The organism is Streptomyces sp. MAR4 CNX-425 (genome assembly GCF_048656465.1).
Classification (GTDB): Bacteria; Actinomycetota; Actinomycetes; order Streptomycetales; family Streptomycetaceae; genus Streptomyces.
The window spans coordinates 283594-339837 of the sequence record NZ_JBMDLF010000007.1 but is presented as its reverse complement, the minus strand read 5'-3'; the positions used below and the strand labels follow the sequence as shown (position 1 = coordinate 339837).

General features: G+C 73.9%; 48 protein-coding genes (2 of these 48 cut by a window edge). 20 read left to right on the top strand and 28 right to left on the bottom strand.

What is annotated here, in order from left to right:
* Window positions 1–1013 carry the start of a BTAD domain-containing putative transcriptional regulator gene (locus ACHZ99_RS21625; RefSeq protein ID WP_420306325.1) on the bottom strand. The gene continues 1546 nt to the left of window position 1, outside the view, so only the first 1013 of its 2559 coding nucleotides appear in the window; the start codon lies at window positions 1011–1013; the stop codon falls past the left edge of the window.
* A 132-nt stretch (window positions 1014–1145) separates the two neighbouring features.
* Here ACHZ99_RS21625 and ACHZ99_RS21620 point away from each other — a divergent pair, with 132 nt between their 5' ends.
* Entirely contained in the window at window positions 1146–2054 is a 909-nt protein-coding gene (locus ACHZ99_RS21620) for an alpha/beta fold hydrolase (RefSeq protein ID WP_420306324.1), read from the top strand.
* Here the strand turns inward: ACHZ99_RS21620 and ACHZ99_RS21615 are convergent.
* From ACHZ99_RS21615 to ppgK, 6 genes are all read right to left on the bottom strand, one after another.
* A complete protein-coding gene (locus ACHZ99_RS21615; protein WP_420306323.1) occupies window positions 2041–2796 on the bottom strand; it encodes a S1 family peptidase in 756 nt (251 codons plus the stop codon). The genes ACHZ99_RS21620 and ACHZ99_RS21615 overlap by 14 nt on opposite strands.
* Window positions 2797–2889: 93 nt before the next feature.
* Window positions 2890–3543, bottom strand: coding sequence for a response regulator (locus ACHZ99_RS21610; protein WP_420306322.1), 654 nt, complete (start codon window positions 3541–3543; stop codon window positions 2890–2892).
* Between the two features lies 1 nt (window position 3544).
* Window positions 3545–4837, bottom strand: a complete 1293-nt coding sequence (locus ACHZ99_RS21605) for a sensor histidine kinase (RefSeq protein ID WP_420306321.1) — start codon at window positions 4835–4837, stop codon at window positions 3545–3547.
* A 5-nt stretch (window positions 4838–4842) separates the two neighbouring features.
* A complete protein-coding gene (locus tag ACHZ99_RS21600) occupies window positions 4843–7089 on the bottom strand; it encodes an MMPL family transporter (RefSeq protein ID WP_420306320.1) in 2247 nt (748 codons plus the stop codon).
* 102 nt (window positions 7090–7191) lie between these two features.
* Window positions 7192–9036 (bottom strand): BCCT family transporter, encoded by a 1845-nt coding sequence (locus ACHZ99_RS21595; protein WP_420306319.1) that lies wholly within the window; start codon window positions 9034–9036, stop codon window positions 7192–7194.
* Between the two features lie 84 nt (window positions 9037–9120).
* The gene (gene ppgK, locus ACHZ99_RS21590) at window positions 9121–9873 is read right to left on the bottom strand and encodes a polyphosphate--glucose phosphotransferase (protein ID WP_420306318.1); all 753 of its coding nucleotides are present in this window, start codon (window positions 9871–9873) and stop codon (window positions 9121–9123) included.
* Between the two features lie 149 nt (window positions 9874–10022).
* On the opposite strand from ppgK, the gene ACHZ99_RS21585 reads away from it, so the two are divergent.
* Window positions 10023–11018, top strand: a complete 996-nt coding sequence (locus tag ACHZ99_RS21585) for a M28 family metallopeptidase (RefSeq protein WP_420306317.1) — start codon at window positions 10023–10025, stop codon at window positions 11016–11018.
* A gap of 124 nt (window positions 11019–11142) precedes the next feature.
* On the opposite strand, the gene ACHZ99_RS21580 is transcribed toward ACHZ99_RS21585, so the two are convergent.
* Window positions 11143–11703, bottom strand: a complete 561-nt coding sequence (locus tag ACHZ99_RS21580) for a MarR family winged helix-turn-helix transcriptional regulator (protein ID WP_420306316.1) — start codon at window positions 11701–11703, stop codon at window positions 11143–11145.
* A gap of 112 nt (window positions 11704–11815) precedes the next feature.
* Here ACHZ99_RS21580 and ACHZ99_RS21575 point away from each other — a divergent pair, with 112 nt between their 5' ends.
* The gene (locus ACHZ99_RS21575) at window positions 11816–12361 is read left to right on the top strand and encodes a YceI family protein (protein WP_420306315.1); all 546 of its coding nucleotides are present in this window, start codon (window positions 11816–11818) and stop codon (window positions 12359–12361) included.
* An 82-nt stretch (window positions 12362–12443) separates the two neighbouring features.
* On the opposite strand, the gene panD is transcribed toward ACHZ99_RS21575, so the two are convergent.
* On the bottom strand, window positions 12444–12863 hold the full coding sequence (panD, locus tag ACHZ99_RS21570) for an aspartate 1-decarboxylase (RefSeq protein ID WP_420306314.1): 420 nt from the start codon (window positions 12861–12863) through the stop codon (window positions 12444–12446).
* A 374-nt stretch (window positions 12864–13237) separates the two neighbouring features.
* On the opposite strand from panD, the gene ACHZ99_RS21565 reads away from it, so the two are divergent.
* The 3 genes from ACHZ99_RS21565 to ACHZ99_RS21555 all read left to right on the top strand — a co-directional run bounded on the left by ACHZ99_RS21565 (window position 13238) and on the right by ACHZ99_RS21555 (window position 16886).
* Complete coding sequence (locus ACHZ99_RS21565) at window positions 13238–14110, top strand: polysaccharide deacetylase family protein (RefSeq protein ID WP_420306313.1); 873 nt, start codon at window positions 13238–13240, stop codon at window positions 14108–14110.
* 424 nt (window positions 14111–14534) lie between these two features.
* Window positions 14535–15275, top strand: coding sequence for a cupin domain-containing protein (locus ACHZ99_RS21560; protein ID WP_420306312.1), 741 nt, complete (start codon window positions 14535–14537; stop codon window positions 15273–15275).
* 282 nt (window positions 15276–15557) lie between these two features.
* The gene (locus ACHZ99_RS21555) at window positions 15558–16886 is read left to right on the top strand and encodes a hypothetical protein (protein ID WP_420306311.1); all 1329 of its coding nucleotides are present in this window, start codon (window positions 15558–15560) and stop codon (window positions 16884–16886) included.
* Window positions 16887–16936: 50 nt separating this feature from the next.
* Here ACHZ99_RS21555 and ACHZ99_RS21550 read toward each other — a convergent pair whose 3' ends face one another.
* The 5 genes from ACHZ99_RS21550 to ACHZ99_RS21530 form a co-directional block, all read right to left on the bottom strand.
* A complete protein-coding gene (locus tag ACHZ99_RS21550) occupies window positions 16937–18994 on the bottom strand; it encodes an APC family permease (RefSeq protein ID WP_420306310.1) in 2058 nt (685 codons plus the stop codon).
* Between the two features lie 84 nt (window positions 18995–19078).
* Window positions 19079–19774 (bottom strand): DedA family protein, encoded by a 696-nt coding sequence (locus tag ACHZ99_RS21545; protein WP_420306309.1) that lies wholly within the window; start codon window positions 19772–19774, stop codon window positions 19079–19081.
* Window positions 19775–19946: 172 nt separating this feature from the next.
* On the bottom strand, window positions 19947–21071 hold the full coding sequence (locus tag ACHZ99_RS21540) for a PucR family transcriptional regulator (protein ID WP_420306308.1): 1125 nt from the start codon (window positions 21069–21071) through the stop codon (window positions 19947–19949).
* Between the two features lie 170 nt (window positions 21072–21241).
* On the bottom strand, window positions 21242–22906 hold the full coding sequence (locus tag ACHZ99_RS21535) for a YfbK domain-containing protein (protein WP_420306307.1): 1665 nt from the start codon (window positions 22904–22906) through the stop codon (window positions 21242–21244).
* A 259-nt stretch (window positions 22907–23165) separates the two neighbouring features.
* Window positions 23166–24659, bottom strand: coding sequence for a CoA-acylating methylmalonate-semialdehyde dehydrogenase (locus ACHZ99_RS21530; protein WP_420306306.1), 1494 nt, complete (start codon window positions 24657–24659; stop codon window positions 23166–23168).
* 232 nt (window positions 24660–24891) lie between these two features.
* Here ACHZ99_RS21530 and ACHZ99_RS21525 point away from each other — a divergent pair, with 232 nt between their 5' ends.
* Window positions 24892–25095, top strand: coding sequence for a helix-turn-helix transcriptional regulator (locus tag ACHZ99_RS21525; RefSeq protein ID WP_420306305.1), 204 nt, complete (start codon window positions 24892–24894; stop codon window positions 25093–25095).
* Between the two features lie 72 nt (window positions 25096–25167).
* Here ACHZ99_RS21525 and ACHZ99_RS21520 read toward each other — a convergent pair whose 3' ends face one another.
* Complete coding sequence (locus ACHZ99_RS21520) at window positions 25168–27477, bottom strand: MMPL family transporter (RefSeq protein ID WP_420306304.1); 2310 nt, start codon at window positions 27475–27477, stop codon at window positions 25168–25170.
* A 132-nt stretch (window positions 27478–27609) separates the two neighbouring features.
* Here ACHZ99_RS21520 and ACHZ99_RS21515 point away from each other — a divergent pair, with 132 nt between their 5' ends.
* Window positions 27610–28293, top strand: a complete 684-nt coding sequence (locus ACHZ99_RS21515; protein WP_420306303.1) for a TetR/AcrR family transcriptional regulator — start codon at window positions 27610–27612, stop codon at window positions 28291–28293.
* A gap of 21 nt (window positions 28294–28314) precedes the next feature.
* A complete protein-coding gene (locus ACHZ99_RS21510; RefSeq protein ID WP_420306302.1) occupies window positions 28315–28596 on the top strand; it encodes a heavy-metal-associated domain-containing protein in 282 nt (93 codons plus the stop codon).
* Window positions 28597–28970: 374 nt separating this feature from the next.
* On the opposite strand, the gene ACHZ99_RS21505 is transcribed toward ACHZ99_RS21510, so the two are convergent.
* Window positions 28971–30260, bottom strand: a complete 1290-nt coding sequence (locus ACHZ99_RS21505) for a citrate synthase (RefSeq protein WP_420306301.1) — start codon at window positions 30258–30260, stop codon at window positions 28971–28973.
* Between the two features lie 167 nt (window positions 30261–30427).
* Window positions 30428–32641, bottom strand: coding sequence for an ATP-dependent RecD-like DNA helicase (locus tag ACHZ99_RS21500; protein WP_420306300.1), 2214 nt, complete (start codon window positions 32639–32641; stop codon window positions 30428–30430).
* Between the two features lie 279 nt (window positions 32642–32920).
* Here ACHZ99_RS21500 and ACHZ99_RS21495 point away from each other — a divergent pair, with 279 nt between their 5' ends.
* Complete coding sequence (locus tag ACHZ99_RS21495; protein WP_420306299.1) at window positions 32921–33511, top strand: DUF937 domain-containing protein; 591 nt, start codon at window positions 32921–32923, stop codon at window positions 33509–33511.
* 87 nt (window positions 33512–33598) lie between these two features.
* On the opposite strand, the gene ACHZ99_RS21490 is transcribed toward ACHZ99_RS21495, so the two are convergent.
* Genes ACHZ99_RS21490 through ACHZ99_RS21480 form a run of 3 tightly spaced genes read right to left on the bottom strand, consistent with a single transcriptional unit; the run spans window position 33599 to window position 36788 of the window.
* The gene (locus ACHZ99_RS21490; RefSeq protein ID WP_420306298.1) at window positions 33599–34450 is read right to left on the bottom strand and encodes a sugar phosphate isomerase/epimerase family protein; all 852 of its coding nucleotides are present in this window, start codon (window positions 34448–34450) and stop codon (window positions 33599–33601) included.
* The gene (locus ACHZ99_RS21485) at window positions 34447–35622 is read right to left on the bottom strand and encodes a dihydrodipicolinate synthase family protein (RefSeq protein ID WP_420306297.1); all 1176 of its coding nucleotides are present in this window, start codon (window positions 35620–35622) and stop codon (window positions 34447–34449) included. The genes ACHZ99_RS21490 and ACHZ99_RS21485 overlap by 4 nt, the downstream gene beginning before the upstream one ends.
* A complete protein-coding gene (locus tag ACHZ99_RS21480) occupies window positions 35619–36788 on the bottom strand; it encodes a Gfo/Idh/MocA family protein (RefSeq protein WP_420306296.1) in 1170 nt (389 codons plus the stop codon). Before ACHZ99_RS21480 ends, ACHZ99_RS21485 begins: the two co-directional genes overlap by 4 nt.
* Window positions 36789–37037: 249 nt before the next feature.
* On the opposite strand from ACHZ99_RS21480, the gene ACHZ99_RS21475 reads away from it, so the two are divergent.
* From ACHZ99_RS21475 to ACHZ99_RS21455, 5 genes are all read left to right on the top strand, one after another.
* A complete protein-coding gene (locus ACHZ99_RS21475; protein ID WP_420306295.1) occupies window positions 37038–38081 on the top strand; it encodes a LacI family DNA-binding transcriptional regulator in 1044 nt (347 codons plus the stop codon).
* A gap of 149 nt (window positions 38082–38230) precedes the next feature.
* A complete protein-coding gene (locus tag ACHZ99_RS21470; protein WP_420306294.1) occupies window positions 38231–39151 on the top strand; it encodes a bifunctional helix-turn-helix transcriptional regulator/GNAT family N-acetyltransferase in 921 nt (306 codons plus the stop codon).
* Window positions 39152–39247: 96 nt separating this feature from the next.
* Window positions 39248–40045: a sugar phosphate isomerase/epimerase family protein gene (locus ACHZ99_RS21465; RefSeq protein ID WP_420306293.1), complete on the top strand. Its 798-nt coding sequence runs from the start codon at window positions 39248–39250 to the stop codon at window positions 40043–40045.
* 244 nt (window positions 40046–40289) lie between these two features.
* Window positions 40290–41228 carry a sigma-70 family RNA polymerase sigma factor gene (locus ACHZ99_RS21460; protein WP_420306292.1) on the top strand — a complete coding sequence of 313 codons (939 nt, stop codon included), beginning with the start codon at window positions 40290–40292 and terminating at the stop codon, window positions 41226–41228.
* Window positions 41225–41680: a carboxymuconolactone decarboxylase family protein gene (locus ACHZ99_RS21455; protein WP_420306291.1), complete on the top strand. Its 456-nt coding sequence runs from the start codon at window positions 41225–41227 to the stop codon at window positions 41678–41680. Before ACHZ99_RS21460 ends, ACHZ99_RS21455 begins: the two co-directional genes overlap by 4 nt.
* On the opposite strand, the gene ACHZ99_RS21450 is transcribed toward ACHZ99_RS21455, so the two are convergent.
* A complete protein-coding gene (locus ACHZ99_RS21450) occupies window positions 41652–42608 on the bottom strand; it encodes an EamA family transporter (protein ID WP_420306290.1) in 957 nt (318 codons plus the stop codon). The genes ACHZ99_RS21455 and ACHZ99_RS21450 overlap by 29 nt on opposite strands.
* Window positions 42609–42695: 87 nt before the next feature.
* On the opposite strand from ACHZ99_RS21450, the gene ACHZ99_RS21445 reads away from it, so the two are divergent.
* Window positions 42696–43604, top strand: coding sequence for a LysR family transcriptional regulator (locus tag ACHZ99_RS21445; RefSeq protein WP_420306397.1), 909 nt, complete (start codon window positions 42696–42698; stop codon window positions 43602–43604).
* Between the two features lie 73 nt (window positions 43605–43677).
* Here ACHZ99_RS21445 and ACHZ99_RS21440 read toward each other — a convergent pair whose 3' ends face one another.
* The 3 genes from ACHZ99_RS21440 to ACHZ99_RS21430 all read right to left on the bottom strand — a co-directional run bounded on the left by ACHZ99_RS21440 (window position 43678) and on the right by ACHZ99_RS21430 (window position 49886).
* A complete protein-coding gene (locus tag ACHZ99_RS21440) occupies window positions 43678–45096 on the bottom strand; it encodes an aminopeptidase (RefSeq protein ID WP_420306289.1) in 1419 nt (472 codons plus the stop codon).
* A gap of 208 nt (window positions 45097–45304) precedes the next feature.
* Window positions 45305–49108, bottom strand: coding sequence for an ABC transporter ATP-binding protein (locus ACHZ99_RS21435; protein WP_420306396.1), 3804 nt, complete (start codon window positions 49106–49108; stop codon window positions 45305–45307).
* Window positions 49109–49334: 226 nt separating this feature from the next.
* Window positions 49335–49886, bottom strand: coding sequence for an ATP-binding protein (locus tag ACHZ99_RS21430; RefSeq protein WP_420306288.1), 552 nt, complete (start codon window positions 49884–49886; stop codon window positions 49335–49337).
* Between the two features lie 150 nt (window positions 49887–50036).
* Between ACHZ99_RS21430 and ACHZ99_RS21425 the strand changes: the two genes are divergently transcribed.
* Together ACHZ99_RS21425 and ACHZ99_RS21420 are read left to right on the top strand one after the other, a co-directional pair.
* Window positions 50037–50297, top strand: coding sequence for a DUF397 domain-containing protein (locus tag ACHZ99_RS21425; RefSeq protein WP_420306287.1), 261 nt, complete (start codon window positions 50037–50039; stop codon window positions 50295–50297).
* Between the two features lie 84 nt (window positions 50298–50381).
* Window positions 50382–51284, top strand: a complete 903-nt coding sequence (locus tag ACHZ99_RS21420) for a helix-turn-helix domain-containing protein (protein ID WP_420306286.1) — start codon at window positions 50382–50384, stop codon at window positions 51282–51284.
* A 6-nt stretch (window positions 51285–51290) separates the two neighbouring features.
* Here ACHZ99_RS21420 and speB read toward each other — a convergent pair whose 3' ends face one another.
* A complete protein-coding gene (gene speB / locus ACHZ99_RS21415; RefSeq protein ID WP_420306285.1) occupies window positions 51291–52310 on the bottom strand; it encodes an agmatinase in 1020 nt (339 codons plus the stop codon).
* A gap of 91 nt (window positions 52311–52401) precedes the next feature.
* On the opposite strand from speB, the gene ACHZ99_RS21410 reads away from it, so the two are divergent.
* Window positions 52402–53223, top strand: coding sequence for a phosphatase (locus ACHZ99_RS21410; protein WP_420306284.1), 822 nt, complete (start codon window positions 52402–52404; stop codon window positions 53221–53223).
* A 65-nt stretch (window positions 53224–53288) separates the two neighbouring features.
* Here the strand turns inward: ACHZ99_RS21410 and ACHZ99_RS21405 are convergent, their stop codons facing one another.
* The 3 genes from ACHZ99_RS21405 to ACHZ99_RS21395 all read right to left on the bottom strand — a co-directional run bounded on the left by ACHZ99_RS21405 (window position 53289) and on the right by ACHZ99_RS21395 (window position 56109).
* Complete coding sequence (locus tag ACHZ99_RS21405; protein ID WP_420306283.1) at window positions 53289–54176, bottom strand: acyl-CoA thioesterase; 888 nt, start codon at window positions 54174–54176, stop codon at window positions 53289–53291.
* Between the two features lie 48 nt (window positions 54177–54224).
* Entirely contained in the window at window positions 54225–55382 is a 1158-nt protein-coding gene (locus ACHZ99_RS21400) for an acyl-CoA dehydrogenase family protein (RefSeq protein ID WP_420306282.1), read from the bottom strand.
* A 91-nt stretch (window positions 55383–55473) separates the two neighbouring features.
* Window positions 55474–56109, bottom strand: coding sequence for a TetR/AcrR family transcriptional regulator (locus ACHZ99_RS21395; RefSeq protein ID WP_420306281.1), 636 nt, complete (start codon window positions 56107–56109; stop codon window positions 55474–55476).
* Window positions 56110–56233: 124 nt separating this feature from the next.
* Here ACHZ99_RS21395 and ACHZ99_RS21390 point away from each other — a divergent pair, with 124 nt between their 5' ends.
* A protein-coding gene (locus ACHZ99_RS21390) for a carboxyl transferase domain-containing protein (protein ID WP_420306280.1) crosses the window boundary here: on the top strand, window positions 56234–56244 show its start. The gene runs 1639 nt beyond the window's last position; the window shows 11 of its 1650 coding nt (coding positions 1–11); it begins with the start codon at window positions 56234–56236; its stop codon lies beyond the right edge, outside the window.

Genomic DNA, 56244 nt, shown 5'->3' with positions numbered 1-56244 from the left:
CTCTCCGCCGCCCCGTTCGCCGGTTCGGCGCCCTCGCCCGGTCCCGGGGGACGGCGCCCGCCGCCGTCACCGGCGCGCCCCGGTGCTTCCGACGTGCCGCCCGCTCTCCCCCGGCCACGGCCCCCGGCCTCGCCGTCAGCCCGTTCACCCGCGCCCGGCGCCTCCGCCTCCAGGTGGTCGGCCTGCGTCAGGATGTCCGTCTCCAGCCGCCGCAGCGCCGGGCCGGGGTCCACGCCCAGTTGTTCGCCCAGCATCGTGCGCGCCCGGCGCAGCACCGCGAGGGCGTCGGCCTGGCGGCCGGCGCGGTAGAGGGCCAGCGCCAGCAGCCGCCAGGCGTTCTCGCGCCAGGGGTGCTCGGCCACGTGGCCGTCCAGGTCGGCCGCGGTCTCGGCGGCCTGCCCCAGGGACAGCCGGGCGTGCGCGTGGGACTCGACGGCGTGCAGCCGCAGCTCCGCGAGGCGGGAGCGTTCGGTGCGGGCCCAGGGCAGGTCGGTGAACTCCGCGTAGGCCGGTCCGCGCCACCAGCCCAGGGCCTCCGCCAGCCGTCCCGCCGCGGCCCGCGGCGGCAGCGTCCGGGCGTCGGCCACGGCGGTCTCGAAGCGCCAGGCGTCGACGGCGTCCGGTTCGGCGTGCAGCGCGTACCCGGGGCCCTGCGTGACCAGCAGCCGCGCGGGCGCGCGCGGGGGGCGCTCCGGTTCGAGCGCGCGCCGCAGCGCGGCGACGAACGTCCGCACCGCGCCCACGGCGTCCGCGGGAGGGTCGGTCCACAGGTCCTCGACCAGCAGCTCGACGGGTACGACCCGGCGGCGCGCGACGATCAGGCGGGCCAGCACGGCCCGGTGCCGCGGCCCTTTCAGCGCGATCGCGCCGCCTCCGGCACCCCCGTCCGCGTGCCCGGCCCCGGCCCCGTCACCGACTCCAGCACCGACTCCGGCACCGACTCCGGCACCGGCTCCGCCCACCTCGTCGTCCCAGGCCGTCACCGGCCCCAGCACGCCGAACCGGACCCGCACCACCCACCGCCTCTCGCGACCCGACCGGCAGACTCCGCCCGGCCGTCACCGTACAGCGCGCTCATCCGCTGCTCATCCGCGCCGCGCACGCTGAGGAAGAGCACCGCATCCGGCTACGAAGGGAACCCCCCGATGTCCCCCCGCATCCCCGGCTTCGACTACCGCCGCGTCCCCGTCGCCGACGGCGTCGCCCTCAGCGCCGCCGTCGGCGGCAACCCCGCCGGCAGCCCCGTCGTGCTGCTGCACGGCTTCCCGCAGACCCACCTCATGTGGCGGCACGTCGCCGCCCGCCTTGCCGCCGACCACACCGTCATCTGCCCCGACCTGCGCGGCTACGGCGCCAGCGACAAACCGGCGGAGGCGGACGGCGCGTACGCGAAGCGCACGATGGCGGACGACGTCGTGGCGCTCGCCCGCGCGCTCGGGCACGAGCGCTTCGCGCTGGCGGGGCACGACCGGGGCGCGCTGGTGGCGTTCCGCGCCGGGCTCGACCACGCGGCGGCGGTCACCCATTTGGCCTGTCTGGACGTGCTGCCGACGCTGGACATGTGGGACGTGATGCACGGGACGTCGGCGGCGGTCGGCTTCCACCTGTATCTGATGGCGCAGCCGCCCGGCCTGCCGGAGGAGATGATCGCCGCCGCGCCGGACGCGTTCTTCGGCCACTTCCTCGACATCTGGTCCGGCGCCGGGAACGCGGACGCCGTCCCCGCCGACGTGCGCGCCGCGTACCTCGCGGCCTCCCGCGCCGCCGTGCCGTCGATCGTCGCGGACTACCGGGCGTCCGCCGGCGTCGACGTCGAGCACGACCGCGCCGACCTCGACGCGGGCCGCCGGCTGCGGATGCCGGTGGCCGTCCTGCAGCAGGACTGGGGCGCCGCGCTCGGCTTCGACGCGGCCGCGCGCTGGCGCGCCTGGGCCCCCGACCTGCGGCACGCCACCGTGCGCTGCGGTCACTTCATGGCCGAGGAGGCGCCGGGCGAGGTCGAGGCCGCGCTGCGGGACCTCCTCGCCCGTACGCCCGCCGCTACGGGATCGTGAGCCCGTAGACCGCGAGGATCTCCTTGACCGGCTGGTAGTACGTCCTGCCGCCGTTGACGCAGTCGCCGGTGCCGCCGACGATGATGCCGACCGCCTTGCCGCCGGAGAACGCGGGCCCGCCGGTGTCGCCGGGCTCGGAGCAGATGTCGGCGCTGAAGAGGCCGGAGACCGGGCCGCCGGGGAAGTTCACGGTGACGCCGACCTGCCCCAGCCTGCCGCAGTGGAAGCCGGTGACCCGCCCGTAGTGGCACAGCGTCATGCCGGGCTGCGGGTCGGTGGCGCCGGCGACGTCCACCGGGGCGCCGCCGGCGCCCCTGACCTCGCCGGGGTACGACACGGAGGGGTTGTTGTAGCGGACGACGGCGTAGTCGTCGCGGGGGAAGCTCACGCCCGCGGTCAGGCCGACGGGGACGGTGCGCTGCGCGTCGGCGAACCAGGGGTCGCCGGGGGTGGCGCAGTGGCCGGGGATGATGCCGTACGTGGCGTCTCCCCGGACGGCGTTGAAGCCCAGCGTGCAGGCGTAGGAGGACCCGTACAGCGTGTCCCCGCCGCGCAGTTCGGTCGCCGCGGCGGGCGCCCGGGCGGGCGCCGGGTCCGGGGCGGCAGCGGCGGGTGGCGCGGCCGCCGCCGGCGGGGCGAGGAGGGTCAGCAGCGCGCCGAGCACCGCGAGCACGGTGCCGGTGGCGAGGGTGCGTAACGGAGGAGCGGTACGGCTGCGGCTGCGGCTGCGGCGTCGGCTCACGGTTCCTGCCTTCCGGGCGACGGCGGTGTCGACCGCATTGTGCTCGCGGCGCGCGGAACCAGGAAGGGGTTATGTCAGGTCCCGGACAAAATCTCAGCGGCTCGGCAGTAGCCCCTTCTCCAGCGCGACGACCACCGCGCGGGTGCGGTCGGCGACGTCCAGCTTGGCGAAGATGCGCAGCAGGTGCGTCTTCACGGTGGCCTCGCCGATGAAGAGACGCTTGCCGATCTCCGCGTTCGACAGCCCCTCGGCGACCCCGGCGAGCACCTCGGACTCGCGCGGCGTGAGCGCCACCGGGGCGGGGCTGCGCATCTTCGCGACGAGCCGCTGCGCGACGCGGGGCGCGAGGACGGTCTCGCCGCGCGAGGCCGCGTGGATGGCGTCGACCAGCTGCGCGCGGGTGGCGTCCTTCAGCAGGTAGCCGGTGGCGCCGGCCTCGACGGCGCGTTCGATGTCGGTGTCCGTGTCGTACGTGGTGAGGATCAGCACCCGGGTACGTGCCGCCGCGGCGACGATCGCCGCGGTGGCCCCGACGCCGTCGAGCAGCGGCATCCGCAGGTCGAGCAGGGCGACGTCGGGGTCGAGGCGGGCGACGAGCGAGGCGGCCTCGTGGCCGTCGCCGGCCTCGCCGACGACGTCGATGGCGGGTTCGGCGGCGAGCAGCGCGACGAGGCCGGCGCGCATCACGGTGTGGTCGTCGGCCACGATGACGCGGAGCGGTGTGGCGGGCGTGGGTGTCGTCGTCATCTCAGACCTGTCCGTCCCTGGCGATTCGCGGGATGTACGTCCCCGGGGGTCCGTCCGGTTGCGGGCCGTCCGGTTGCGGGCCCTCCGCGGGCACGGTCACGAGTATGCGGGTGCCGTCGCCGGGCGAGCTGGTGACGGTCAGCTCGCCGCCGAACTCGGCGAGCCGCCGGCGCATCCCGTCCAGCCCGAACCCGCCGCCGTCCCCGCCGTCCCCGGCGGCCGCACCCGCGTCCCGGGCCGCCGCCCCCGGCACGAACCCCTTCCCGTCGTCGGTGATCTCCAGCTCGATGCCCGCCGCCCCGGCCGCCAGCACCACCCCGACCGTCGACGCCTCCGCGTGCTTGCGCACGTTGGCCAGCGACTCCTGCGTGCAGCGCAGCAGCGCGATCCGGGTCGGCTGGTCGCAGTCGACGTCCGGCAGTTCGGCGTCGACGACGAGCCCGGTGTCCTCGGCGAAGCGGTCCAGCGTGCGCCGCAGCGTGGCGGCGACCGACCCGGCGGCGACGCCGTCGCGCGGGGCGGCGCCGACGAGGACGCGGGCCTCGGCGAGGTTCTCGCGTGCGGTGCGTTCGATGGACCGCAGCTGCTGCGCGCTCTTCCCGGGCTCGGCGGCCAGCCCGGCGCGCGCCGCCTCGGCGAGGACGACGATGGAGGCGAAGCCCTGCGCGAGGGTGTCGTGGATCTCCCGCGCGATACGCTCCCGCTCCTCGGCGGCGCCCTGCCGCTTCTGCGCCTCCGCCAGCCGCTCCTCGGCGTCGGCCAGCCGGCTGCGCAGCCGGGCGCGCTCGTCGCGTACGGCCAGCGCCCGGGGGGTCAGCAGCGCGATCACGACGCTGACCGCGTAGACGGCGACGGACGAGGTGGCGTTGGTGCCGAGGCTGTCGAGGCTCCAGCCCTCCCGCAGCGTGCCCCCGAGGGTGATCGCGACGGCGCCGAGTCCGCTGTAGACGACGGCGGACCGCAGGCTGTCCACGAAGATCACGAAGTGCGTGAGCGTCACCGTGTACAGCACGCCGAAGCCGTCGCGGAGCCACGACAGCCACCCCAGGACGAGGACCAGCAGGACCAGGTAGCCGTACGCGAGCCGCACCGGGTTCCCGGGGCGGCTGCGTACGACCCCGTAGCCGAGGGCGAGCGCGGCCACGAGCGCGAGCGACCCGTACCGGTCCCCGGCGGGGACGTCTCCGAGGACGGTGGTCAGGGCCAGCAGACCGATGATCGCCCAGGCGAAGACGTCCCAGCCGTGCAGCATCCAGATCCAGAGCGGGTCGCCGCGCCGCGGTCGAGGGAGCATGCCGGTCAGCGTACGGTCTCCGGCGTACGGGCCGACGGCGTCTCCGCACCGCCGACCGGCACCTCCGCGGGGGCCGGCGCCGGCGCCGCCGGCCGGCGCGGGGACCGCCACCAGGCCCGCTCGCCGAGGAGCAGCAGCGCCGCGGGCAGCACCATCATCCGGATCACCACCGCGTCGAGCAGCACGGCGAGCGCCAGGCAGAAGCCCATCTGCTTCATCTCGGTCAGGTGCAGCGCCACGAACCCGGCGAACACCGTGACCATCACGACGGCCGCGCTGGTCACGACCTTCGCCGACGCGCTGATTCCCGCGACCACCGCCTCCCGGGCGGGCATCCCGGCGTCCCGCGCCTCCTTGATGCGGCTGACCACGAACACCTGGTAGTCCATCGACAGCCCGAAGAGGATGACGAAGAGGAACAGCGGCACCCGGGAGGCGATCGCGCCCATCGAGTCGAAGTCGAGCAGGCCCTCGGCCCACGAGCCCTGGAAGACGACGACGAGCGCGCCGAGCGCGGCGGCGGCGGAGAGCAGGTTCAGCGCGACGCCGAGCAGCCCGATGACCACCGAGCGGAACGCGATCAGCGTGACCGCGAACGTGACCAGCAGCAGCGCGCCGATGACCAGCGGCAGCTTGCCGCGTTCGTGGCCGACGTAGTCGACGCCGCGGGCGACGTCGCCGCTGACGGCGGTCTCCACCCCGGCGAGCCGCCCGACGGTGGCGGGGATGTGGTCGTCGCGCAGGCGCTCCAGGGAGTCCCGCGCGGGGGCGGAGTTGGCGAAGTGGGGTACGGAGAGCACGAGCACGCTGGTCCGGCGGTCCGGTGAGGTGCGTACCGCGGGCTCGGCGTCCGCGGCGAACAGCGGGTCGGCCGACGCCCGCCGGCCCAGGTCGGCCAGCGCCCGCCGCACCTCGGGGGCGCGTTCGGGGGCGGACCGGGCGACGACCTCGTGCCGGACCTTCATGTCGGGGAAGGCGGCGGTCAGCCGGTCGTACGTCTGCATGGCGGGGATGTCGCGGGAGAACGTGTCCTTGCCCGGGTCCACGAGCTTCATGCCCAGCGCGGGCGCGGCGAGGGCGAGCATGCCCAGGACGGAGACGACCAGGGTGGCCACGGGGCGGCGCCGGGCGGGCCGGAGCAGGGCGGCGAAGACGCGCCCGTGCTCGGGACGCCGGCGGGGCTCGCGCGGGGTGGTCCCGCGGGCCGCCGCGCGGGCGGCCCGGCGCGCGGCGCGCCGCTCGGCGCGGCGGCCGAGGGTCACGAGCAGCGCGGGCAGCGCCGTCAGGGAGCTGGCGACGGCGACGGCCACGACGAGGATCGTGCCGGTGGCCAGGGACGAGAAGATGACGTCGGTGGCGAGGTAGAGGGTGGCGGTGGAGGCGACGACGGCGAGGCCGGAGACGGCGATGGCCCGCCCGGCGGTGGCCGCCGCCAGCTCGACGAGGGCCTCCGACGACAGCCGCCCGCCGGCGCGGGCGCGCTCCTCCCGCTCGCGCTTGAGGTAGAAGAGCGTGTAGTCGACGCCGACCGCGAGGCCGATGAGCAGGATCAGGTTGGTGCCGACGCCGGGGTCGGGCAGCAGGTGGGAGGCCAGCATGGACAGGCCGAGGGCCGCGGCGATGGACGTCAGCGCAAGCAGCAGCGGCACGCCCGCCATCACGACGGAGCCGAAGACGACGAGCAGCGTGACGAGCGTGACGGGCAGGGCGATGCGTTCGGAGAGCGCCAGGTCCTCGCCGCGCTGGTCGTTGACGCCCTGGCTGATCGCGGGCGAGCCGGTCTCCTCGACGACGACCGCGGGATGGGCCGCGGCCACCTCCTCCGTCTGCGCCAGCAGCGGGCCGACGTTCTCCTTGCCGTCCAGCTCGGCGCCCTTCATGACGACCGGCACCCGCAGCGCCTCGCCGTCCGCGGAGCGTACGGGCCGGGCGACGGACGCCACTTCGGGCAGCCGCTCCATCCGGTCGGTGACGTCGCGGGCCGCGGCGCGGGCGGCGGCGAGGTCGAGGGGGCGGCCGGGTTCGGCGCGGATGAGGACGTGTTCGGTGGGTTTGCGCTGCAGGCCGCCCTCGGTGGCCAGTTGCTCGGCGCGACCCGCCTCGCCGACCCAGAAGTCCTCGGTGGTGGCGGGGTTGCCGCCGGCGGAGAGGCCGGCGCCGAGGCAGAGCACGACGAAGACGAGCCAGCCGGTGAGCGCGCGCCACGGGTGCCGGGCGCTCCAGCGGGCCGTGCGTACGGGAAGGTTTCTCATGCCCGAAATGCTCGCGATCGGGGGCCTGTCGCCGACAGCCGCGACCGGTTGAACCGGGGGTCCACCGACCGGTGGACCCCCGGGGCGGGCCCGGGCGGCGGCTCAGCTCCCGGGCAGCGGTGTGTCCTCCGGACCGTCCGCCCCGCCGGCCCCGTCGAACCCGCCGCCCCCGTCGGACCCGCCGCCCCCGTCGAACCCGTGGTCCGCGTCCCCGGCCCGGCCCTGGACCGCCGTCCCGCCGCGGTGCCGGACGCCGCCGCGGCCGGCGCGCAGCCGCTTCGCGCGCCCGCGGATCTGCAGCTCGAACTCGCCGTCGTAGTGCCGGTGTCCGGCCAGTACCGCCGTCTCGACCGCCTTCTCGCCCCGCTCGCCGATGAGGATGAGCTGGTCGTGCCGCAGGTCGCGCATCAGCGCGAAGCACAGCCCGACCATCACCAGCGTGAACGGCACCGCGACGAGGATCGTGAGGTTCTTCAGCCCGGTCAGGGCCGCGTCCCCACCACCCCCGATCAGCAGCATGACGGCGGCGACCGCGCCGGTCAGCACGCCCCAGACCACGACCACCCCGCGCGTCGGCTCCAGCGTGCCCTTCTGCGACAGCGCGCCCATGACGATCGACGCGGCGTCCGCGCCGGAGACGAAGAAGATGGCGACCAGGATCATCACCAGCAGCGTGGTGACGCCGGCGATCGGGTACTCGTTGAGCACCGCGAACAGCTGCCCCTCCTGCGTCGACTCGTCGGCGATGCCCGCGCCGTCGGCCTCCTGCCGCATCGCCGTCCCGCCGAGGATGCAGAACCACAGCAGGCTCACCACGCTGGGGACGAGGATCACGCCGCCGATGAACTGCCGGATGGTGCGCCCGCGGCTGATGCGCGCGATGAACATGCCGACGAACGGCGTCCAGGAGATCCACCAGGCCCAGTAGAAGACCGTCCAGCCCGAGAGCCAGCCGGCGACGCCCTCGCCGCCGCTGGCCTCCGTACGCGCCATCATCTGCGGCAGGTCGGCGACGTACGAACCGATGGAGGTCGGCAGCAGGTCGAGGATGAGGATCGTGGGGCCGACGACGAAGATGAAGACGACCAGCAGCGCGGCGAGCACCATGTTGATGTTCGACAGCCACTGGATGCCCCGCTCGATGCCGGAGACGGCGGAGGCGACGAAGGCGGCGGTGAGCACGCCGATGATGAGGATCAGCAGGCCCTCGCCGACCTCCTGCGACGTCCAGCCGACCTCCTTGACACCGCTGCCGATCTGCAGCGCGCCGAGCCCGAGCGAGGCCGCGGAGCCGAAGAGGGTGGCGAAGATGGCGAGGATGTCGATGACCTTGCCGGCGCCGCCGTTGGCGTGCCGCGGCCCGATGAGCGGGGTGAAGACGGCGCTGATGGTCTGCCGGCGGTTGCGGCGGAAGACGCTGTACGCCATGGCGAGTCCGACGACGGCGTAGATGGACCAGGGGTGCAGGGTCCAGTGGAAGAGGGTGGTCGCCATCGCGGTTTCCATCCGCTCGGCGGCGCCGGCGTCGCCGCTGACGGTGTCCGGCGGCGGGACGGTGAAGTGCGACAGGGGTTCGTTGACGCCGTAGAACATCAGCCCGATGCCCATGCCGGCGCTGAACATCATCGCCACCCACGACACGGTGCGGAACTCGGGCTGCTCGCCCTCCTTGCCGAGGGTGATGCGGCCGTAGCGGCTGAAGGCCAGCCAGAGCGCGAAGATCACGAAGCCGGAGGCGGCGAGCACGAAGGCCCATCCGCCGTAGTGCATCGTGTCGTTGAGGAGGGAGGTGGAGGCGTCCTCCAGGGAGTCCGTCGCCAGGGCGCCCCAGAGCACGAACGCCAGCGTCAGCGCAGCGGCGACGCCGAAGACCACCGCGTCGGTACGGGGTACGGCCCCCGGCGCGCCGCCGTCTTCCGCGGGGTTGTCCACCCGTTCATCCAGCACGTTCGGTCACCGTCTCCCTACGCTCCGCACACAGAACCCCCCCACCATAGGGGAGACGGGCCGGAGCGCCCGGGAACGGCGGCGTCAGCGCGCGGTCGTGGCCGCGGCGGCGGCCATCGCGGCGCCGACGATGCCCGCGTTGTTCTGCAGCTCGGCGGGGACGACGGCGGCGCGGATTCCGGTGATGTCGTCGAGGAACTTGTCGGCCTTGCGGCTCACACCGCCGCCGATGACGAACAGTTCGGGCGTGAAGAGCATCTCCAGGTGGGCGAGGTAGGTCCGCACCCGGTGGGCCCAGTGCTTCCAGCTCATGTCCTTGTCCTCGCGCTCCTTGGCGGAGGCGCGTTTCTCCGCGTCGTGGCCGTGGAGCTCCAGGTGACCCAGCTCGGTGTTGGGGACGAGCCGGCCGCCGGTGAAGACGGCGCTGCCGATGCCGGTGCCGAAGGTCAGCACGATGACGGTGCCGGTGCGGCCGCGGCCGGCGCCGAAGGTCATCTCGGCGATGCCGGCGGCGTCGGCGTCGTTGACGACGTGCACGGGGCGGTCGAGGCGGTCGCCGAGGAGGGCGGCGGCGTCGACGCCGACCCAGCTCTTGTCGACGTTGGCGGCGGTGCGTACGACGCCGTCGGTGACGACGCCGGGGAACGTGACGCCGACCGGGCCGTCGCGCCCGGCGAAGTGCCCGACCACCGCGGCGACGCCGTCGGCGACGGCGTCGGGGGCGGCGGGGTGGGGGGTGAGGACCTTGTGCCGGTCTTCCGCGAGGGTGCCCTCGTCCAGGTCGGCGGGGGCGCCCTTGATGCCCGAGCCGCCGATGTCGACTCCCATGATGTCCATAGCCCCTGACGATACGGCGGCGGGGGCGCGGCGACAGCTCCGCCGCTGTCCGATATCCGGGGCGTCGCGACCGGATATGTTCTTGACGCGGCCTCATCACCTCCGCCAGCCTCATGTGCACGACAATCCCCCCACCGTTGGGAGCACCCATGCCCCTCCGTCGTGCACGCCTCAGGTCCCGGCCGGCCGGCGCCGCCCTCGCCGGCGCGCTGCTGGCCGCGCTGCTCGCGCCGGTCGCGGTCGCCGCGGAATCCGCACCCGCGGCCGGGTCCGCGCCCGCGGCGCCCGCGGCGCGCATCGCGCCCGAGCAGGCGCCCGACATACCCGTCGCGAACGTCCAGGCGCACCTGTCCCGGTTCCAGTCCATCGCCGCCGCCAACGGCGGCAACCGCGCCCACGGCCGCCCCGGCTACCGGGCCTCGCTCGACTACGTACGGCAGCAGCTGGACGCCGCCGGATTCACCACCAGCGTCCAGGCGTTCAGCGCCAGTGGCCGCACCGGCTACAACCTCATCGCCGACTGGCCCGGCGGCGATCCGAACCAGGTCCTCATGGCCGGCGCCCACCTCGACTCCGTATCCGCCGGCCCCGGCATCAACGACAACGGCACCGGCTCCGCCGCCGTCCTGGAGACCGCCCTGGCCGTCGCCCGCTCCGGCTTCCAGCCGCGCGAGCACCTGCGCTTCTCCTGGTGGGGCGCGGAGGAGCTGGGCCTGATCGGCTCGCGGTACTACGTCTCCAGCCTGTCGTCCGCCGACCGCGCCGCGCTCACCGGCTACCTGAACTTCGACATGATCGGCTCGCCCAACCCCGGCTACTTCGTCTACGACGACGACCCGCAGATCGAGAAGGTCTTCCAGGACTTCTACACCGGCCTCGGCATCCCCACCGAGATCGAGACCGAGGGCGACGGCCGGTCGGACCACGCGGCGTTCAAGAACGCCGGCGTGCCGGTGGGCGGGCTGTTCACCGGCGCGAGCCGGACCAAGTCGGCGGCGCAGGCGACGAAGTGGGGCGGCACCGCCGGCCTGCCCTTCGACCGGTGCTACCACAGCTCGTGCGACACCACGTCGAACGTCAACGGCACGGCGCTCGACCGCAACAGCGACGCCCTCGCGCACGCGGTGTGGACGCTGGCGGAGTAGCCCGCGGACGGTCGCCGCGCGCAGGCCGTACGAGACCAGCCCGCCCCGCTCCGGACGGCAGGCCCGGGGCTGGGCGGGCGCGGCGCGCGGCGGGCGCGACGCGCCCGGGACGCGGCGGCGCCGGTCAGGGCTCCGGGACGGCCGCCGGGGCGGCCTCCGTGTCCTCCCCGGCCCGCGCGTCCTCACCGGCCTCGGCGGCCTCCGAGTCCTCGGCGAGCGCCTGCGCACAGACCGGCCGCAACCCCTCCTGCACCGCCCCGCCGATCTCGCCCAGCATGTGCTGCTGCTCGGGGGTGAGCACGTCGAAGAGGTGCTTGCGCACCTCGGTCACATGGCCCGGGGCCGCCGCCTCCAGCACGGCGAAACCGGCGTCGGTCAGCTGCGCCACGGAGCCGCGGCGGTCGGCGTCGGTGGTGCAGCGGGAGACGTACCCCAACTTCTCCAGCGCCGTCACCGCGTGCGAAAGCCGGCTGCGCGAGGACCGGGCCAGGTCGGCCAGCTCGCTCATCCGCAGGCTGCGCCCGGGGGCCTCGGAGAGGTGCACGAGGATCTCGTAGTACGCCACAGGCATCCCGGAGTCGCGCCGCAGCTGGCGGTCCAGATGCGCGTTGAAGTCGCGGATGGCGTTCATGAAGAGGCGCCATATCCGCTGTTCGTCATCGGTGAGCCAGCGAACGTCGGTCATGTGTCCAGCATACCTATAATTGAGCCCTCAACCAGAGCGTGCTAGGGTTTGAGTGAAAGTTAAACCACTTGCCCGTCGCCCTCGGGCGCCCGCTACGGAAGAGGCATACCTCATGACCACCCACGCCGACCAGATCCCCGATTACCGGACCGGCACCTGGACCATCGACCCTGTCCACTCCGACATCTCCTTCGTCGTCCGGCACCTGGGCGTCGCGAAGGTCCGCGGCACGTTCGACCACGTCGAGGGCACGATCGTGACCCACGAGGACCCGCTGCAGTCCGAGGTCAGCGCGGTCATCCAGACGACGTCGGTCAACACGCGCAACGACACGCGCGACAACCACGTGCGCAGCACGGACTTCCTGGACGTCGACGGGTACCCCGAGATGAAGTTCCGGTCCACCGGCATCCGCGAGAAGGACGGCGACTACCTGATCGACGGCGACCTGACGCTGCGCGGCATCACCCGCCCCGTGACCCTGGAGGCCGAGATCGGCGGCTTCGCCGGCACGGGCCCGGAGGGCAAGCCGGTCGTCGGGTTCTCCGCGAGCACCGAGATCAGCCGCACCGACTTCGGCGTGACCGGCGGCGCGGCCGGCGCCGGGGTGAGCGACACGATCAAGATCACGCTGGACATCGAGGCGGCCCTCGACTGAGGCCCCCACGCAAGCGGGCGGCCGCCGCGCCGCCCGCGCGCCCCTGAACTCGGTGCGGGGCGACTCCGCCGGTGACGTCCGCTCAGTCCCCGGCCACGGAGTCGCCCCGCACCGTTCCCGTGCCGGGCAGCGCCTCGGCCGGGTCGGAGCCGTGCCGTACGACGCGGTTGTCGCCGTCGACGAAGACGATGCGCGGCAGCAGCGCCTTCGCGTCGGCGTCGGCGACGGTGGCGTAGCTGATGACGATCACCAGGTCGCCGGGGCTGACCAGCCGGGCGGCGGCGCCGTTGATGCCGATCACGCCGGTGCCCCGCGGGCCGGCGATGACGTACGTGGTCAGGCGGGCGCCGTTGTCGATGTCGACGACGTCGACCTGCTCACCGGCCAGCAGGTCCGCGGCCTCCATGAGGTCCTCGTCGATGGTGATCGAGCCGACGTAGTGCAGGTCTGCCTGCGTCACGGTGGCGCGGTGGATCTTGGACTTCAGCATCGTCCGGAACACGGGCGGCCTCGTCTGCGGTCAGGGGGTACGGGGGCGACGTCAGGGTAACCGCGCCGGTGCGGCGGGCCGGGCACGCGGGCGGCGAACTGTGAGCGACGCCACCGCCCAGCGCGCTCCCGCGCGCGACGTGGACACTCCCGCGCACGGCTGGGCGCCCGGACCCGCGCACGGCTGCAGGCGTACGGGCACGGGGCTGCGCGGGGGCGCGGGAGGACCCGGCGCGGACGACGAAGGCGCGCGTGAACGCGCAACTCCCACCCACCTGTACCCCGTTCCGGACCGCCCCGCCAGTCGCCGGGGACCGATCCGGTGCTTCGCCGCGGCGTCCCGTGTCGCTGGCCCGGCCGGGATCCGGCCCGTGAGACCAGTTGGTCATGAAATATGACAAATACCCCGCACGAGGGCTGCCCCGGCGCACCGCGCTCTGCCTGGGCCTGCTCGGCGCGTACCAGCTGGCCATCGCCCCCGACGCGCACACGCCGCGGCGGCCGGGCGCGGCGGGCCGCGCGGCGGCCGAGGACGGCAAGCCGCTCGCCCGCGCCGCGTCCCGGCAGCGCCCCGCCGCGGGCCACCCCGCCGCCCGGACCGGCGCCGCGGCCATGACGACCTCCGGGGGCATGGCCCGTATCGCCGGTCCCACCCGGCCGGTCGTGGTACGCGCCGCGCCCCACACCACGCTCCGGCAGACCGGCAAGAAGATCGCGCTCACCTTCGACGACGGCCCGCACGCGACGCAGACGCCGGCGATCCTGCGGATCCTGCGGCGCCACCGGGCGCGCGCGACGTTCTTCGTCATCGGCGAGAACATCCCCTTCAACCGCGACGTGCTGCGCCGGATCGCCGCCGACGGCCACGCGGTCGGCAACCACTCCTACACCCACCCCCAGCTCGACCTGATCAGCACGCCGCGGGTGAACGAGGAGCTGGAGCGGTGCAGCGAACTGGTGGCGAAGGAGCTGGGGGCGCCGCCGCGGCTGGCGCGGGCGCCCTACGGGATGTGGCACGGGCCGAGCCTGGCGGCCTGCGCACGGCTCCAGATGGAGCCGTTCCAGTGGGACATCGACACCCTCGACTGGGACAACCGCGACCAGCGGTTCATCGAGACCACCGTGCTGGGCGGGGCGCACCCGGGCGCGATCGTGCTGGCACACGACGGCGGGGGCAACCGGTGGGCGACGGTGCGGGCGCTGGAGTACTACCTGCCGCGGCTGCTGGACGAGGGGTACACGCTGGCGCAACCGGCATAACCCCGAAAGCCGCGCCCCCTCACGCGTCACCCCCGCACACCCCGCCCAAGGGTAGGACGGCCCACTGACAGGCCGCCCTGCGGAGGCAAGCGCCCGCCGCCGGCGACCCGACGCGGGCGCACCTCACTCGGTGGTCACCGCACGCGGGCGCCGCGCGCAGGCGCACCACACGAGGTGCGCGCCCACGCAGGCGCACCCCACCAGACGCACCCGACGCAGGCGCAGCCCCACGCAGGCGCAGCCCCACGCAGGCGCGGACCCACGCAGGCGCAGCCCCAAGGCGTCGCCTTTACGCCGGCGCCCGCATGCCGCCGCCGTACCCCACGCGGGCGTACGGCACCGCGTGATCGCACGTCCCGTACGCGCCGCAAAAGAGCCGGAGATCGGGCGGCCCGGGGCCTGGCCCGTAGAAAGCGCTTGCGGCATGCTGGTAGGCATGGCCGATCCCGCACTCCCGCCCCTCCCCGGCGGCGTCAGCGTCTCCCGGCTCCGCGTCTACGACTGGCAGGCCCCCGACGGCCTCCGCGGCGGCACCCCGCACCTGCACCTCGCCTGCACCGAGGCGTACGTCGTCCTCGGCGGCCACGGCGCCGTGCAGACCCTGACCGCCACCGGATACGCCGAGACCGAGCTCGCCGAGGACACCGTCGTCTGGTTCACCCCCGGCACCATCCACCGCCTCGTCAACGCCGACGGCCGGCTCGACATCCTCGTGGTGATGCAGAACGCGGGCCTCCCCGAGGCCGGCGACGCCGCCTTCCCCTTCCCGCCCGACGTCCTCCACGACGACGCCGCCTACGCCCGCGCCGCCGCGCTCGACCCGGCGGAGCCCGAGAAGTCCGCGCAGGCGCGCCGCGACCTGGCGCTGGCCGGCTTCGCCGAGCTGGCCGCGGCCGCCCGCGGCGGCGACACCGGGCCGCTGCTGGCGTTTCACGAGCGGGCCGCGGAGCTGGTACGGCCCCACCTGGACGACTGGCGGCGGCGCTGGGAACAGGGCCCCGCCGCGGCCGCGGCGGCGACGGACGCGCAGCTCGACGCGCTGCGCGCGGACGCCGGCCACCTGCGGGCTGCGTCGGTGCAGCGGGCCGGGGCGGCGGCGCGGTTCGGGATGTGCGGACGGCTCCAGGCGTGCGACCTGGACGGAGCCGTCACGGTCGGCGCGTAGCACCCCCGCACTCCCGCCCCAGGGTAGGCGCCCCCTCCGACAGCGCCGCCACACCCGACACCCCGCGCCACGAGCCACGAGCCACGAGCCACGCCGCGATCCACGCCACCGCCCACGCCACGGACCCGCGCCACGGGCCCACGCCGCGGGCCCCCACCACACCCCGCACCACGGCGCGGCGCGCCCCCGCGTTCCCCGCCGATCCGCCCCGTACGGGACTGACTCGCGGCAACGGCGGGAACCCGGGTGGAAACCGGCCGCCCAACGGGAAGAATGTCTGGTATGCACCGGATCCTGGTCGTGCTCGCCGCCCTCCTCACCGCCGTCCTCATGGCGGCACCCGCCCACGCCCAGGACCCGGACCCCGTCGGCGACGCCGCCGAGGCGCTGCGCGAGCGCCCCGTCTACGTCCACCCCGACGCCCGGGACCAGATGTCCACCGGCCGGGCCGACGCCCTCGCCGCCCGGATCGAGGACGCCGGCCGCCCCGTCTTCGTCGCCGTGTTCCCCGACGACTCCGGCATCTCCGCCCGCGACGTCCTGCCCAACCTGCGCACCCGCACCGGCATCGCCGGCGTCTACGCCGTCCGCCTCGGTGACGGCTTCGGCGCCGCTGCCGACTCCCGGGTGCTCTCCGAGCGCGCCGTCGACAACCTGCGCCGCGCCGCCGTCAGCGCCCATCCCGACGACGCCACCGAGCAGCTCGTCACCTTCGCCGACGAGGCCGCCGGGCAGGCCCGCGGCAGCGAGCCCTCCGGCTGGCGCGACAGCGCGGGCATCGGCGTGGCCGGGGCGGTCACGCTCGCCGCGGTTCTCCTGCTGGTCTCCGGCGGCGTCCTGCTCGTCCGGCAGCGCGGCAGGCGGCGGCGCGCGGAGGAGGCCCGGGTGGAGCTGGCGCGGCTGCGCACGGTCGTCGACGAGGACATCACGGCGTACGGGGAGGAGATGACCCGTATCGCCTTCGACCCCGCCGACCCGGCCGCGGACGACGCGATGCGCGCGGACTACCAGAAGGCGCTCGACGCCTACGAGAAGGCCAAGTCCCGGATGGACGCCGCCCGCGCCCCGGGCGACGTGCGGGGGGTGACGGAGGCGCTGGAGGAGGGCCGGTTCGCGCTGACGACGCTGGAGGCGCGGCGCACCGGCGCGGCCCTGCCCGAGCGCCGCCCGCCGTGCTTCTTCGACCCGCGCCACGGGCCGTCGACCGCCGACGTGGAGTGGGCGCCGCCGGGCGCCGCGGCGCGCACCGTACCGGCCTGCGCGGCGGACGCGAACCTGCTCGCGGCGGGCGCGGAACCGATGACCCGCACGGTGGAGACGACCCGCGGGCGGGAGCCGTACTGGAACGCCGGCCCGGCGTACGCGCCCTGGGCGGGCGGCTACTTCGGCGGCGGGCTGCTGCCGGGGCTGCTGGTGGGGACGATGCTGGGGCAGATGATGTTCCCGCCGGGCGCCTGGGGCGCGGCGGACGGCATGGGCGGGGGCTACGAGGGCGGGGACCAGACCGGCGCGGACTTCGACCCCGGCGACTTCGGCGGGGGCTTCGGCGGCGGCGACTTCGGCGGCGGGGGCGGGGGTTTCGGCGGAGACGGCGGCTTCGGCGGGTTCTGAGCGGCACGGCCGCCCCGGGCCCCGGCCCTCCGGCTCCCGGAGCCCCGGCCCTACCGCCCCGCAGTCTCCCGCCGCTTCCGCGCCCCCGCCGGCGCCGGACCGCGCACCGCTCCCGGCGCCTGCCACTCGGCGCCGCGCCGCGCCCGCCGCTTGGCCCGCTCGCTGGAGCCCAGCTGGTACGGCACCGAGGTCACCATCACCCCCGGCGTGAACAGCAGCCGCGCCTTCAGCCGCAGCGCGCTCTGGTTGTGCAGCAGGTGCTCGTACCAGCGCCCGACCACGTACTCCGGGATGTAGACGCTGATCACCGTGTCCGGCTGCTCCTGGCGCAGCCGCTTGACGTACTCGATCAGCGGCCTGGTGATCTCCCGGTACGGCGACTCGATGACGGTCAGCGGCACGTCCAGCTCGCTGTCGACCCACTGCTGCTGTAGCTGCCTCGTCTCCTCGGCGTCGACACCGATGGTCAGCGCCTCCAGCTTGTCGGAGCGCACGAGCTTCGCGTACGCGAGCGCCCGCATCGTCGGCCGGTGCAGCTGGGAGACGAGCACGAGGGAGTGCACGTGCCCGGGGCGCGCCATCTCGTCGTCCTCCTGGCTCTCGACGACCGCGACCTCCTGCGCGACCCGGTCGTAGTGGCGGCGGATGGCGGCCATCAGCCCGTAGAAGAAGATCATGCCCGCGAGGGCGATCCACGCGCCGTGGGTGAACTTGGTGATCAGCACGACCGCCAGCACCAGCGCGCAGAACACCGCGCCGAAGCCGTTCATCGCCCGCGCCTTGAGGACGCGCCGGCGTGCGCCGGGGTCACGTTCGGTCTCCAGCATCCGGTTCCAGTGCCGGACCATCCCCGTCTGGCTGAAGGTGAAGGAGACGAAGACGCCGACGATGTAGAGCTGGATCAGCCGAGTGGAGTCGGCCCGGAAGAAGTAGACGAGCGCGCCGGCCAGCAGCGCGACGAAGAGGATGCCGTTGCTGAACGCCAGCCGGTCGCCGCGGGTGTGCAGCTGGCGCGGCAGGAAGCGGTCGTTGGCGAGGATCGAGCCGAGCACGGGGAAGCCGTTGTACGCGGTGTTGGCGGCCAGGAACAGGACCAGCGCGGTGGCCGCCGCCAGGATGACGAAGGGCAGCGAGCCGTCGCCGAAGACCGCCGCGCCGACCTGGGCGATCACCGGGTTCTGTACGAAGTCCGAGCCCACCGCCTCGCCGTGCCGCAGCAGCTCCTCGGCCGGCCGCTCGGCCATCCGCACGTCGGTGTGCAGGGCGAGGGTGATGATGCCGACGAACATGGAGACCGCCAGCAGCCCCATCATCGCCAGCGTCGTCGCCGCGTTGCGGCTCTTGGGCTTGCGGAAGGCCGGCACGCCGTTGCTGATCGCCTCGACGCCGGTGAGCGCGGCGCAGCCGGAGGAGAAGGCCCGTAGCAGCAGGAAGACCAGCGCGAGTCCGGCCACGCCGCCCGTGTGCTCGCTCTCGATCTCCAGGTCGGCGGTGGGGGCGCGCATCGTGTCGCCGAGCGCGAGGGCGCGGAAGGCGCCCCAGCCGATCATGATCAGGACGCTGGCGACGAAGACGTACGTCGGGATGGCGAAGAGGGTGCCCGACTCCTTCACGCCGCGCAGGTTCATGGTGGTCAGCAGGCCGATGACGGCCAGCGCGCAGAACACCTTGTGCTCGGCGACGAAGCCCCAGGCGGAGCCCAGGTTCTCCACCCCCGCGGAGACCGACACCGCCACGGTGAGCACGTAGTCGACGAGCAGCGCGCTGGCGACGACCTGGCCGGCGCGGCGGCCGAGGTTGGTGGTGGCGACCTCGTAGTCGCCGCCGCCGCTGGGGTAGGCGTGCACCGTCTTGCGGTACGAGGCGACGACGACGACCATCAGCACGACGATCGCCCCGGTGATCCAGGGGCTGTACGTGTACGCGCCCACGCCGGCGACCGACAGGACGATCAGCACCTCGCCCGGGGCGTACGCCACCGAGGACAGCGGGTCGGAGGCGAAGACCGGGAGCGCGACGCGCTTGGGGAGCAGCGTCTCACCGAGCCGGTCGCTGCGCAGCGCACGGCCGATCAGTATGCGCTTCGGCAGTTCGGTGAGCTTGGACACTGGCCGATCGTAAGTGATCGGAAATACCGGTCTGCGCAGCGAAGTGCGCTTTGTCCAGGACGACGCTCCGGTTTTGACGCGACCCTAACGCCGGGCGGGCCGGCCGTGCTGCGCCCCGCCGTCGCCGCCGTCGGGGGCGGGCTCCGCCGGGGGCGCGTGCTTGGCGCGGCCGCGGGCGCGCAGGTACTCGACGGCGATCGGCAGCACCGACAGCAGCACGATCCCGATGAGGATCGCCTCGATGTTCTGGTGGACGAAGTCGACCCGGCCGAGCGCGGCACCCAGGAGGGTGACGCCGACGCCCCAGAGGACGCCGCCGACGACGTTGAAGATGACGAACGTCCGGTAGTTCATGCGGCTCACCCCGGCGATGATCGGGGTGAAGGTGCGCACGATCGGCACGAAGCGGGCCAGCACCAGCGACTTCGGGCCGTGCTTCTCGAAGAATTCGTGCGCCTTCTGCACGTTCTCCTGCTTGAACAGCCTGGAGTCCGGGCGGGTGAAGAGGGCGGGGCCGACCTTGCGGCCGAACAGGTAGCCGACCTGGTCGCCGGCGACGGCCGCGAAGGCGATGAGCACGCACATCAGCCACAGCGGGAAGTCGAGCACGTCCGAGGTGATCAGCAGGCCGGTGGTGAACAGCAGCGAGTCGCCCGGCAGGAAGAACCCGATGAGCAGCCCCGACTCGGCGAAGACGATCACGAGCACGCCGAGCACGCCGAACTTGTCGATCAGGAAGTCGGGGTCCAGCCATCCCGGTCCGAGCGCAAGGGTGTTCATGGGTTCCGGACTCCAGACATCTGGGACGGGCGGCAGGGAGAAGAGTGGGCCACCCACGGGGAAGAACGCAAGCCGGCGGCGCGCGGTTCCGGCGCCCGGCGCGGGGCGGTTCCGGCGCCCGGCGGGGCGCCCGCCCGGCGGCCCCCGGGGCGGCCGCGGGCGGTGCGCGCCGCTAGATCTGCCGGGCCGGCCAGCCGAGGAGACGGGCGCCCATGGCGGCGGTCTCCAGGGTGTAGCGGTGCAGGGACTCCGCCACGTCGTAGCCGGTCAGGGCACGTATCCGGGCCAGGCGGTAGGACAGCGTACGCACGCTCACGCCCAGCCGCCGGGCGGCCTCGGCGTTGACGTACCCGGCGTCCGCGCACGTCTGCAGCGTCGCGAGCAGCGGCTCGGCGCCGCCGCGGGCCTGCGTCAGCGGGCCGAGGACGGTCCGTACCAGATCGGCCATCGCCGCCCGGTCGCGCAGCAGCACCGGGAAGACCAGCAGCTCCGCGGCCTGGAGCACCGGCTGGTCCAGGCCGAGCGCGGCGGCCATGTCGAGCGCGCCGAGGGCCTCCTCGTAGCTGCGCACGACCCCGCCGGGGCCGGTGTGCTCGCGGCCCATGGCGACGCGGGAGGCGGAGGCGTACCCGCTGCCCGGCTCCAGCGCCACCTTGGCGAAGGCGTCGAGCAGCGCACGCTCGCTGCTGGCCGCGACGCAGACGAGCTGGCCCTCCTTGGTCGTGAGCAGCACGTCCCGCTCGCCGAAGCGGCCCAGCAGCTCCCGCTCGATGCGCCGCACCAGCGGGTGCACGTCGGCGAACGGCTCCTCGCCGGCGGCGACGCCGACCGCGTGGGCGCGCGCCAGCCGCAGCCCGAAGCGCTCCGCGCGCTCGGCGAGCCGGCCGAGGTCGCTGCGGCCGTAGAGCAGGTCGTCGATGAACTCGCGGCGCTCGGCCTCCTCCTGCCGGACCGCGAGCCGCTGCGCGCGCTCGTGGCCCTCGCCGAGCGCGGTGACGGCCGCCTCGACCGCGGCCAGGACGGCGTCGCCGCTGCGGGCGCGCTCGGCGGCGCTGGCGGCCCGGGCCACCCCGGGCAGGGCGCCCCAGGTGCGGCGGGTCTCGGCGAGGTGGCCGACGACCAGCTCACGCAGGCTGCGGCCGGACTCGGCGGCCTGCTCGCCCAGCTCGCGGAGGGCGTCCAGCTCGGGGCGGCGCAGCAGCCGGCCGGTGGTGGACACGTCGGCCAGCAGCTCCGCATAGCCGACGAGAACGTCGGGATGTGCCGCCGTGCCGTACGTTTGCGCCGTTTGCGCCACCGCCGCTCCCCGGTTGCCGGATCCTGGATACGGGACACCGCCGTCGCTGCCGGGTCCCGGAAATGTGGCGCCCAGGGTACGGCACGGGGGCGGGCGGTACGCGGCGGGGGCGGCGAGACCCGCGGTCTCGCCGCCCCCGCCGGGCGTCCATCCGTCAGCTCGTCAGCTCGTCAGTCGGTCAGCTCGACCGCCTGCCGGACCGTCTCCGCCAGGTCGCCCACCTCCGGGTCCTCGGTCTCCGCGGCGAGATCCTCGGCGTACCCGGCGAGCTCGCCGACCGTCGGCGCCCCCGGCAGCGGGGCGGCCGCGCCGCCGGGGCTGCCGCCGCCCTCCTTGCCGCCGCCCTCCACGTACGGCTCGGGGGTGGTGCCGGCGCCGGAGCCGCCGCGCAGGGCGTCCGCGAAGTACGCGGCCAGCGCGGTGACCTGGAGCCGGGGCGGGGCCGCGCCCCACAGGTCGCCGGTCAGGGCGGCCGTGTCGACGGTGCTGGACTCCTCGTGCGGGGCGCGGGTGTCGGGGTCGAGCCAGCGCACGGTGGCGGTGGCGACGCTGCCCGAGGCGCCCTCGGCGAGCCGGACGGCGTAGAGCGCGGTGACGGTGTGGCCGGGGCCGACCTCGCCGCCGTCGACGGCGTCGTTGCGGAAGTCCTCGTCGGCGACCCGTCGGTTGTCGTACCCGATCAGCCGGTACGCGGAGACGGTGTCGGGGTCGAAGACCACCTGCGCCTTGGCGTCGCGGGCGCGCAGGTCGACGTTGCGCGGCAGGTCCTCGACGAACACCTCGCGGGCCTCGTCGGTCGCGGAGACGTAGGTGGTGTGGCCGTCGCCCTGGTTGGTCAGCCGCTCCATCAGTGCGTCGCCGTACTCGCTGCCGACGCCGACGCCGAACAGCGTGATGCCGTAGTCCTCCCGGGCCGCGGCGATGCGGTCGAGGATCGTCCCGGCGTCGGTGGCGCCGGTGTTGGCGAGGGCGTCGGAGAGCAGCACGACGCGGTTGGTGGCGCCCTTGCGGTGGCCGTCGACGGCCACGTCGTAGCCGCGGGTCATGCCGGCCTCGACGTTGGTGCTGTCGGTGGGCTGGAGCTCCTCGACCGCGTCGTGGATACGGTCCTCGGCGCCGCCGACCGCCGTCATCGGCAGCACGGTGCGGGCCTCGTCGCTGAACGCGACGAGCGCCAGCGCGTCGTCGTCGCGCAGCTCGTCGACCGCGGTGTGCAGGGCCTCCCGTACGAGGCTGAGCCGGCCGGGCTCCGCCATCGAGCCGGAGACGTCCACCACGAAGGTGAGCGCCGCGGGCCGGCGCCGCTGCGTGCCGTACTCGTTGCTCTCCGGGCGCGTCGCCAGCCCCACCCGCATCAGCGACCAGCCGTCGCCGGCCTCGGTCCCGTCCGGCTCCCCGCCGGACGGGGCGCGGGCGCCGTCGGTGGTGACGGAGAAGCCGTCGCCCTCCGGGGCGGCGTAGTCCTGGCGGAAGCTGTTGATGAACTCCTCGTGCCGCACCGTCTCCGGCTGCGGCAGGGACCCGCCGCCGATGGTGCGGCGGGCGTAGCTGTACGAGGCGGTGTCCACGTCGAGCGCGAAAGTGGAGACCATGTCGGGCTCGGGGGCGAAGGAGTCCGCCCGCTCCTTGCCCGCGGCCTCCGGGGCCGCCTCGTACGCGCCGTCCGGCGCGGCCGGTGCGGGCGCCGCGTTCGGCGGGGGTGCGCCTCCTCCGCCGCCGCCCTGGTCGGCGAGGGACGTCTCCGCCGTTCCGTCGTCTCCTCCGCCGCTACAGCCCGTCAGCAGCAGCGGCACCGTCAGCATTCCTGCGATTCCCGTGAGCACCGCGCGTCTCATCGCGCCCCTCCCTCGTGCCGTCCTCATCGGGACTGTGACGAAGGAGGGGGCGATTCGGTGCCGTACTCCGCGTTACTTCTCGGTCTCGGCCCGGGACATCAGTGACACGGCATCAGCTCCTCGCACACCCGACGGTTGATGGTGGAGGCGGTGCGGAACACCGGAACCGTCCGGATCCCGATGCAGCAGACAAGTCGCACCGATAGTCGAAAAATACTCCCCGGCCGCGCACTCCGCCTCCCCAACGACGGCACCGGTCTCAGCGGGACGTCGGGAAGCCGAGGTCGACTCCGCCGTCCGCCGGGTCGGGCCAGCGGGTCGTGACGACCTTCGCCCGGGTGTAGAAGCGGACGCCGTCCTCCCCGTAGACGTGGTGGTCGCCGAAGAGGGAGTCCTTCCAGCCGCCGAAGGAGTGGTAGCCCACGGGCACCGGAATCGGCACGTTCACGCCGACCATGCCGGCGGTGGCCTCCAGCTGGAAGCGGCGGGCGGCGCCGCCGTCGCGGGTGAAGACGGCGGCGCCGTTGCCCCACGGCGAGCCGTTGACGAGCCGGACGCCTTCCTCGTACGTCTCCGCCCGCACCACGCACAGCACCGGCCCGAAGATCTCGTCCCGGTACGCGTCGGACTCCACCGGCACCCGGTCCAGCAGGCTGACCCCGATCCAGTGGCCCTCCTCGCGGCCGGGAACGGTGTAGCCGGTGCCGTCCACGACCACCTCCGCGCCCTGCGCGGCCGCCCCCCGCACGTAGCCCGCCACCTTGTCGCGGTGCTCGCGGGTGATGAGCGGGCCCATCTCGGAGCCGGGGTCGTCACCGGGGCCGATACGGACCTTGCGCGCCCGCTCGGCGATCTTCTCCACCAGCTCGTCCCCGGTGCCGCCCACCGCGACCACCGCGGAGACCGCCATGCAGCGCTCCCCCGCCGAGCCGTACGCCGCCGAGACCGCGGCGTCCGCGGCCGCGTCCAGGTCGGCGTCGGGCAGCACCAGCATGTGGTTCTTCGCCCCGCCGAGCGCCTGGACGCGCTTGCCGTGGGAGGTGCCGGTGGTGAAGACGTACCGCGCGATCGGGGTGGAGCCGACGAAGCTCAGGGCGGCGACGTCCGGGTGCTCCAGCAGCCGGTCCACGGCCTCCTTGTCCCCGTGGACGACGTTGAACACCCCCTCCGGCAGCCCCGCCTCGGCCAGCAGCTCCGCGAGCAGCCCGGCCGCCGACGGGTCCTTCTCGCTCGGCTTCAGCACGAACGTGTTCCCGCAGGCGATGGCCAGCGGGAACATCCACATCGGCACCATGGCGGGGAAGTTGAACGGCGTGATGCCCGCGACCACGCCGACGGGCTGCCGGATCGCCGCGACGTCGACGCGGGTGGACACCTGCGTGGACAGCTCGCCCTTGAGCAACTGCGGGATGCCGCAGGCCACCTCGACGATCTCCAGCCCGCGGGCCACCTCCCCGAGCGCGTCGGAGTGCACCTTGCCGTGCTCGGCGGTGATCAGCCGGGCGACGTCCTCGCGGCGGGCGGCGAGCAGCTCACGGAAGCGGAACAGCACGGCGGTGCGCTGCGCGAGCGACGACACGCTCCACTGCGCGAACGCCTGACGGGCGGCGGCGACGGCGGTGTCCACCTCGGCGGCGGAGGCGAACGCGACCTCGGCGGTCTGCGCCCCGGTGGCGGGGTCGTAGACCGGTCCCGACCGCCCCGAGGCGCCCTCGACTGCCTTGCCGCCGATCCAGTGGCCGATGGTCTTCATGGGCGATCCCTTCGTCCGGCTACGGGTTCGGTCTAACCGCCGCCGCGGATCCGTGTCAATCATGCGTCGATCACGCCGCGTGCGTGTCCCGTCACCGATGTCACGGTTGCGTGGGTTCCCCACCACAGTTGCTCCACAACCCCCCGGCGATGGTCGGCCGGGTGCCCCGGCGGGCACAGGGTCACTGATCGCCAGGGGCGCTGCCCCGGCGCCCCGCCGGGAGGTACAGAGAATGACGGACAGCCAGCTGTGGTCGTACAGGGAGATCGCGGCGCACATCGGCGTGCAGACCGAGACCGTGCGCTCGTACCGGAAGCACGGGATGCTGCCGAAGCCCGACGTGGTCGAGCGCGGCAAGCCCTACTGGTACCCCGACACGGTGCGCGCCTGGGTCGCCGAGCGGCCGAGCAGCCGGGGCCGCCGCGACCGGCGGTGACCGGGGCGAGGGCTCCGGGTGCCCCCGAGCGCCCCGAGTGTCCCAGGGCACCCGCGGGCACCGGGGCCCGCGTCACCGACCGCCGACGGGCTCCAGTTCGTCGGACTTGTCCGCCGGCCGCTCGGGAAGCTCACCGGACGCCCGCGGACCGCCTTCGCCGAACCCGCTCCGCTCGACGCGCTGGTGGAACCGACGCAGCGGCCCGGGCGCCCACCAGGTCGCGGCCCCGGTCAGCTTCAGCACCGCGGGCACCAGCAGCCCGCGCACCACCATCGCGTCCATCAGCACCGCGAGCGCGAGGCCGAGGCCCAGCATCTTGGTGTTGGTGACCCGGGAGGTGCCTATCGCGACCATCACCACCGCGAGGATCACGGCGGCGGCGGTGATGAGCCCGCCGGTTCGCCGCAGCCCGAAGACGACGGCCTGCTCCCGGTCCCCGGTGCGGTCGTGCTCCTCCTTGATACGGGAGAGGAGGAAGACGCCGTAGTCCATGGACAGGCCGAAGGCGACGCAGAACATCAGCACCGGCAGCGTGGTCTCGATGTCGCCGGTCGCGGTGAAGTTCAGCACCCCGGACAGGTTGCCGTCCTGGAAGACCCAGACGATGGCGCCGAACATCGCGGTGAGACTCAGCGCGTTGAGTACGACGGCCACGAACGGGATGAGCACGCTGCCGGTGAGGAGGAACAGCAGTATCAGCGTGGCCAGCACGATCATGAGCCCGGCCCAGGGCAGGACGGAACGGATGGAGTCCTTGGCGTCCACCAGATCGGCGGCCGTGCCCGTGACGGACGCCTCGAACGGCGGCCCGAGATCCCGGATGTCGCGCACCAGGTCCTGGGTGGCGGCGTCCACCGCCTCGCCCCCGGTGGTCACGGTCAGATACCCGGCGCCGGAATCCGTCACGGGGCCGGCGACGCGCTCCACCCCGTCCAGCGCGGCGATCCGCTCCCGGTATCCGGCCAGCTCCGCTTCGGCCGGGCCGCCCTCGACGTAGACCTCGATCGTCCCGCCGGGGGTGCCCGGGAAGCCGTCCCTGATGTGCTCCTGCACCACGTGGGACTCGGCGGACCGCGGCAGCTGCCGGTCGTCCGCGGTGCCGAACTCCACCCGCAGGAACGGCAGTCCGAGCAGCACCAGGCCCGCGGTCGTCAGCACCGCGAAGACCGGCGCCCGGCGCATCACCAGCCGGGCCGTGCGCGCCCAGCCGCGCCCGCTCTCGGCGGCGCCGGGCATCCCGCCGCCGCGCCTGGGCAGGATGCGCCAGGAGTTGACCCGGGGGCCGAGCAGCACCAGCGCGGCGGGCAGCACCGTCAGCGCCGCCACCGCGGCCAGCAGCACCACCGCGATCCCGGCGTACGCGAACGAGCGCAGGAAGTACTGCGGGAAGAGCAGCATCGCCGAGAGCGACACCGCCACCGTCAGCGCCGAGAACAGCACCGTGCGGCCGGCGGTCCGCAGCGTTGTGCCCACCGCGCCCAGCGGATCCGCGCCGGCGGCCAGCTCCTCCCGGTAGCGCCGGACGATGAACAGCGCGTAGTCGATGGCGAGTCCGAGGCCGAGGGCCGTGGTGAGGTTCTGCGCGAAGACCGACACGTCCGCGAACTCCGTGATGCCGCGGAGCACGGCGTTCGTCCCCAGGATGGCGACGATGCCCACCGCCAGCGGCAGCAGGGCGGCCACCGCGCTGCCGAAGACCACGATGAGCAGAATCAGCGTCACCGGCAGGGCGATGATCTCGGCCCGCAGCAGGTCCTCCCGGATGGTGGTCTGCAGTTCCTCGTAGACCGCGGCCTGTCCGCCGAGGCGCACCTCGACCGGGCCGTGCTCCCCGCGGAACTCCGGCGCGAGCCGGTCGAAGACCTTGCTGGTCCGCGTCTGGTCCCCGGTGATCCGCGCGGCGATGAGCGCCTCGCTGCCGTCCCCGGACCGCAGCCCGGCGGCAGCGGCCTGCGCCCGCCGCGCCTCCGCCGCGCCGTCCGCGGGGGCGGCTTCCTCCGCCTGCCCGGCGGCGCGGGCCGCCGCCCAGTACGACGTCACGCCCTCGACCGAGTCCTGCTCCGCCAGCCGCCCGGCCAGCCGCTCCGCCTCGGCGGCGACCGCGGGGTCGTCCACCCCATCAGGGCGGCCGCTGTCCACGAGCAGCAGCAGGTTCGGCCGCGCCTCGGGGAACTGCTCGTCCAGGGCGTCCGCGGCGTACGACGACTCGGAGGCCGGGTCCTGCCACCCCCCGCCGCTCATCCGGTCCGCCACCCCGCTGCCGGCCACCACCGCCAGCGCCGTGAAGACCAGCGCGAGCAGCAGCGACAGCCTGGGCCTGGCCGTGACGAACCGCGTCCAGCGGCCCTGCGCGGCCGTCCCCCCTCCGGTGCCCTCGGCCATCGGTTCCGCCCTTTCGTTGCACAGCGCAATAGAATGAGACACGGACCTGAATACGAGTCCATGCTCGCGTTTCCTCAGAATGCGAGCACCCGCTCGTGTTTGTCAACTCGCTACCGGAGGCTGTGGATAGCCGTGTCGAATCCCGCACCGGCCACCGGCGGACCGCCCGCCGACCGGCCGCCCCGCCGCAGACAGGCGCGCGGCGAGCGGCGCGCGCAGCAGCTGCTCGACGCCGCCGCGGCGGTGTTCGCCCGCAGCGGCTACGCCGCCGCGTCCACGAACGCCATCGCCCGCGAGGCGGGCGTCTCCCCCGGCACGCTGTACCAGTTCTTCCCGAACAAGGAGGCGCTGGCCGTCGAGCTGGGCCGGCGCTACAACCACACGTTGCAGGAGACGAACAGCGAGGCGTTCACCCCCGCCAACGCGACACTCCCGCTCGACGCCATGCTCGACGCCGCCCTCGACCCGGTGATCGACTTCTGCGACGCCAACCCCGGCTTCGAGGTGCTGCTGCAGAGCACGGACACCCCGGGCCTGGTCGCGGAGGAGCACGAGACGGTGCACACGGCGATCGTCGCCGCCGTCGAGGGCATGCTCGCCCTGCGCGCCCCGGACCTCTCGCGCACCGAGATCGCCCGCACCACCACGATGTCGTTCGGGATCTTCAAGGCCGGACTGCAGCTGTTCATGGCCGCCGGGACCGCCGACCGGGAGGCGTACCGCGCGGAGATCAAGCGCGCGCTCTTCGGCTACCTCGCCCCGGTGGTCGGCACCGACGCGATATCCCCGCCCGGCCGACCGCGCGATCAACGGTGATGTACCCCTAGGGGGTATAGTATGGTGGGGGGAGCAGGACACGGCTGCGCCCACCGTCGAACCGAGGGAGACACCATGAGCGCCCAGACCTCCGTCACCACCGTCTACAAGGTCTCCGGCATGACCTGCGGGCACTGCGAGGGCGCCGTCAGCGCCGAGATCTCCGAGCTCGACGGCGTCTCCTCGGTCGCGGCCGTGGCCGCCACCGGCGAGGTGACCGTCACCTCCGCCGCCCCGCTCGACGAGGAGAAGGTGCGCGCCGCCGTCGACGAGGCGGGATACGAGCTGGTCGGCAAGGGCTGACCCGCACACTCTCCGGACGCCGCCCCGCGTCCCACGCAGGGCGGCGTCCGGCGTCGGCGCCGCCGGTTGCCCGCCCCATCCGGAGTGACTCAGATCACACTGAATTGGGGGTAACCATCGGCGGCGGTCGCGTGTCTATTCGGGTGACGTCGACACCCGGCGGAGTCGGCGTGCACGAGGCCGGGACGGCACGTGCGAGGAGCATTGAGCGGCCCCTCCCGCGGCGGCGTCCCGGCGGCACGAGACGCCCGGCCCCTACCGGAGCCGGGAGAGCGAAGCGCCCCGTCGACAGATCCGTGGGGGGATCGCAGACGGGGCGCCTTCGCGTTTCCGCAGTTCTTTCGCGCGTCGTGGCCGGCGTGCGGGCCGACCCCTCAGCGCTGCTCGACCGGGACGAAGTCCCGCAGCACCTCACCGGTGTAGATCTGCCGGGGCCGCCCGATGCGGGAGCCCGGCTCCTTGATCATCTCGTGCCACTGGGCGACCCAGCCCGGCAGCCGGCCGAGCGCGAAGAGCACCGTGAACATCTCGGTCGGGAAGCCCATCGCGCGGTAGATCAGGCCGGTGTAGAAGTCGACGTTCGGGTACAGCTTGCGCTCGACGAAGTAGTCGTCGGCGAGCGCGTGCTCCTCCAGCTTCAGGGCGATGTCCAGCAGCTCGTCGGACTTGCCCAGCGCGGAGAGGACGTCGTGCGCCGCCGCCTTGATGATCTTCGCCCGGGGGTCGAAGTTCTTGTAGACGCGGTGCCCGAAGCCCATGAGCTTCACGCCGTCTTCCTTGTTCTTCACCTTGCGGATGAAGGTGTCGACGTCGCCGCCCGACGCCTGGATGCCCTCCAGCATCTCCAGCACGCTCTGGTTGGCGCCGCCGTGCAGCGGCCCCCACAGCGCACTGATGCCCGCCGAGATGGAGGCGAACAGGTTGGCCTGCGAGGAGCCGACCAGCCGCACGGTGGAGGTCGAACAGTTCTGCTCGTGGTCGGCGTGCAGGATCAGCAGCTTGTCGAGCGCGCTGACCACGACGGGGTCCAGGTCGTACTCGGCGGCGGGCACCGAGAACGTCATGCGCAGGAAGTTCTCGACGTACCCGAGGTCGTTGCGCGGGTAGACCACCGGGTGCCCGACGGACTTCTTGTACGCGTACGCCGCGATCGTCGGCAGCTTGGCCAGCAGCCGGATCGTCGACAGGTGGCGCTGTTCCTCGTCGAACGGGTTGTGGCTGTCCTGGTAGAAGGTCGACAGCGCGCTGACCACGGAGGACAGCATCGCCATCGGGTGCGCGTCCCGCGGGAAGCCGTCGTAGAAGCGCTTGACGTCCTCGTGCAGGAGGGTGTGACGGGTGATCTCGCCCTTGAACACCGACAGCTCGTCGACGGTCGGCAGCTCACCGTTGATCAGCAGGTACGCGACCTCCAGGAACGTGCTGCGCTCGGCGAGCTGCTCGATCGGATAGCCGCGGTAGCGCAGGATCCCCTGCTCGCCGTCCAGATAGGTGATGGCCGACTTGTACGCCGCGGTGTTGCCGTAGCCGCTGTCCAGGGTCACCAGCCCGGTCTGGGAGCGCAGCTTTCCGATGTCGACGCCGGTGTCTCCGACGGTGCTGTCGACGATCGGGAAGGTGTACTCACCGTCGCCGTACCGAAGTACTGCAGATTTGTCGCTCACTCTGTCCTCACCCGACGTATCGTGCCTCTTCTTTGAGGTGCTTGAGGTGCCCTGACTACCCTCCAGCTTCCCCCATGCGGAGCGGTTCCGTGCACTCGGGGTCGGCTGCCGGATCAACATACGGCACTGCGTGCCACATACGGACCATCGTGCCCTGTCGGAGCGGGTTAGGGGAGACCCACTCGCCCGCGCAGCCGATGATCCAGCGCCGTACAGCGACGGCCTGCGGAAACGGTACGCACCGCCTGTCCGAGAGCCTTGCGGGAGCCCACCAGCACGACCAGCTTCTTGGCCCGGGTGACGGCCGTGTACAGCAGGTTCCGCTGGAGCATCATCCAGGCTCCCGTGGTGACGGGGATCACCACGGCCGGGTACTCGCTGCCCTGCGAACGGTGGATCGTGACCGCGTACGCGTGCGCCAGCTCGTCCAGCTCGTCGAAGTCGTACGGCACCTCCTCGTCCTCGTCCGTGCGCACCGTCAGCCGCTGCTCGACGGCGTCCAGGGCGGTGACGACGCCGACGGTGCCGTTGAAGACCCCGTTGCTGCCCTTCTCGTAGTTGTTCCGTATCTGCGTGACCTTGTCGCCGACGCGGAACGTACGCCCGCCGAAGCGCTTCTCGGCGAGCCCCGGCCGACCGGGGGTGACGGCCTCCTGGAGCAGCCCGTTCAGCACGCCGGCGCCCGCGGGGCCGCGGTGCATCGGGGCGAGGACCTGCACGTCCCGGCGCGCGTCGAGGCCGAACTTCGCCGGTACCCGGCGCGCCGCCACGTCCACCGTGAGCCGGCCGGCGGCCTCCGTGTCGTCCTCGGCGAAGAGGAAGAAGTCCGGGAGGCCCTGGGTGAGGGGCTGGACGCCGGAGTTGATGCGGTGCGCGTTGGTCACCACGCCGGACTGCTGCGCCTGCCGGAAGATCCGGGTCAGCCGGACGGCGGGCACCGGCCCGCCGTCCGCCAGCAGGTCGCGCAGCACCTCGCCGGCGCCGACGGACGGCAGCTGGTCGACGTCGCCGACGAGCAGCAGGTGCGCCCCCGGCGGCACGGCCTTGGCCAGCTTGTTCGCCAGCAGAAGGTCGAGCATCGACGCCTCGTCGACGACGACCAGGTCGGCGTCGAGCGGCCGGTCCCGGTCGTACGCGGCGTCGCCGCCCGGCTTCAGCTCCAGCAGCCGGTGCACCGTCGACGCCTCGGCGCCGGTCAGCTCCGCCAGCCGCTTGGCGGCGCGGCCCGTGGGCGCGGCCATCACCACCTTCGCCCGCTTGGCGCGGGCCAGCTCCACCACCGACCGGACCGTGAAGGACTTGCCGCAGCCCGGCCCTCCCGTCAGCACCGCGACCTTCTCCGTCAGCGCCAGCCGCACCGCCTGCTCCTGCTCGGGCGCCAGCTCCGCGCCGGTGCGGCCGCCGAGCCAGGTCAGCGCCCGGTCCCAGTCGACGTCCCGGAAGGCCGACATCCGGTCCCGCTCGGCGCGCAGCAGGCGCAGCAGCTGCGCGGCCAGGGAGACCTCCGCGCGGTGGAAAGGCACGAGGTAGATCCCCTGGACCTCCTCCCCGGCGGGCCCGGGCACCGTCTCGCGGACGACGCCCTCCTCCTTCACCAGCTCGTCCAGGCACTCGATGACCAGGCCCGTGTCGACCTGGAGCAGCTTGACCGCCTCGGTGATGAGCTGCTGCTCGGGCAGGAAGCAGTTGCCCTGGTCGGAGGACTGGGACAGGGCGTACTGGAGACCGGCCTTGACGCGCTCCGGGCTGTCGTGCGGGATGCCGACGGAGCGGGCGATGCGGTCGGCGGTGAGGAAGCCGATGCCCCAGACGTCGGCGGCCAGCCGGTACGGCTGGTTCTTCACCACGGAGATGGAGGCGTCCCCGTACGACTTGTAGATCCGCACGGCGATGGACGTGGACACGCCGACGCCCTGGAGGAAGAGCATGACCTCCTTGATGGCCTTCTGCTCCTCCCAGGCGGCGCCGATCAGCCTGGTCCGCTTGGGGCCGAGGCCCGGGACCTCGATGAGGCGCCCGGGCTCCTCCTCGATGACGTCGAGCGTGTCGACGCCGAAGTGGTCGACGATCCGCTCGGCGATACGGGGGCCGATGCCCTTGATCAGCCCCGAGCCGAGATAGCGGCGGATGCCCTGGACGGTGGCGGGGAGGACCGTCGTGTAGTTCTCCACGGTGAACTGCTTGCCGTACTGCGGGTGGGAGCCCCAGCGGCCCTCCATGCGCAGCGACTCGCCCGGCTGGGCGCCGAGCAGGGCGCCGACGACCGTGAGCAGGTCGGCGCCGCCGCGGCCGGTGTCGACGCGGGCGACCGTGTACCCGTTGTCCTCGTTGGCGTACGTGATCCGCTCAAGGACCCCCTCCACCACCGCCAGTTGCGTCATGGGAAAACGCTATCGCCGGACTCCGACATCGCGGGCGGCCCTGTGGACTACCCGTCGGTTGTGGACGACAGGCGGCGGGCGCAGTGAGGGGCCCCGGCCCTTGCGGGCCGGGCCTCTCACGTCCCCCTCCGAAGGCTCCCCCACCCCCCTGGTACTCCCCCCGGGAAGCCCGATGTCCTATACGACCCCGAGAGGCGGCGAAGGGTTGCGCCGCGGCGGCACTTTATCGATCTGTAACCCGAGGTGCCGACGCGGATGATCGGTCGTAACGTTTCCGGCATGAGGGACAAACCCATACACAAGGCCGTCCTGGACGACCTCGGTCCTGAGCGGCTGCATCAGGTCGCCGACGAGCTGGGCACCGGCAACCGGGGCGCGAAGCGGGTCGTCGGCGAGACGGTCGCCGCCCTCACCGGCTCGCTCGCGGAGGAGGCCGCCTCCGCGCACGGGGCGCACGAGGTGGAGCAGGCGCTCGACGAAGCACAGGAGGCGGCGCCCGCGGGCGCCGGCGTGCGCCCGGTGAAGGGCGCCTCCGCGCTCGCCGGCGCGAGGCCGTTCGCCGGGGGCGGGCTCGGCGGCGGGATGCTCGCGACGATCATCGGCCGGACGAGCATGCCGGTGGCCCGCGCCGTCTCGCAGCGCACGGGCATCCCGATGGCGCAGGTGTCCCGGGCGCTGAAGATCCTCACGCCGGTCGCGATGGCGGCCGTCTCCCGGACGGCGAAGAACCGCAGGGTCGAGGCGGAGGGGCTGTCCGGGATGCTCGCGGAGGAGCAGCGGGCGACCCGCCGGCCCGGCGGGGCGCTGGGCGCGCTGGCGCGGCTGTTCGGCGGCGGGCAGTCGTACGGCGGCGGGCGCCACCGCGCCTGACGGTACGGGCCCGGCCTCCACGCGACGGGGGCCCGGGACCCGGCGGCCGCCCGCCGCCCGGCCGGGCCGGGCGGCGGGCGGCGGCCGTCAGCTCGCGATCAGCCGCTCGTAGCGTTCGACGATCTCCGCCAGCACCTCCGCGCCGTCCCGCGCCCACAGCCCGGGGTTGAAGATCTCCACCTCGACGAAGCCGTCGTACCCGGCCTCCTCCAGCCGCTGCCGGAACCAGCGCAGGTCGACGCTTCCCTCTCCCAGCTGCCCCCGCCCCAGTAGGACACCCTCCGGCAGCGGCGTGACCCAGTCCGCCAGCTGGAAGGCCGCGATCCGGCCGGACTCCCCCGCGCGCGTGATCTGCGCCGCGACGGTGTCGTCCCACCACAGGTGGTACGTGTCCACCACCACGCCCACCCGGTCCGCGGGGAAGCGCTCGGCCAGGTCCAGCGACTGGGCCAGCGTGGAGACCACGCACCGGTCGGCGGCGAACATCGGGTGCAGCGGCTCGATCGCCAGCCGCACGGCCCGCTCGGCCGCGTACGGCGCGAGGACGCCCAGCGCGTCCGCGATGCGCTCCCGCGCGCCGTGCAGATCGCGGCTGCCCTCGGGCAGCCCGCCGGAGACGAGCACGAGCGTGTCCGTCCCCAGCGTGGCGGCCTCGTCGATGGCGCGGCGGTTGTCGTCGAGGGCCGCGGCGCGCTCACCGGGGTCGTCGGCGGTGAAGAACCCGCCGCGGCACAGGCTCGTCACCGTCAGCCCGGCGTCGCGGAACAGCTTGGCGGCGGCCTCCGTGCCGTACTCCTGGACCGGCGTGCGCCACAGCCCCACGCCGCGCAGCCCGGCGGCCGTACAGCCGTCCGCCAGCTCGGGGAGCGACCACTGCCTGATGGTCTCCTGGTTGAGGCTGAGGCGGGCCAGCCCGCCCGCCGGCTGTCCGGTGCTCACTGGGCGACTCCGTGGACGGCGAGGAAGGCGGTCATGCGCCGCGCCGCGAGCTGCGGTTCGGGGAACAGGCCGAGCGTGTCGGCGAGCTCGTACACGCGCGCGAGATGCGGCAGGGAGCGGGCCGACTGCTGTCCGCCGACCATCGTGAAGTGGCTCTGGTGGCCGCCGAGCCAGGCCAGGAACACGACACCCGTCTTGTAGAAGCGCGTCGGCGCCTCGAAGAGGTGACGGGCCAGCGGCACGGTCGGGTCCAGCACTTTGCGGAAGCCGGCGGCGTCGCCGGTGTCGAGGGTCCGTACGGCCTCGGCGGCCAGCGGTGCGAGTGGGTCGAACACGCCGAGGAGGGCGTGGCTGAAGCCGTGCTCGTCGCCCTCGATCAGCTCGGGGTAGTGGAAGTCGTCGCCGGTGTAGCAGCGCACGCCGCGGGGCAGCCGGCGGCGCAGGGCGACCTCGCGCGAGGCGTCGAGAAGGGAGACCTTGACGCCGTCGACCTTGTCCGGGTGCTGGGCGATGACGTCGAGGAAGGTGTCCGAGGCGGCGTCGAGGTCGGCGCTGCCCCAGTACCCGGCGAGCGCCGGGTCGAACATGTCGCCCAGCCAGTGCAGGATCACCGGCCCGCGCGCCTGGCGCAGCAGCGCGCCGTACGTCTCCAGGTAGTCCTCCGGTCCGCGGGCGCACGCCGCCAGCGCGCGGGAGGCCATGAGCACCGCCTGCGCGCCGGTGTCCTCGACGAGGGCGAGCTGTTCCTCGTACGCGGCCCGCACGCCGGCGAGGGTGGCGCCGGCGGCGGGGAGCTGGTCGGTGCCGGCGCCGCAGGCGACGCGGCCGCCGTGGGCCGCGGCCTCGGCGGCGGAGCGGCGGATCAGCTCGGCGGCGCGCGGCCAGTCCAGCCCCATGCCGCGCTGCGCGGTGTCCATGGCCTCGGCGACGGCGAGGCCGTGGCTCCACAGGTGGCGGCGGAAGGCGAGGGTCGCGTCCCAGTCGACCGCGGCGGGGGCGGCCGGGTCGCCGGGGCCGGTGTCGGCATACGGGTCGGCGACGACGTGCGCGGCGGCGAAGACGGTGCGGCAGGAGGGGCGCGGACCGCCGGCGGCGAGCGCCGGAGCGGGCTCCGCGCGCGGTTCGTACGCCTCCAGCACGCCCCCCGCCCGGGGCAGCGGGATCGTCGTCATCGGGACAGCTCCGGAACCTCGACGCGCCGCCCCTCCGAGGCGGCCTTCAGCCCCAGCTCGGCGAGCTGCACTCCGCGCGCGCCGGCGAGCAGGTCCCAGTGGTACGGCTCGTCGAGCACCAGGTGCCGCAGGAACAGCTCCCACTGCGCGCGGAAGCCGTTGGGGAACCCGGCGGGGCCGGCGTTGTCGGGCACCTCCTGCCAGTGGTCGCGGAAGGTCTCGGTGACCGGCAGGTCCGGGTTCCACACCGGTTTCGGCGTCGTGGCCCGGTGCTGTACGCGACAGCCGCGCAGGCCCGCGACGGCCGAGCCCTCGGTGCCGTCGACCTGGAACTCGACCAGCTCGTCGCGGTGGACGCGGACGGTCCAGGAGGAGTTGATCTGCGCCACGACGGGGCCGCCGGGCGCGGCCAGCTCGAAGATGCCGTACGCCGCGTCGTCGGCGGTCGCCTCGTACGGCTCGCCGTTCTCGTCCCAGCGGCGCGGCACGTGCGTGGTCACGTGCGCCTGCACGCTGCGGACCGGGCCGAACAGCTCGTGCAGGATGTACTCCCAGTGCGGGAACATGTCGAGCACCATCCCGCCGCCGTCCTGCGCGCGGTAGTTCCAGGAGGGCCGCTGCGCGGGCTGCCAGTCGCCCTCGAAGACCCAGTAGCCGAACTCGCCGCGCACCGACAGGATGCGGCCGAAGAAGCCGCCGTCGACGAGGCGCTTGAGTTTGAGCAGGCCCGGCAGGAAGAGCTTGTCCTGTACGACGCCGTGCTTGATGCCCGCGCCCTGCGCCATCCGGGCGAGTTCGAGGGCGGCGGACGCGGAGGTGGCGGTCGGCTTCTCCACGTAGAGGTGCTTGCCGGCCGCGACGGCCTTCTTCACCGCGTCCTCGCGGGCGGAGGTGACCTGGGCGTCGAAGTACAGCTCGACGGAGTCGTCGGCGAGCACGGCGTCGAGGTCGGTCGAGTACTCCGGCAGGTCGTGCCGGCGGGCGATGTCCTTCAGCGCGTGTTCCCTGCGACCGACCAGAACCGGCTCGGGCCACAGCACGTCGCCGCCGCCGAGATCCAGCCCGCCCTCCTCGCGAATGGCCAGAATCGAGCGGAGGAGGTGCTGCCGGTACCCCATCCGCCCGGTGACGCCGTTCATGGCGATACGCAGCGTCCTACGTGGCATCTGCTCTCCTGTAGTAAGCGCTTTCTGCCCCGGGAGAAAGCTATCCCCGCCCGGCCTGCCGCGCAAGAGCCCGACCGGGTACGGCCCCGGCCCGGGCACACTCCTGCCACCCCCGCGACGCGGGCGCCGCGACGTGCGAGACTTCCGCTCACAGCTCGGGCCGACGACCGGCGCCGGGCGGGGCCCGTCCGGGGCCCCGGGGGATTCCGGCACCGGGCCGGAACGTCGTACCCAACGGGAGGCAGAGCGATGGCAGTCACCCTCGCGGACGTCGCGGCCCGCGCCCGCGTCTCCGCCGCGACCGTCTCCCGGGTGCTCAGCGGCAACTACCCGGTGGCCGAGGCCACCCGCGCGCGCGTGCTCGCCGCGGTGGACGAGCTGGACTACGTCATCAACGGCCCGGCGAGCGCGCTCGCCGCCGCCACCTCCGACCTGGTCGGAGTCCTCGTCAACGACGTCGCCGACCCCTTCTTCGGGATCATGGCCAGCGCCGTGCAGTCCGAGCTGGGCAGCGAGAAGCTGGCCGTCGTCTGCAACACCGGCGGCTCCCCCGAGCGCGAGCTGACCTACCTCACGCTCCTGCTGCGCCAGCGCGCCGCCGCCGTCGTGATCACCGGCAGCGCCGTCGAGACGCCCGAGTACGCGGCGGCCAGCGCGGCCAAGGTGGGCCGGCTCGCGGCGAACGGCACCCGCGTCGTCCTCCTCGGCCGGCCGGCGAGCGCCGCCCCCGAGGGCGCCGCGTCCGTCGTCGAGTTCGGCAACCGCGAGGGCGGGCGCCGGCTCACCGAGCACCTCGTCTCCCTCGGCCACCGCCGCATCGGCTACGTCGCGGGCCCCGCCGACCGCACCACCACCCGGCACCGCCTCGAAGGCCACCGCGCCGCGCTCGCCGCCCACGGCCTCGGCGGCGACGAGGCCGACCTCGGCCGGCTGACGGTGCACGGCCCGTACTCCCGGCAGTCCGGCTACGACGGGGCGCTCGCGCTGCTGGACCGCGAGCCGGAGCTGACCGCCGTCGTCGGCTCGAACGACGCGGTGGCGCTGGGCATCTGCGCGGCGCTGCGCGAGAAGGGGCTCGACGTCCCCGGCGACGTCTCCGTCGCCGGCTTCGACGACCTGCCGTTCAGCGCGGACGCGACGCCGGCGCTGACGACGGTGCGGCTGCCGCTGCAGGAGGCGGCGGCCCGGGCGGCGCGGCTGGCGCTGGGCCGGGAGGAGTCGCCGGCGGACGGGCGGCACATGGTCCCGGCGGAGCTGGTGGCCCGGGCGTCGACGGCGGCGGCGCGGTCGTAGCGGGGCCGCCTGCGGCGGCGCGGCGGCCGCCGATCCGCGTTTTCTCCGGCCGGAGCGAACCGGCCTGTGGATAACTCTGCGCGGCGCCGCAGCACCGGGGTACCTTTGACTCAGTCAAGGAAAGGCCCGGCGTCAGGAGGTGGGGTCCCGTGACCATCGATGACATCCGCTCGTTCAACCGCTTCTATACGAATCTGATCGGCGCCCTGGACTACAGCCGCCATCTCTACACGCCGTACACGCTCACCGAGGCCCGCGTGCTCTACGAGCTGCGCCACGCCCCGCAGGCGGACGCCGCCGACCTGCGCGGGGCGCTCACGCTGGACGCGGGGTATCTCAGCAGGCTGCTGGGCAAGTTCGAGAAGGACGGCCTGATCACGCGCGGGCCGTCGGCCGCGGACGCCCGGCGGCAGCGGGTGGCGCTCACCCCGCGCGGGCAGGAGGCGGCCCAGCTGCTGGAGGAGCGTTCGCGGGAGCAGGTGGGCACGCTGCTGGCGCAGGTGCCGGCGGACCGGCGGGCGCAGCTGGCCGCCGCGATGGGCACGGTGCGGGAGCTGCTGTCGGATGCGGCGGTCCCCGACCTGGTCGGGGAGGTGGAGCTGCGCGAGCCGGGGCCGGGCGAGCTGGGCTGGATCGTGCAGAGCCACGGCCGGCTGTACGCGCAGGAGTACGGCTGGGACGCGGATTTCGAGGCGCTCGTGGCCCGGATCGTCGCGGACTACGCCGCGCACCACGATCCCGCGTGCGAGCGCACGTGGATAGCCGACCTCGGCGGCCGCCCGGTCGGCACGGTCATGTGCGTGCGGGACGACGCCCCGGACACCGCGCGGCTGCGGCTGCTGCTGGTGGACCCGGAGGTCCGGGGGCACCGGCTGGGGGCGCGGCTGGTGGACGAGTGCGTCGGCTTCGCCCGGGCGGCGGGATACCGCGAGCTGGTGCTGTGGACGAACTCGGTGCTGACCTCCGCCCGCCGCATCTACGAGCGCGCGGGCTTCGAGCTGACGGCCGAGAAGCCGCACCACAGCTACGGCGCCGACCTGGTGGGCCAGGACTGGCGGCTGACGCTCTGAGCCGCCGGGCCGTGCGGCCGCCGGGCGGGCGGGCGGCTGGTTCGGGTGGCGGGCAGCGGGGTTGCCAGTCACCGCGGGGTCTGATCGACTCACCGCATGCGACTCGCCTTCTCCACCCTCGGCCTGCCCCGGCTTCCCGTCGCCGAGGTCGTCCGGCTGGCCCGGGACAACGGCTATCAGGGCGTGGAGCTGCGGTGCCACCCCGAGGAGCCGGTGCACACCGGGCTCGGCATCGGGGAGCGGGCCGACGTGGTCGAGGAGTTCGCCGCGGCCGGGGTGGAGATCCTGGCGCTGGCGGGCTACGCGGGCGTCGCCGAGGCCGGGGACGACGAACCGGTCGTGGCCGGGATCCGCGAGTTGCTGGCGCTCGCCCGGGACGTGGGCGCCGCCCACGTCCGGGTGTTCCCGCGCGGCGGCGAGCAGCCGGCCGCCGAGACGGACCCCACCGCCGTCCGCCGGCTCGCCGCGGTCGCCCCGTACGCGGCGGACCTCGGCGTCCGCGTCCTGCTGGAGACGCACGACTCGCACCGCACCGGCGCGGACGTCGCCCGCGTGCTCGACCGCGTCGGGCACAAGAGCACCGGCGCCCTGTGGGACCTGATGCACACCTGGCTCGGCGGCGAGGAGCCGCGCGACACGCTCGCGGCGCTCTCCCCGTACCTCGGCTACGTGCAGGTCAAGGACGTGTCCTCCGCGGAGGACCTGACGCCGCTGGCGCTGGGCGAGGGATCGGTGCCGCTGGCCGAGTGCCTCGCGGTGCTGACGGAGGCGGGCTGGGACGGCTGGCTGTGCTGGGAGTACGAGAAGCGCTGGTACCCCGGCGCCCGGGAGCTGCCGGAGCTGCTGGCGGCGGGCCGCGAGCACCTGCTGCGGCTGCTCGCCGACGTGGCCTGAGTCCGCGCCCCACGGCGCGCGGCCGGCGCCGCCGGGGCTCCCCGCCGCGGCGGTAGCCGCGCGGGCGACGGGCCGACCGCGGTGGTCGTACGCCGCCGCCGCGTCCGGGGCCCAAGGCGATCGGCCCGGCTTCCCCGACGGCCGGCCGGCCACCGGGATACCCGGGGGGCGGCGGCGCCCGTGTCACATCCGGCGCCTCGGCGGGCTCATGTATCCGAGCCTTGACGAGGGGATGACGTGCGCGATGCAGGAGAACGAGTGGCTGGCCGAGCGGTTCGAGCAGCACCGGCCCCGGCTGCGGGCCGTGGCCTACCGGATGCTGGGGTCGCCGGCCGAGGCCGATGACGCCGTCCAGGACGCCTGGCTGCGGCTCTGGCGGTCGGGCGCGGACGGGATCGACAACCTCGGCGGCTGGCTGACCACCGTCGTGGCCAGGGAGTGCCTGCACACGCTGCGTTCCCGGCGGCGCCGCGAGGAGCCGCGCCCGCCCGGGCCGTCCGCGGCCCAGGACGACGCCCCCGGCCCCGAGCAGGAAGCGCTGCTGGCCGACTCGGTGGGGCTGGCCCTGCTCGTGGTGCTCGACCGGCTCAGCCCGGCCGAGCGGGTGGCGTTCGTGCTGCACGACACGTTCGAGCTGCCGTTCGACGAGATCGCGGGCATCCTCGGCCGCACGCCGGCCGCGGCGCGGCAGCTGGCCAGCCGGGCGCGGCGGCGGGTGAACGGCGCCGAGGTCCCGTCGCCCGGCCCGGACCGGGAGCGGCGGCACAAGGTGGTCGAGGCGTTCTACGCGGCCTCCCGGGCCGGCGACTTCGACGCCCTGGTACGGATCCTCGACCCCGACGTCGTCCTGACCTCCGACCTGCGCGACGACGGCCGGCCGCGCGTCGTCCGCGGCGCGGCGGCCGTCGCCGGGGAGGCCAGCGGCCGGTACGCCGGGGCGCTGCACCCCGTGCTGGTCGACGACGCGGTCGGCGCTCTGATCACCGTCGCGGGCCGCCCGTTCGGCGTACTGGTCTTCACCGTCGCCGGCGACCGGATCGCCGCCATCGACGGGGTCCGCGACGCCGCCCTGGTCCGGCGGTTCGCCGCCGCCGCGGGAGTCTCCGAGCCGCCTGTCACATCGCCGCCGCCCGCGGGCTCACAGGACGACAGCGATTCCCGCACACCTGGGAGGACACCGTGAGTGCACGGATCCCCGACGCCAAGACCCACCTGCCCGAGTTCCAGGACCTCGTCGACGTGATGGTCCGGGTCACCGGCAACGGCTCGGTGCCGGCGGCCACCGCCCGCCTGGTCCACCTGCGCGCCGGCCAGCTCGTCGGCAGCACGTACCAGGTGCTGCTGCACGCGGCCGGCCTGCGGACGGCCGGCGAGACGGAGGACCGGATCGCCGCCGTGGCGACGTGGCGGGACGCGCCGTGCTTCACCGCCGCCGAGCGGGCCGCGCTGGCGCTGACCGACGCCGTCTTCCTCCCCGCCGCACGCGACGGGGAGCGGGTGCCGGACCGGCTGTTCGCCGAGGTGGCCGAGCACTACGACGACAAGGCGAGGGCCACCCTGATGCTGGTGCTGGCCTCGGCCGGCTTCTGGATGAGCATCGCGCTCGTCAACCGGCCGGCACCCGCGCCGGCCTGACGTCGTCCCGCGGCCGGCGCGGGCCGCCGCCCCGGCGCCCGCCGGAGCGTGCCCCGCCCCGCCGGCCGCGGCGCCCCCCGCCGCCCAGCGACGTCACCGCCACCCCGCCGACCAGCAGCAGCGCCGCCACCCAGCGCAGCCCCGTGATCTCCTCGCCCAGGAACAGCGCCGCCGAGGACATCCCCGCGACCGGCACCAGCAGCGAGAACGGCGCCACGGTCGAGGCGTCGTACGTACGCAGCAGGTACCCCCACACGCCGAAGCCGAAGATCGTGACGACCCACGCGATGTAGACCACCGCCCCGGCACCCGCCCAGTCCAGCGACCTGAGCGCCGCCCAGTCCCGCTCCGGCCCCTCGAAGAGCAGCGACAGCGCGAGCAGCGGCAGCACGGGCACGCAGGAGACCCACACCATGAAGCGCAGCCCGTCCGGCGGCGCCGCCTTGCGCATGACGACGTTCGAGACGCCCCAGCAGAACGCCGCCGCCAGCACGATCGCGAACGCGCCCAGCGGTCCCGAACCGCCCTCGTCCAGCGCGGCCAGCGCCACCCCGCACAGCGCCACCCCCATGCCCGCCAGCCGCACCCGTCCCGGCCGCTCCCCCAGCACGACCGCCGCGATGGCCGCGGTGAACACCGCCTGGATCTGGAGCACCAGCGACGACAGCCCCGCCGGCATCCCGCGCTCCATCCCGACGAACAGCAGCCCGAACTTCAGCGTCCCCAGCATCAGCCCGACCGCCAGGATCCACTTGAACGCCACCTGCGGGCGGCCGACGAGGAACACCGCGGGCAGCGCCGCCACCAGAAAGCGCAGCGCGGTGAAGAGCAGCGGCGGGAAGTGGCCGAGGCCCACCTCGATGACGACGAAGTTCAGGCCCCAGAGGAAGGTGACGAGGACGGCGAGGGCTATGTGCAGCGGGCGCATCCCCCCAGGATCGACGGCCCGAATGTGAAGCACCAGCACGTATTGCTTCATGGTTGGATGTAGCGACACTGAATTACGGGGGTGACCATGCTCGATCTGTCCCGGCTCCGCGCGCTGCACGCCGTGGCCGTCCACGGCTCCGTCGGCGCGGCGGCCACGGCCCTGGGCTACACCCCGTCGGCCGTCTCCCAGCAGATCGCCAAGCTGGAGCGCGAGACCCGTACGCCGCTGCTGGAGCGCCGCGGCCGGGGCGTGACGCTCACCGACGCCGCCCAGCACCTCGCCGCCACGGCGGAGCAGTTGCTCGCCCTTGTCGAGGAGGCCGAGACCACGCTGGAGGAGCGCCGCGGCCGGCCCACGGGCCGGCTGACGGTGGCCTGCTTCGCCACGGCCGCCCGCGGGCTGCTGCCCACCGCGCTGGCCGCGCTGGCCACCGAGCACCCCGCGCTGGACACCCGCATCCTGGAGGCCGACCCGCACCTCTCGCCCGGCCTGGTCGCCCGGGGCGTGGCCGACCTGGCCGTCGCCCACGACTGGGACATCGCGCCGCTGCCCACCCCCGAGGGGATGGAGCTGGCGCCCATCGGCGACGACCTGTGCGACATCTGCGTCCCCGCCGCCCACCCCTTCGCCCGGCGCGCCGAGCTGGTCCGCGCGGACCTCGTGGGCGAGCGCTGGATCTGCCAGCCGCCGGGCTCGACGTGCCACGACTGGCTCGTACGCACCCTGCGCACCTCCGGTCACGAACCGGATCTCGCCTACCAGGTCGCCGAGTACGCCTCGCAGCTCGCGCTGGTGGCGGCGGGGCTGGGCATCGCGCTGGTGCCGCGGCTGGGCCGCGGGCCGCTGCCGGCGGGGGTGGTCGCGGTGCCGCTGGAGCCGGTGCCGGTGCGGCGGGTGTACGCGGTGTGGCGTACGGGGGCCGCGCGGCGGCCGGCGATCCGGGAGGCGGTGCGGTTGTTGCAGCGGGAGTGGCGGGAGCGCACGGGCGCCTGAGCGGCCCGCGCCCGTGACGCGCGGCGTTCCGGCCCGGTGGCCGGGCTCGGCGATGGGGCTCAGCGGCCCCGGCTCACGGCCTGAGCGACTGCTCCCGCAGCTCCTTCCTCGTCACCCTGTCCAGCCCGCTGTCGTACGTGGCCAGCGGCTTCGCCCTGGCGTCGCCGTCCTCGTCCCCGACGTCGGCCCAGTCCAGGATCCGCTCCGTCGCCTTGGCGCGCTCGTCCTCCGGCAGCTGGCCCACCCGGGCGCCGTGGTTCGCGCCGGGCACGGTGTAGACGTACGAGTCCCGCGCGCCCCGCCCGAGCCGGAACGGCTCGGCGCCCCACGGGTCGTTCTCGCCGTAGATGAAGAGCATCCGGTGGGCGTTCTTGCGCACCCACTTGTCGATGTCGTTCATCACCCAGGGCTTGAAGCGCATGTCGATGTCGCGCGGCACGAACGTCCGCGGCGGCTGGTAGCCGTAGCGGCTCAGGTCCTTCAGGTGCGGCAGCTGGATGGTGGGCGCGCCCAGCTCGGTGCCCGCCTGGTAGTAGTACGGCGTGTACGGCGCGAGCCCTTGGTCGGTGTAGAAGGACCAGCCGGCGATGGTGTCGATGTAGTCGTAGAGGCCCTGGTCGGAGACGGTGGCGGCGTCCGGCACGTCGGCGCAGTCGGCCTCGCTGCTGTACTGCCAGAAGCCCCACACGAGATCGAGGACGGTCGCCTCGAACGCCTTGTCCAGGCTGCCGGTCGTCCGGAAGGTGGCGCCCGACTCCGCGGCCCACGCCGCGTACTTCTCGGACAGCGCGTCCCGCCGCACCAGCGCCTCGCGCTGCACGGCGTTCAGCGCGTCCCGGCACTCCTTCGTCCCGACCCGCTCGAAGAACCGGTCGTAGGCCGAGTCCTCCCTGTTCACCACGTCGTTCGGCGCGACGTACACCACGGCGCCGTCCATGTCCCGCGGGTAGAAGCGCTCGTAGTACGTGGCGGTCATCCCGCCCTTGCTGCCGCCGGTGGCCAGCCAGTTCTCGTCGTAGACGTCGTTCAGCGCCCGGTGGAGGCGGTGCTGGTCGCTGGCGGCCTGCCAGATGTCGAGCTTCGACCAGTCCGCGGGGTCGGGCCGGGACGGGGTGAAGAACCGGTACTCCATGGAGACCTGGTTGCCGTCGACGATCTGCGCGGGCTCGCTGCGCCGGGGTGTGGTGGAGACGTTGTAGCCGCTGGTGGCGAAGACCGTGGGCCGGTCGGTGTCCTTGTGCAGCACGGTGAAGCGCTGCTGGAAGGTGCGGCCGTGCGGCTTCCGGTGGTCGACGGGCTGGGTGTAGTTCAGAACGAAGTAGCGGTAGCCGTCGGCCGGCTTCTCCTCGATCAGGCTCACGCCCTCGATGGAGAGGAGCCGGTCCTTGATGTCGGTGTCGTCCGCGGTAGCGGCGCCGACCGGTGAACTGCCCAGCCCCACCGTGCCGGTGAGCACGGCCAGACTCAGCAGCCATCCGAGCGTCCTGCGCATCTTCCCTCCCCTGATTCGGAATGACCCTGGGAACCTAGCCGCGTTGGCCACGCCGGACCAGAACGCCGAGCCCGCCTGTGGACAACTTTCCACGGATTGCGCTGCTTCGATTACGCTGAGTAGCGGAAAGTGGGGGTTCGGGACAGGAAGGCAGGGCCGAGCGATGACGCAGCACCGCCCGGGGGGATTCCGCGGAAGGCCGCGGTGGCTACGCCGCCGCCGGCTCCACCGAGCCCGCGTAGGTCCGCCACAGCTGGGCGTACCGGCCGCCACGGGCGAGCAGTTCCTCGTGGGTGCCGTCCTCGGCGACCCGGCCGTGGTCGAGCAGCACGACGCGGTCGGCGCGGGCCGCCGTCGTCAGGCGGTGGGCGACGACGAGGGTCGTGCGGCGGCCGGCGAGGCGGTCGGTGGCGCTGTTGACCGCGGCCTCGGTGGCGAGGTCGAGCGCGGCGGTGGCCTCGTCGAGCAGCAGGATGTCGGGGTCGACGAGCTCGGCGCGGGCCAGGGCGATGAGCTGGCGCTGGCCGGCGGAGAGGTTGCGGCCCCGTTCGGCGACGTCGTGGAGGTAGCCGCCGGGCAGCGAGGCGATCATGTCGTGCGCGCCGACGGCCCGCGCGGCGGCCTCGACCTGGGCGTCGGTGGCGCCGGGGCGGCCGTAGGCGATGGCGTCGCGCACGGTGCCGGAGAAGAGGTAGGACTCCTGCGGCACGAGGCCGAGGCGGTGCCGGTAGCCGGTGAGGTCGAGTTCGCGCAGGTCGGTGCCGTCGACGCGGACGGCGCCGCGGGTCGGGTCGTAGAACCGGGCGGCCAGCTTGACCAGGGTCGACTTGCCGGCGCCGGTCTCGCCGACGAACGCGACGGTCTGGCCGGGCGGGATCGTGAGGTCGAGCCCGGTCAGCGCCGCCTCGGCGGCGCCGTCGCGCTGCCCGTCGTACGCGAAGTGCACGCCGTCGAAGGCGATCTCACCGCTGAGCCGCTCGACCGGCCGCGGTGCGGCGGGCGGCGGAGTGGAGGGCTCTTCGTGCAGGAGCTCCTGGATGCGGCCGAGCGCGACGGCCGCCTGCTGGTAGCCGTCGAAGACCTGGGAGAGCTGCTGCACGGGGGCGAAGAACAGGTCTATGTACAGCAGGTACGCCACGAGCGCGCCCGCGGTGAGCGTGCCCGCGGCCACCCGGTCCGAGCCCACCGCCAGCACGCCGACGGTGGCGAACGAGGCGAGGAGCTGCACGAACGGGAAGTAGACCGAGATGAGCCACTGGCCGCGCACCCGCGCCCGGCGGTAGCCGTCGCTGCGCTCGGCGAAGCGCGCAGCGCCGCCGTTCTCGCGCCGGAACGCCTGCACGATGCGCAGCCCGGCGACCGACTCCTGGAGGTCGCCGTTGACGACGCTGACGCGCTCGCGCGCCAGCTCGTACGCCTTGACGCTCTGCCGGCGGAAGAAGAACGTGCCGACGATCAGCGGCGGGAGGGTGGCGAAGACGATCAGGGCCAGCTGGAGGTCGATGACCAGCAGCGCGACCAGGATGCCGAAGAAGGTGAGCAGCGAGACGACGGCGGTGACCAGCCCGGTCTGCAGGAACGTGGACAGGGCGTCCACGTCCGTGGTCATCCGGGTCATGATCTTGCCGGTCAGATGGCGCTCGTAGTAGTCGAGGCCGAGCCGCTGGAGCTGGGCGAATATCTTGACGCGCAGGGCGTAGAGCACCCGTTCGCCGGTGCGGCCGGTGAGCCGGGTGGCGCCGACCTGGGCGGCCCACTGGCCGAGGACGACGGCGAGCGCGAGGCCCGCAGCGGTCCACACGGCGCCGAGCGAGAGCCGCTGGACGCCGTCGTCGATGCCGTGCCGGATGAGGATGGGCAGCAGCAGCCCGGCGATCGCGTCGCCGGCGACGAAGAGCAGGGCGACGGCGAGCGGGGCGCCGAAGCCGCGCAGCAGGCGGCGCAGCCCGTACGACTCCTCCGCCGCCGCGGCGCGGTCCTCGTCGACCTCGGGGGCGTCGGCGGCCGGTGGCAGGGCGGCGACCTTCGCCAGCAGCTCGGGGCTGCCCGGCGAGCCGGCGAGCATGCCGGCGAAGCCGGAGGGGTCACCGGCGGACGCCGTGGAGTTGCCGCCGGCGTCGGTGCTCTTCTCGCCGGTCTCCTTGCGCACCCACAGGTCGGGGGTGACGCCGTCGACGCACGTGTGGGTGTCGGCGGCGACCTGGCCGGCCGGGTCGCGCTCGCGGTCGGCCAGTTCGTCCGGGTCGGTCAGCAGCCTGCGGTACAGCGGGCAGCGGGCCGAGAGCTCCTCGTGGGTGCCGACGTCGACCAGCCGGCCGCCGTCGAGGACGGCGATGCGGTCGGCGAGCGCCAGGGTGGACTGGCGGTGGGCGATGAGCAGGGTGGTGCGGCCGGCCATGACGCTCTTGAGCGCCTCGTGGATCTCGTGCTCGACGCGGGCGTCGACCGCGGAGGTGGCGTCGTCCAGGAGCAGCAGCCGCGGGTCGGTGAGGATCGCGCGGGCCAGCGCGATGCGCTGCCGCTGGCCGCCGGAGAGCGTCATGCCCTGTTCGCCGACGACGGTGTCGTAGCCCTCGGGGAGCCCGGCGCCCGGCCCGCCGTCTCCGTCGGCGGCACCGGCGGCGTCACCGGAGCCGTTGCCCAGTTCGGTGATGAAGCCGTCGGCCTGGGCGGCGCGGGCGGCGGCGCGGATCTCCTCGTCGGTCGCGTCGGGATGGCCGTAGGCGATGTTGTCGCGGATGGACTCGGAGAACAGGAAGCTGTTCTCGGGGACGAGCCCGATGGCCGCGCGCAGGGACGACAGGGTCAGGTCGCGTACGTCGTGGCCGCCGACGCGGACGGCGCCGCCCGCTCCCCGGCCCGGGGCCGCCGAGACGTCGTAGTAGCGGGGGATCAGCAGCGACAGGGTGGACTTGCCGCTGCCGGAGGCGCCGACGACGGCCATCGTCTCGCCGGGCTCGATGCGCAGCGACAGCCGGTCGAGCACGGGGTGGTCGGGGTCGTAGCCGAAGGTCACGTCGTCGAACTCGACGTCGGCGGGGGCGTCGGCCGGCAGCTCGTGCGCGCCGGGCCGGTCGGCCAGCTCCGGTTCGGTGTCGATCAGCTCGTAGACCCGCTCCACGCCCGCGCGGGCCTGCTGCCCCACGGTGAGCATCATCGCGAGCATCCGGACCGGGCCGACGAGCTGGGCGAGATAGGTGGAGAAGGCGACGAAGGTGCCGAGGGTGATCTGGCCCCGGGTGGCCATCCAGCCGCCGAGCGCGAGCATGCCGACCTGGCCGAGGGAGGGCACGGCCTGGAGGGCGGGGGTGTAGCGGGCGTTCATGCGGACGGTGCGCAGCCGGGCGGCGTAGAGCTTGCGGCTGATGGCGCGGAGCTTGCCGGTCTCCTGCTCCTCCTGGCCGAAGCCCTTGACGACGCGGACGCCGCCGACGGCGCCGTCCACGACGGACGCGACCGCGCCGGCCTGCTGCTGGGCGTACCAGGTGGCGGGGAAGAGGCGGGTGCGGCTGCGGTTGGCTATCCACCACAGGGCGGGGGCGACGCCGACGGCCACGAGCGTGAGCAGCGGGGACAGCACGACCATGACGACCAGGGAGACCACGAAGAGCAGCACGTTGCCGATCATCATCGGGACCATGAAGAGCAGGCCCTGGACGAGTTGCAGGTCCGTGGTGCCGCGGCCGACGACCTGGCCGGTGGACAGCTCGTCCTGACGGCGGCCGTCGAGCCGGACGATCGCGTCGTACATCTCGGTGCGCAGGTCGTGCTGCACGTCGAGGGCGAGCCGCCCGCCGTAGTAGCGCCGGACGAAGGTCAGGCCGTAGACGGCGAGGGCTGCGAGGACCATCAGGGCGGCCCAGGGAGCGAGGGAACGGTCGCCGGCGACGATCACGTCGTCGATGATCAGCTTGGGGATGAGCGGAACGAGGGCCATGATGCCCATCCCGGCGAGGGAGGCGCCCAGGGAGAGCAGAACGTTGCGGCGATAGCGCAGACAGTGGGCGAGCAGCCGCCGCGCCCAGCCGGGTCCGCTTCGCGCAGGGGTCTTCTCCGCTGGGTTCCGCCCCGTGGTGCGCTGCCCGTCCGGGTTCGTCCCCGATGGTTCCGCCACCGGCTGCCTCCGCCTTCGTGTCGATGGTCCTGGTCCAGGATCCACAACCTACGGGCGCCGGGATTTGTTTCTCGGACGGGTACGGAATGCTGCCCGCGGCCGGCCGCGGGTGGTCGGCCGCGGGTCAGGCCACCGCCTGCAACTGCGGCGGGCTGCTGCCGGTGAGCACCTCGACCAGTACCAGTAACCGGGTGAGGGGCTGCTCGACGCCGCCGTGCTCGGCCGCCGGCGCCGCGGGTCTGCCGGCGGCGGAGAAGCGGGCCCAGACGGCCTTGCCGTAGGGGCCCGGTTCGCTCCAGCCCCAGCTGTCGCTGAGGCACTCCACGATCCGCATCCCGCGGCCGGACTCCGCCAGCGGGTCGGCGACGCACACCCGCGGGACGCCGGTCCCGGGGTCGAAGACCGCGCACACGACCTCCGAGCCGCGCCGCAGGAGGCTGAGCACGACGGGGTGGGGGGCCTGGCTCCAGGACGGTTCGCAGAGACCGTGCCGGAGGGCGTTGGCCACCAGTTCGGAGGCGACGGAGGCGACGTCGTCGACCAGCTCTTCCAGCAGCCACCCGCGGAGCGTCGCGCGGGCGACGTCGCGGGCGATGGATATGGACCGGGCGTCGTCCTCGAGCGTGCACGCTGCGAACTCGGAGGCTGTCACCCACCCTTCAGCCGGTGCGGTCATCTCCAACTCCCCAGTCTCACGTGCACGTTGATGAAACAGGTTGCGATGCCATAGTGATCGATGTGCACTTGCCGCTGCAAGTACGGATGCAATTTCATTCGCAAGAACGGGTGCACGTACATTGGTGTCGCGATCACAGAAGGAGACACGATGCAGCAGGTCACGAACGGTGTACCGGCGGATCAACTGGCCGGGATCACCTGGCGGAAGAGCCGATTCAGCAATCCGAACGGCGAGTGCGTGGAGGTCGCCGGGCTCCCCGGCGGGGACATCGCCATGCGCAACTCGCGCGATCCGGGCGGACCCGCCCTCATCTACACACAGGCGGAGATCACCGCCTTCCTGCTCGGCGCGAAGGACGGCCAGTTCGACGATCTGATCGTCAACGCCGCGGCGGGAGACCCGGGTTGAACCCCGTAGTAGCTGTACACCGAACCCTTCACGGTGAGAGACTGAGCGGTCGATTCACCCAACCGCGGGACAGGGGCAGGCCAGATGTCAGCGTCACCGGAGCAGACGTCATCGGTACGCAGGGCACTCTCTCAGCAGCATGGAGGGCCCACGGTTCTTCGTATCCTGCTGGGCACACACCTGCGCCGGCTCCGGGAGGCGGCCGGCGTATCGCGCGAGGCCGCCGGTGACGCGATCCGGGCCTCGCACGCCAAGATCAGCCGCCTGGAGCTCGGCCGGGTGGGGTACAAGGAGCGCGACGTCTCCGACCTCCTCACCCTCTACGGCGTCACGGACGAGCAGGAGCGCTCCGAGTTCCTCGCCCTCGCCCGCCGGGCCAGCTCCCCGGGCTGGTGGCAGAAGTACGGCGACGTGCTGCCGGGCTGGTTCGAGACGCTGCTCGGCCTGGAGGAGGCCGCGGGGCTGATCCGTAACTACCAGGTCCAGTTCGTTCCCGGCCTGCTGCAGACCGCGGACTACGCCCGCGCCGTCACGCTGCTGGCCAACGCGGGCGCGCCCGAGCAGGAGATCCAGCGCAAGGTCGACGTGCGGCTGCGCCGCCAGCAGGTGCTGGACCGGCCGGACGCGCCGAAGCTGTGGGTCGTCGTGGACGAGGCCGCGCTGCGCCGCCCGCTGGGCGGGGCGGACGTCATGCGGGGCCAGGTCAGGCACCTGCTGGAGATGGGCAACCGCAAGAACATCACGATCCAGATCGCGCCCTTCGACATCGGTGGCCTGGCAGCCGCCGGCGGGCCGATACACATCATGCGCTTCACCGAGCCGGACCTGCCCGACGTGGTCTACCTGGAGCAGCTGACCAGCGCGCTCTACCTGGACAAGCCCGACGAGGTGGAGAACTACAAGCTGGTCATGGACCGGCTCTGCGCCACGGCCGAGACGCACGCGGGCAGCATGCGGATACTGGAGCGGCTCGCCGACGAGTTCTGACCGCGGCTACGCCGACCCGGTGCCCCCCGGCGAGGCTCCCCCCGGCCCGGCGCCTTCCGGCCCGGTGCTTCCGTCGGCGATCTGCCGTGTCATCAGCGTCGTCAGCTCGTACGCCGTGTGCGACGCCGCCACCGACGTCATCTCGGCGTGGTCGTACGCCGGCGCCACCTCCACCAGGTCCGCGGAGACCAGCCGGCAGCCCGCCAGCCCGCGCAGGATCTCCAGCAGCTCCCGCGAGGTGAGCCCGCCCGCCTCCGGGGTGCCGGTGCCCGGGGCGTGCGCCGGGTCCAGGACGTCGATGTCGACGGAGACGTACAGCGGCCGGTCCCCGATCCGCTGCCGCAGCTGGTCGGTGACCTCGTCCACCCCGCGGCGCATCACGTCCGCCGAGGTCACGATGCCGAAGCCCATCTTCTCGTCGTCGTCCAGGTCCTTGCGCCCGTAGAGCGGGCCGCGGATGCCGACGTGCGAGAGCGCCGCGGTGTCGACCACGCCCTCCTCCACCGCGCGCCGGAAGGGCGTGCCGTGGGTGTAGGCGGCGCCGAAGTAGGTGTCCCAGGTGTCCAGGTGCGCGTCGAAGTGCAGCAGCGCCACCGGCCCGTGCCGCCGGGCGACCGCGCGCAGCAGCGGCAGCGCGATCGTGTGGTCGCCGCCGAGGGTCATCAGCCGGGCGCCGGTGGCCAGCAGCTCGTCGGCCGCGCCCTCGACGGTGGTCACCGCCTCGCCGATGTCGAACGGGTTGACCGCGACGTCGCCCGCGTCCGCGACCTGGGCCAGCGCGAAGGGCGCGGCGTCCTGCGCCGGGTTGTACGGGCGCAGCAGCCGGGACGCCTCGCGGATCGCGTTGCCGCCGAAGCGGGCGCCGGGCCGGTAGGAGACGCCGCTGTCGAAGGGGACGCCGACGACGGCGACGTCCGTACGCCCCACCTCGTCCAGGCGGGGCAGCCGGGCGAAGGTGGCCGGGCCCGCGTAGCGCGGGACGCGGGAGGAGTCGACGGGGCCGCGAGGGGTGCCGGTGCTGCTCATGCCTCCGACGATAAGCCCAGCGCAGCGCGGGAGCCGCTGTACAGATTGGACACCTGCGCCACCGCACATGTGTCCGGGTGACAATGACACCATGGCCCTCATGTCCCTGCCTGACGCACCCAGCCGCCCCGATCTCGTCGACCACCTCGTACGCACCCGCATCGCGGGCGACGTCGCCACGCCCCGCGAGGGCAACCTGCGCCACTACCGCGAGCTGAGCCAGGGCAACCTGCGCTTCTGGCTCGGCCTCGACCTCGGCGACCGCTGGACGGACCCGGCCGACGTGCTGGCCGTCATGGCCGAGCGCGCCGGCGTCGTCGCCGACCCCGCGCACACCCACGGCCAGGACCGCATCGATCCCGAGCTGACCGTCGACGGCCTCGACCGGATGGCCGTCGAGCTGCGCAAGGCCGCCGAGTCCGGGCAGCGGGTGCTGGTGGCGACCGGCCACCCCGGCGGGCTGCTGGAGGTGCACAGCAGGACGGCCGCGGCGCTGCGCGCGGCGGGCTGCGACATCGTCACGGTGCCGCCGGGGCTGCGGACGGGCGAGGGCGACGACGGTTCGTACGGCAACGTCCAGCAGTTCTGCGACGTGGCCGTGCTGGAGCGGGGCGCGACGCTGTGGCACACGCACGCGCCGCAGCCGGTGCGGCAGATCCTCGACGCGCTGGAGCGGGCCGGCGAGGCGCCCCCGGACCTGGTGGTCGCCGACCACGGCTGGGCGGGCGGCGCGGCGCAGCGCGGCGTGCACGCCGTGGGGTACGCGGACTGCAACGACCCGGCGCTGTTCCTCGGCGAGGCCGAGGGCACGCTGGCGGTGGCGGTGCCGCTGGACGACCACGTCACCGACCCGGGGGCGTACGGGCCGCTGACGGCGTACCTGCTGGCGGCGGCGGGGCTGGAGCTGCCGTAGCGCGGTCCGGGGCGCCGTGCCCGGGTACCGGGGCGCCGGGAGGCCGGGCTGCCGGGACTCCGGGCTCAGTCGCGCGGGACGCGGATCACGCCCTCCTGGATCACCGACGCCGCCAGCCGCCCGTCCCGGGTGAAGATCCGCCCGGTGCTCAGCCCCCGCCCGCCCTGCGACGTCGGGGACTCCTGGTCGTACAGCAGCCACTCGTCCGCCCGGAACGGCCGGTGGAACCACATCGCGTGGTCCAGGCTGGCGCCCACGACGTCCCCGACGGCCCAGCCGCCGCGGCCGTGCGCGAGCAGCACCGAGTCGAGCAGGGTCATGTCCGAGACGTACGTCATGAGGCAGACGTGCAGCAGCGGGGTGTCGACGGCCCCGGCGAGCTTGCCGTTCGTACGGAACCACACCTGCGAGCGCGGCTCCCGCGGCGCCCCGACCTCGCCCCACGGCGGCGCCGCGGCATACCGCAGGTCGACCGCCGCCCGCGCCTCCAGCAGCCGGCGGACGACGGCGGGGTCGCGGAAGGCGGCGGTGTAGCGCGGCAGCGCCTCCTCGGCGGTCGGCAGCGTCTCCGGGTCGGGCGCGGCCGGCATCGGCACCTGGTGCGCCAGGCCCTCCTCGTGCGTCTGGAAGGATGCCGAGAGGTGGAAAATGGGCTGGCCGTGCTGGACGGCGACGACCCGGCGGGTGGTGAAGGAGCGGCCGTCGCGGATGCGGTCGACGGTGTAGACGATGGGCGCGCCGGGGTCGCCGGGGCGCAGGAAGTAGGCGTGCAGCGAGTGCGGCGGCCGGTCGGCGGGCACGGTGCGGCCCGCGGCGACCAGCGCCTGCGCGGCGACCTGCCCGCCGAAGACGCGCGGGACGACGGCGGTGCGGGAGCTGCCGCGGTAGATGTTCTGCTCGATCCGCTCCAGGTCCAGCAGCGCGACCAGGTCGGTGAGTGCGGTGTCGTCCATGTGATCGAGTCTCGCAGAGCGGCAGCCGACAGCCCGCAGCCCGCGGTCCTACAGGCCCATCGACTTGGCGACGATGGAGCGCATGACTTCACTGGTGCCGCCGTAGATGCGGGTGACGCGGGTGTCGGCGTAGAGGCGGGCGACGGGGTACTCGTTCATGTAGCCGTAGCCGCCGTGGAGCTGGAGGCACTTGTCGATGACGACGGCGGCGCGCTCGGTGCAGAAGAGCTTGACGGCGGCGGCGTCGGCGACGCCCAGCTCACCGGCGTCGTGCGCGTCGAGCGCGCGGTCGACGTACGCCTGCATGGCGTCGACCTCGGCCTTGCAGTCGGCGAGCACGAACTTGGTGTTCTGGAACTCCGCCACGGTCCGGCCGAAGACGGTGCGCTCCTTGACGTACTCCAGCGCGAACCGCACGGCCGCGGCGGCCTGGGCGTACGCGCCGACGGCGATGCCGAGGCGCTCCTGCGGGAGGTTGTGGGTGAGGTACGTGAACGCCTTGCCCTCCTCGCCGAGCAGGTCGGCGACGGGCACCTCGACGTCGGTGAAGCTCAGCTCGGCGGTGTCGGAGGACTTCAGCCCCAGCTTGTCCAGCTTGCGCCCGACGGCGTAGCCGGGGGAGGCGGTGTCGACGACGAGGAGGGAGATGCCGCCGCGGCGGTCCTCGGGGGTCGGCGGGGCGGTGCGGGCGCAGACGAGGACGCGGTCGGCCTGGACGCCGCCGGTGATGAAGGTCTTGGCGCCGTTGAGGACGTAGTGGGTGCCGTCGTCGGAGAGCTTCGCGGTGGTCTTCATGCCGGCGAGGTCGGAGCCGGTGCCGGGTTCGGTCATGGCGATGGCGGTCATCATGTCGCCGGAGACGAAGGCGGGCAGCCAGCGGCGCTTCTGCTCCTCGCTGCCGTAGGCGAGGAGGTAGGGCAGGCAGAGGGCGGTGTGGACGGAGGAGCCGCCGAAGGAGACGCCGGCGCGGGCGCACTCCTCGCTGATGACGGCGTTGAACTTGAAGCTGCGCTCGCCGGCGCCGCCGTACTCCTCGGGCACCTGGATGCCGAAGACGCCCAGCTCGCCGAGCTTCTTGTACAGCTCGCGCGGGACGGCGCCGGCGTCCATCCAGTCGTGGTAGTACGGCACGACCTCGGCGGCGATGAAGTCCCGGATGGTTTCGCGGAACGCCTCGTGGTCCTCGTTGAACACCGTCCGCCGCATGGTCCTCGCCTCCCGGGGCAACTCCGACTAAGCGCTTGCTCAGTACATTGTCATCGAAGTTACCGGCGGGTCAGGGTTCTGTCCAGCGCGCTCAGTAGCCGTCGATCCCGGTGCGGTCCGGGGCCGGGGGCGTGTCCGGGGCCGAGGCGAAGGCGCCGCGGGCGAGGCGGTGGAGCAGGGCGGCGGTGGCCGTGCGGTCGGGGAGGGTGCCGCGGGCGCCGAGGTGGGGGGTGGAGTTGAGCAGGCCGAAGACCGCGTGGACGGCGGTACGGGCCGCGCCCTCGGTCAGCGCCGGGTAGACCTCCCGTACGACGTCCACCCACAGCTCCACGTACTGCCGCTGCAACTGCCGCACCAGCTTGCGGTCCTCGTCCCGCAGCCGGTCCAGCTCGCGGTCGTGCAGGGTGATCAGCGGCCGGTCGTCCAGCGCGAAGTCGATGTGCCCGCTGATCAGCGCGTCCAGCGGCGCGTCCGGGCCGGCCCCGCGCACCGCCGCCCGCGCGCGGCCCGCATCCAGCAGCCGCTCGCTGATGCCGACGAGCAGCTCGGCGAGCATGGCGTCCTTGCCCGCGAAGTGCCGGTAGAGGCCGGGGCCGCTGATGCCGACCGCCGCGCCTATCTCGTCCACGCCGACCCCGTGGAAGCCGCGGTCCGCGAAGAGGCGCGCGGCCTCCTTGAGGATCTGCTCGCGCCTGGTGGGGACGGGGGTGCGGGCCTCGGTGCTCATGGGGCCATTGTAGACAGCCCGGTTAGTGAGCGTTAACCTTGGGCACACGGCGTTAACGACAGCTAACCTGCTTGTCGGCCTGTCCGTACGGCTCGAACGAGCTCGACGAGGAAGGGCGCGGCCCGTGGACCACGC

Coding starts and splice junctions, on each gene's coding strand:
- ACHZ99_RS21430 (WP_420306288.1), bottom strand. CDS start 49,886: ATGACCGCACCGGCTGAAGGGTGGGTGACAGCCTCCGAGTTCGCAGCG.
- ACHZ99_RS21495 (WP_420306299.1), top strand. CDS start 32,921: ATGAGGGACAAACCCATACACAAGGCCGTCCTGGACGACCTCGGTCCT.
- ACHZ99_RS21520 (WP_420306304.1), bottom strand. CDS start 27,477: ATGGCCGAGGGCACCGGAGGGGGGACGGCCGCGCAGGGCCGCTGGACG.
- ACHZ99_RS21395 (WP_420306281.1), bottom strand. CDS start 56,109: ATGAGCACCGAGGCCCGCACCCCCGTCCCCACCAGGCGCGAGCAGATC.
- ACHZ99_RS21565 (WP_420306313.1), top strand. CDS start 13,238: ATGAAATATGACAAATACCCCGCACGAGGGCTGCCCCGGCGCACCGCG.
- ACHZ99_RS21460 (WP_420306292.1), top strand. CDS start 40,290: ATGCAGGAGAACGAGTGGCTGGCCGAGCGGTTCGAGCAGCACCGGCCC.
- ACHZ99_RS21425 (WP_420306287.1), top strand. CDS start 50,037: ATGCAGCAGGTCACGAACGGTGTACCGGCGGATCAACTGGCCGGGATC.
- ACHZ99_RS21440 (WP_420306289.1), bottom strand. CDS start 45,096: ATGCGCAGGACGCTCGGATGGCTGCTGAGTCTGGCCGTGCTCACCGGC.
- ACHZ99_RS21610 (WP_420306322.1), bottom strand. CDS start 3,543: ATGACGACGACACCCACGCCCGCCACACCGCTCCGCGTCATCGTGGCC.
- ACHZ99_RS21475 (WP_420306295.1), top strand. CDS start 37,038: ATGGCAGTCACCCTCGCGGACGTCGCGGCCCGCGCCCGCGTCTCCGCC.
- ACHZ99_RS21450 (WP_420306290.1), bottom strand. CDS start 42,608: ATGCGCCCGCTGCACATAGCCCTCGCCGTCCTCGTCACCTTCCTCTGG.
- ACHZ99_RS21605 (WP_420306321.1), bottom strand. CDS start 4,837: ATGCTCCCTCGACCGCGGCGCGGCGACCCGCTCTGGATCTGGATGCTG.
- ACHZ99_RS21525 (WP_420306305.1), top strand. CDS start 24,892: ATGACGGACAGCCAGCTGTGGTCGTACAGGGAGATCGCGGCGCACATC.
- ACHZ99_RS21555 (WP_420306311.1), top strand. CDS start 15,558: ATGCACCGGATCCTGGTCGTGCTCGCCGCCCTCCTCACCGCCGTCCTC.
- ACHZ99_RS21575 (WP_420306315.1), top strand. CDS start 11,816: ATGACCACCCACGCCGACCAGATCCCCGATTACCGGACCGGCACCTGG.
- ACHZ99_RS21580 (WP_420306316.1), bottom strand. CDS start 11,703: ATGACCGACGTTCGCTGGCTCACCGATGACGAACAGCGGATATGGCGC.
- ACHZ99_RS21530 (WP_420306306.1), bottom strand. CDS start 24,659: ATGAAGACCATCGGCCACTGGATCGGCGGCAAGGCAGTCGAGGGCGCC.
- ACHZ99_RS21600 (WP_420306320.1), bottom strand. CDS start 7,089: ATGAGAAACCTTCCCGTACGCACGGCCCGCTGGAGCGCCCGGCACCCG.
- ACHZ99_RS21410 (WP_420306284.1), top strand. CDS start 52,402: ATGGCCCTCATGTCCCTGCCTGACGCACCCAGCCGCCCCGATCTCGTC.
- ACHZ99_RS21545 (WP_420306309.1), bottom strand. CDS start 19,774: ATGAACACCCTTGCGCTCGGACCGGGATGGCTGGACCCCGACTTCCTG.
- ACHZ99_RS21510 (WP_420306302.1), top strand. CDS start 28,315: ATGGTGGGGGGAGCAGGACACGGCTGCGCCCACCGTCGAACCGAGGGA.
- ACHZ99_RS21620 (WP_420306324.1), top strand. CDS start 1,146: ATGTCCCCCCGCATCCCCGGCTTCGACTACCGCCGCGTCCCCGTCGCC.
- ACHZ99_RS21560 (WP_420306312.1), top strand. CDS start 14,535: ATGCTGGTAGGCATGGCCGATCCCGCACTCCCGCCCCTCCCCGGCGGC.
- ACHZ99_RS21465 (WP_420306293.1), top strand. CDS start 39,248: ATGCGACTCGCCTTCTCCACCCTCGGCCTGCCCCGGCTTCCCGTCGCC.
- ACHZ99_RS21480 (WP_420306296.1), bottom strand. CDS start 36,788: ATGCCACGTAGGACGCTGCGTATCGCCATGAACGGCGTCACCGGGCGG.
- ACHZ99_RS21500 (WP_420306300.1), bottom strand. CDS start 32,641: ATGACGCAACTGGCGGTGGTGGAGGGGGTCCTTGAGCGGATCACGTAC.
- ACHZ99_RS21535 (WP_420306307.1), bottom strand. CDS start 22,906: ATGAGACGCGCGGTGCTCACGGGAATCGCAGGAATGCTGACGGTGCCG.
- speB (WP_420306285.1), bottom strand. CDS start 52,310: ATGAGCAGCACCGGCACCCCTCGCGGCCCCGTCGACTCCTCCCGCGTC.
- ACHZ99_RS21585 (WP_420306317.1), top strand. CDS start 10,023: ATGCCCCTCCGTCGTGCACGCCTCAGGTCCCGGCCGGCCGGCGCCGCC.
- ACHZ99_RS21420 (WP_420306286.1), top strand. CDS start 50,382: ATGTCAGCGTCACCGGAGCAGACGTCATCGGTACGCAGGGCACTCTCT.
- ACHZ99_RS21485 (WP_420306297.1), bottom strand. CDS start 35,622: ATGACGACGATCCCGCTGCCCCGGGCGGGGGGCGTGCTGGAGGCGTAC.
- ACHZ99_RS21445 (WP_420306397.1), top strand. CDS start 42,696: ATGCTCGATCTGTCCCGGCTCCGCGCGCTGCACGCCGTGGCCGTCCAC.
- ACHZ99_RS21405 (WP_420306283.1), bottom strand. CDS start 54,176: ATGGACGACACCGCACTCACCGACCTGGTCGCGCTGCTGGACCTGGAG.
- ppgK (WP_420306318.1), bottom strand. CDS start 9,873: ATGGACATCATGGGAGTCGACATCGGCGGCTCGGGCATCAAGGGCGCC.
- ACHZ99_RS21400 (WP_420306282.1), bottom strand. CDS start 55,382: ATGCGGCGGACGGTGTTCAACGAGGACCACGAGGCGTTCCGCGAAACC.